The organism is Sulfitobacter sp. R86518 (assembly GCF_042466275.1).
GTDB classification, from domain to species: Bacteria; Pseudomonadota; Alphaproteobacteria; order Rhodobacterales; family Rhodobacteraceae; genus Sulfitobacter; species Sulfitobacter pontiacus.
Map to the genome: position 1 here is coordinate 1 of NZ_JAXHCA010000007.1, position 56,700 is coordinate 56,700.

At 59.6% G+C, this 56,700-nt stretch carries 52 protein-coding genes and 3 pseudogenes (1 of these 55 only partly in view); 25 read left to right on the forward strand and 30 right to left on the reverse strand.

Annotated elements, in window-relative coordinates; all coding sequences use genetic code 11:
• The 5 genes from SJY36_RS17005 to SJY36_RS17025 form a co-directional block, all read right to left on the reverse strand.
• Positions 1-451, reverse strand: a 451-nt coding sequence (locus SJY36_RS17005) for a DUF6915 family protein (protein WP_386176683.1), incomplete at its 3' end; no start/stop codon positions are given.
• A 1-nt stretch (position 452) separates the two neighbouring features.
• Positions 453-839, reverse strand: coding sequence for a DUF6878 family protein (locus SJY36_RS17010; RefSeq protein WP_386176684.1), 387 nt, complete (start codon positions 837-839; stop codon positions 453-455).
• A gap of 121 nt (positions 840-960) precedes the next feature.
• Positions 961-5,223 (reverse strand): strawberry notch-like NTP hydrolase domain-containing protein, encoded by a 4,263-nt coding sequence (locus tag SJY36_RS17015; RefSeq protein WP_386176685.1) that lies wholly within the window; start codon positions 5,221-5,223, stop codon positions 961-963.
• 478 nt (positions 5,224-5,701) lie between these two features.
• Positions 5,702-7,036, reverse strand: a complete 1,335-nt coding sequence (locus tag SJY36_RS17020; protein WP_386176686.1) for a transposase — start codon at positions 7,034-7,036, stop codon at positions 5,702-5,704.
• A gap of 300 nt (positions 7,037-7,336) precedes the next feature.
• On the reverse strand, positions 7,337-8,236 hold the full coding sequence (locus SJY36_RS17025) for a LysR substrate-binding domain-containing protein (RefSeq protein WP_386176687.1): 900 nt from the start codon (positions 8,234-8,236) through the stop codon (positions 7,337-7,339).
• 107 nt (positions 8,237-8,343) lie between these two features.
• Between SJY36_RS17025 and SJY36_RS17030 the strand changes: the two genes are divergently transcribed.
• Genes SJY36_RS17030 through SJY36_RS17040 form a run of 3 tightly spaced genes read left to right on the forward strand, consistent with a single transcriptional unit; the run spans position 8,344 to position 11,484 of the window.
• Positions 8,344-8,967, forward strand: coding sequence for a glutathione S-transferase family protein (locus SJY36_RS17030; RefSeq protein ID WP_386176688.1), 624 nt, complete (start codon positions 8,344-8,346; stop codon positions 8,965-8,967).
• Positions 8,858-9,454: a DUF1348 family protein gene (locus SJY36_RS17035; RefSeq protein WP_386176749.1), complete on the forward strand. Its 597-nt coding sequence runs from the start codon at positions 8,858-8,860 to the stop codon at positions 9,452-9,454. Before SJY36_RS17030 ends, SJY36_RS17035 begins: the two co-directional genes overlap by 110 nt.
• 59 nt (positions 9,455-9,513) lie before the next feature.
• On the forward strand, positions 9,514-11,484 hold the full coding sequence (locus SJY36_RS17040; protein ID WP_386176689.1) for a pyridoxamine 5'-phosphate oxidase family protein: 1,971 nt from the start codon (positions 9,514-9,516) through the stop codon (positions 11,482-11,484).
• Between the two features lie 382 nt (positions 11,485-11,866).
• Here SJY36_RS17040 and SJY36_RS17045 read toward each other — a convergent pair whose 3' ends face one another.
• Entirely contained in the window at positions 11,867-12,769 is a 903-nt protein-coding gene (locus SJY36_RS17045; protein ID WP_386176690.1) for an AraC family transcriptional regulator, read from the reverse strand.
• Positions 12,770-12,875: 106 nt separating this feature from the next.
• Here SJY36_RS17045 and SJY36_RS17050 point away from each other — a divergent pair, with 106 nt between their 5' ends.
• Entirely contained in the window at positions 12,876-13,763 is an 888-nt protein-coding gene (locus SJY36_RS17050) for an NAD(P)H-binding protein (protein ID WP_386176691.1), read from the forward strand.
• 152 nt (positions 13,764-13,915) lie between these two features.
• Here the strand turns inward: SJY36_RS17050 and SJY36_RS17055 are convergent, their stop codons facing one another.
• Entirely contained in the window at positions 13,916-14,323 is a 408-nt protein-coding gene (locus tag SJY36_RS17055) for a RidA family protein (RefSeq protein WP_386176692.1), read from the reverse strand.
• Positions 14,324-14,426: 103 nt separating this feature from the next.
• Between SJY36_RS17055 and SJY36_RS17060 the strand changes: the two genes are divergently transcribed.
• Positions 14,427-15,347: a LysR family transcriptional regulator gene (locus SJY36_RS17060; protein WP_386176693.1), complete on the forward strand. Its 921-nt coding sequence runs from the start codon at positions 14,427-14,429 to the stop codon at positions 15,345-15,347.
• Positions 15,348-15,414: 67 nt separating this feature from the next.
• On the opposite strand, the gene bla is transcribed toward SJY36_RS17060, so the two are convergent.
• Positions 15,415-16,296, reverse strand: a complete 882-nt coding sequence (gene bla, locus SJY36_RS17065; protein ID WP_386176694.1) for a class A beta-lactamase — start codon at positions 16,294-16,296, stop codon at positions 15,415-15,417.
• 104 nt (positions 16,297-16,400) lie between these two features.
• Between bla and SJY36_RS17070 the strand changes: the two genes are divergently transcribed.
• The gene (locus SJY36_RS17070; protein WP_386176695.1) at positions 16,401-17,270 is read left to right on the forward strand and encodes a LysR family transcriptional regulator; all 870 of its coding nucleotides are present in this window, start codon (positions 16,401-16,403) and stop codon (positions 17,268-17,270) included.
• A gap of 355 nt (positions 17,271-17,625) precedes the next feature.
• Here SJY36_RS17070 and SJY36_RS17075 read toward each other — a convergent pair whose 3' ends face one another.
• The 9 genes from SJY36_RS17075 to SJY36_RS17115 all read right to left on the reverse strand — a co-directional run bounded on the left by SJY36_RS17075 (position 17,626) and on the right by SJY36_RS17115 (position 24,214).
• Complete coding sequence (locus SJY36_RS17075) at positions 17,626-18,144, reverse strand: type II toxin-antitoxin system YhaV family toxin (RefSeq protein ID WP_323804460.1); 519 nt, start codon at positions 18,142-18,144, stop codon at positions 17,626-17,628.
• Positions 18,141-18,467 (reverse strand): type II toxin-antitoxin system PrlF family antitoxin, encoded by a 327-nt coding sequence (locus tag SJY36_RS17080; protein ID WP_386176696.1) that lies wholly within the window; start codon positions 18,465-18,467, stop codon positions 18,141-18,143. The genes SJY36_RS17075 and SJY36_RS17080 overlap by 4 nt, the downstream gene beginning before the upstream one ends.
• 125 nt (positions 18,468-18,592) lie before the next feature.
• Positions 18,593-19,246: a DUF6927 domain-containing protein gene (locus SJY36_RS17085; RefSeq protein ID WP_386176697.1), complete on the reverse strand. Its 654-nt coding sequence runs from the start codon at positions 19,244-19,246 to the stop codon at positions 18,593-18,595.
• Positions 19,246-19,839: a regulator gene (locus SJY36_RS17090; protein WP_386176698.1), complete on the reverse strand. Its 594-nt coding sequence runs from the start codon at positions 19,837-19,839 to the stop codon at positions 19,246-19,248. Before SJY36_RS17090 ends, SJY36_RS17085 begins: the two co-directional genes overlap by 1 nt.
• Positions 19,840-19,915: 76 nt before the next feature.
• Entirely contained in the window at positions 19,916-21,898 is a 1,983-nt protein-coding gene (locus tag SJY36_RS17095; RefSeq protein WP_386176699.1) for a ParB/RepB/Spo0J family partition protein, read from the reverse strand.
• A 155-nt stretch (positions 21,899-22,053) separates the two neighbouring features.
• Positions 22,054-22,443, reverse strand: a complete 390-nt coding sequence (locus SJY36_RS17100; protein WP_386176700.1) for a DUF3768 domain-containing protein — start codon at positions 22,441-22,443, stop codon at positions 22,054-22,056.
• Positions 22,444-22,530: 87 nt separating this feature from the next.
• Positions 22,531-22,740, reverse strand: coding sequence for a DUF6330 family protein (locus SJY36_RS17105; protein WP_106165385.1), 210 nt, complete (start codon positions 22,738-22,740; stop codon positions 22,531-22,533).
• 23 nt (positions 22,741-22,763) lie between these two features.
• On the reverse strand, positions 22,764-23,702 hold the full coding sequence (locus tag SJY36_RS17110) for an ArdC family protein (protein ID WP_386176701.1): 939 nt from the start codon (positions 23,700-23,702) through the stop codon (positions 22,764-22,766).
• Between the two features lie 41 nt (positions 23,703-23,743).
• Positions 23,744-24,214 carry a hypothetical protein gene (locus tag SJY36_RS17115; protein WP_386176702.1) on the reverse strand — a complete coding sequence of 157 codons (471 nt, stop codon included), beginning with the start codon at positions 24,212-24,214 and terminating at the stop codon, positions 23,744-23,746.
• A 293-nt stretch (positions 24,215-24,507) separates the two neighbouring features.
• Here SJY36_RS17115 and SJY36_RS17120 point away from each other — a divergent pair, with 293 nt between their 5' ends.
• Positions 24,508-25,710, forward strand: a complete 1,203-nt coding sequence (locus SJY36_RS17120) for a Fic family protein (protein WP_037941640.1) — start codon at positions 24,508-24,510, stop codon at positions 25,708-25,710.
• Between the two features lie 212 nt (positions 25,711-25,922).
• Here SJY36_RS17120 and repC read toward each other — a convergent pair whose 3' ends face one another.
• The 5 genes from repC to SJY36_RS17145 all read right to left on the reverse strand — a co-directional run bounded on the left by repC (position 25,923) and on the right by SJY36_RS17145 (position 32,193).
• The gene (gene repC, locus SJY36_RS17125) at positions 25,923-26,978 is read right to left on the reverse strand and encodes a plasmid replication protein RepC (protein ID WP_386176703.1); all 1,056 of its coding nucleotides are present in this window, start codon (positions 26,976-26,978) and stop codon (positions 25,923-25,925) included.
• A gap of 238 nt (positions 26,979-27,216) precedes the next feature.
• Positions 27,217-28,185, reverse strand: coding sequence for a plasmid partitioning protein RepB (repB, locus tag SJY36_RS17130; RefSeq protein WP_024099295.1), 969 nt, complete (start codon positions 28,183-28,185; stop codon positions 27,217-27,219).
• Entirely contained in the window at positions 28,185-29,384 is a 1,200-nt protein-coding gene (gene repA, locus SJY36_RS17135; RefSeq protein WP_009807965.1) for a plasmid partitioning protein RepA, read from the reverse strand. The genes repB and repA overlap by 1 nt, the downstream gene beginning before the upstream one ends.
• A 341-nt stretch (positions 29,385-29,725) precedes the next feature.
• Positions 29,726-30,634 carry a recombinase family protein gene (locus tag SJY36_RS17140; protein ID WP_024099421.1) on the reverse strand — a complete coding sequence of 303 codons (909 nt, stop codon included), beginning with the start codon at positions 30,632-30,634 and terminating at the stop codon, positions 29,726-29,728.
• A 419-nt stretch (positions 30,635-31,053) separates the two neighbouring features.
• Positions 31,054-32,193, reverse strand: a complete 1,140-nt coding sequence (locus SJY36_RS17145) for a tyrosine-type recombinase/integrase (RefSeq protein ID WP_386176704.1) — start codon at positions 32,191-32,193, stop codon at positions 31,054-31,056.
• Positions 32,194-32,319: 126 nt separating this feature from the next.
• On the opposite strand from SJY36_RS17145, the gene SJY36_RS17150 reads away from it, so the two are divergent.
• Entirely contained in the window at positions 32,320-33,204 is an 885-nt protein-coding gene (locus SJY36_RS17150) for a DUF1403 family protein (RefSeq protein ID WP_055688038.1), read from the forward strand.
• A gap of 2 nt (positions 33,205-33,206) precedes the next feature.
• Complete coding sequence (locus SJY36_RS17155) at positions 33,207-33,803, forward strand: SMC-Scp complex subunit ScpB (RefSeq protein ID WP_036562694.1); 597 nt, start codon at positions 33,207-33,209, stop codon at positions 33,801-33,803.
• 16 nt (positions 33,804-33,819) lie between these two features.
• Here the strand turns inward: SJY36_RS17155 and SJY36_RS17160 are convergent, their stop codons facing one another.
• From SJY36_RS17160 to SJY36_RS17170, 3 genes are all read right to left on the reverse strand, one after another.
• Entirely contained in the window at positions 33,820-34,755 is a 936-nt protein-coding gene (locus SJY36_RS17160) for a TniQ family protein (protein ID WP_386176705.1), read from the reverse strand.
• Positions 34,756-34,826: 71 nt separating this feature from the next.
• Positions 34,827-35,708, reverse strand: coding sequence for a TniB family NTP-binding protein (locus SJY36_RS17165; protein WP_226562622.1), 882 nt, complete (start codon positions 35,706-35,708; stop codon positions 34,827-34,829).
• 1 nt (position 35,709) lies between these two features.
• Positions 35,710-37,395, reverse strand: a complete 1,686-nt coding sequence (locus tag SJY36_RS17170; protein WP_386176706.1) for a Mu transposase C-terminal domain-containing protein — start codon at positions 37,393-37,395, stop codon at positions 35,710-35,712.
• Positions 37,396-37,511: 116 nt separating this feature from the next.
• On the opposite strand from SJY36_RS17170, the gene SJY36_RS17175 reads away from it, so the two are divergent.
• On the forward strand, positions 37,512-38,492 hold the full coding sequence (locus SJY36_RS17175; RefSeq protein ID WP_386176750.1) for a hypothetical protein: 981 nt from the start codon (positions 37,512-37,514) through the stop codon (positions 38,490-38,492).
• A gap of 38 nt (positions 38,493-38,530) precedes the next feature.
• Here SJY36_RS17175 and SJY36_RS17180 read toward each other — a convergent pair.
• Positions 38,531-38,789: pseudogene (locus SJY36_RS17180) on the reverse strand (transposase); the annotation flags it as partial.
• A gap of 134 nt (positions 38,790-38,923) precedes the next feature.
• On the opposite strand from SJY36_RS17180, the gene SJY36_RS17185 reads away from it, so the two are divergent.
• Positions 38,924-39,952 (forward strand): IS110 family transposase, encoded by a 1,029-nt coding sequence (locus SJY36_RS17185; protein ID WP_386176707.1) that lies wholly within the window; start codon positions 38,924-38,926, stop codon positions 39,950-39,952.
• A gap of 346 nt (positions 39,953-40,298) precedes the next feature.
• Positions 40,299-40,586, forward strand: a complete 288-nt coding sequence (locus SJY36_RS17190) for a hypothetical protein (protein WP_009573558.1) — start codon at positions 40,299-40,301, stop codon at positions 40,584-40,586.
• A gap of 46 nt (positions 40,587-40,632) precedes the next feature.
• On the opposite strand, the gene SJY36_RS17195 is transcribed toward SJY36_RS17190, so the two are convergent.
• Entirely contained in the window at positions 40,633-41,829 is a 1,197-nt protein-coding gene (locus tag SJY36_RS17195; protein ID WP_386176708.1) for an MFS transporter, read from the reverse strand.
• 87 nt (positions 41,830-41,916) lie between these two features.
• Here SJY36_RS17195 and SJY36_RS17200 point away from each other — a divergent pair, with 87 nt between their 5' ends.
• The 12 genes and pseudogenes from SJY36_RS17200 (at position 41,917) to SJY36_RS17255 (ending at position 53,848) form a co-directional block, all read left to right on the forward strand.
• Complete coding sequence (locus tag SJY36_RS17200) at positions 41,917-42,249, forward strand: ArsR/SmtB family transcription factor (protein WP_386176709.1); 333 nt, start codon at positions 41,917-41,919, stop codon at positions 42,247-42,249.
• A gap of 187 nt (positions 42,250-42,436) precedes the next feature.
• Positions 42,437-43,024: a TetR/AcrR family transcriptional regulator gene (locus SJY36_RS17205; protein ID WP_282129176.1), complete on the forward strand. Its 588-nt coding sequence runs from the start codon at positions 42,437-42,439 to the stop codon at positions 43,022-43,024.
• A 55-nt stretch (positions 43,025-43,079) separates the two neighbouring features.
• Positions 43,080-43,496 (forward strand): organic hydroperoxide resistance protein, encoded by a 417-nt coding sequence (locus tag SJY36_RS17210; protein ID WP_282129177.1) that lies wholly within the window; start codon positions 43,080-43,082, stop codon positions 43,494-43,496.
• Between the two features lie 4 nt (positions 43,497-43,500).
• Entirely contained in the window at positions 43,501-44,658 is a 1,158-nt protein-coding gene (locus SJY36_RS17215; protein ID WP_282129178.1) for an iron-containing alcohol dehydrogenase, read from the forward strand.
• 12 nt (positions 44,659-44,670) lie between these two features.
• Positions 44,671-45,708: an NADP-dependent oxidoreductase gene (locus SJY36_RS17220; RefSeq protein WP_282129179.1), complete on the forward strand. Its 1,038-nt coding sequence runs from the start codon at positions 44,671-44,673 to the stop codon at positions 45,706-45,708.
• Between the two features lie 9 nt (positions 45,709-45,717).
• Entirely contained in the window at positions 45,718-46,395 is a 678-nt protein-coding gene (locus tag SJY36_RS17225; RefSeq protein WP_386176710.1) for a type 1 glutamine amidotransferase domain-containing protein, read from the forward strand.
• A gap of 10 nt (positions 46,396-46,405) precedes the next feature.
• Positions 46,406-47,323 (forward strand): glutathione S-transferase family protein, encoded by a 918-nt coding sequence (locus tag SJY36_RS17230; protein ID WP_386176711.1) that lies wholly within the window; start codon positions 46,406-46,408, stop codon positions 47,321-47,323.
• An 11-nt stretch (positions 47,324-47,334) separates the two neighbouring features.
• Positions 47,335-48,321 carry an aldo/keto reductase gene (locus tag SJY36_RS17235; RefSeq protein WP_009573567.1) on the forward strand — a complete coding sequence of 329 codons (987 nt, stop codon included), beginning with the start codon at positions 47,335-47,337 and terminating at the stop codon, positions 48,319-48,321.
• A 189-nt stretch (positions 48,322-48,510) separates the two neighbouring features.
• On the forward strand, positions 48,511-49,605 hold the full coding sequence (locus tag SJY36_RS17240; protein ID WP_386176712.1) for an alkene reductase: 1,095 nt from the start codon (positions 48,511-48,513) through the stop codon (positions 49,603-49,605).
• A 95-nt stretch (positions 49,606-49,700) separates the two neighbouring features.
• Positions 49,701-51,092 carry an NAD-dependent succinate-semialdehyde dehydrogenase gene (locus tag SJY36_RS17245; RefSeq protein ID WP_386176713.1) on the forward strand — a complete coding sequence of 464 codons (1,392 nt, stop codon included), beginning with the start codon at positions 49,701-49,703 and terminating at the stop codon, positions 51,090-51,092.
• Positions 51,093-51,164: 72 nt separating this feature from the next.
• Positions 51,165-52,154, forward strand: a complete 990-nt coding sequence (locus tag SJY36_RS17250) for an aldo/keto reductase (RefSeq protein ID WP_386176714.1) — start codon at positions 51,165-51,167, stop codon at positions 52,152-52,154.
• A gap of 332 nt (positions 52,155-52,486) precedes the next feature.
• Positions 52,487-53,848: pseudogene (locus SJY36_RS17255) on the forward strand (ISKra4 family transposase).
• Here SJY36_RS17255 and SJY36_RS17260 read toward each other — a convergent pair.
• The 3 genes and pseudogenes from SJY36_RS17260 to SJY36_RS17270 form a co-directional block, all read right to left on the reverse strand.
• Positions 53,773-53,994, reverse strand: a pseudogene (locus SJY36_RS17260) (IS3 family transposase); the annotation flags it as partial. The pseudogenes SJY36_RS17255 and SJY36_RS17260 overlap by 76 nt on opposite strands.
• A gap of 62 nt (positions 53,995-54,056) precedes the next feature.
• Positions 54,057-55,247, reverse strand: a complete 1,191-nt coding sequence (locus SJY36_RS17265; protein ID WP_009573572.1) for a CaiB/BaiF CoA-transferase family protein — start codon at positions 55,245-55,247, stop codon at positions 54,057-54,059.
• Entirely contained in the window at positions 55,244-56,449 is a 1,206-nt protein-coding gene (locus tag SJY36_RS17270) for an acyl-CoA dehydrogenase (protein ID WP_386176715.1), read from the reverse strand. The genes SJY36_RS17265 and SJY36_RS17270 overlap by 4 nt, the downstream gene beginning before the upstream one ends.
• A 99-nt stretch (positions 56,450-56,548) precedes the next feature.
• On the opposite strand from SJY36_RS17270, the gene SJY36_RS17275 reads away from it, so the two are divergent.
• Positions 56,549-56,700, forward strand: partial view of a LysR family transcriptional regulator gene (locus SJY36_RS17275; protein WP_386176716.1) — the 5' end (the start) only. The gene runs 784 nt beyond the window's last position; the window shows 152 of its 936 coding nt (coding positions 1-152); its start codon is at positions 56,549-56,551; its stop codon lies beyond the right edge, outside the window.

Consider the following 56,700-nt stretch of genomic DNA (forward strand, 5'->3'; position numbering starts at 1 on the left):
GCGTGGCTTGCGTCGCGCGCGCCGCCATCCAATCCTTCAGGCCAAGAACCGTTCTTCCGGCGGCGACCTTGGAGGCCCAGGCAACCCTTGGGTCGCCGCAGGGCTCGGAGCCGACATGCCGGTCGATGTGGCCATTGGCCATCCATGGCTCAGGCTGTATCCGTCGCAGCCAGTCCGCCATGCTCGGAATGCGGCCCTGGCAGTCTTCACGGATATGCTGCTCGCCGATCCAGCGCACGGGAATGTCCCGACCTGCGCTATTGGTCAGGGTCAGGCCGAAGACACGTTCGGCTTCAAACAGGCCTTGGGCATGATGGCGCATGGCTCGGTGCGTGAAGAGCGCGAGGTGCTCTTTCGAGGCGTCAAACCAATCGTGCACAGCCTGATAGTCAGACGGCACCCCGCCGAATTTCCGGGCAGAGCTTTCAGCATGATGAAGCGGATGGGCCATCTCACAGCCCCTCGTCATAGCTGTGCGAGCATTCGACATAGCGGTCCGCGTGATCAAGGGTGATGCTGTCGGCGGCGATGTCCCAGGTCAGCGTGCCATAGCCGCCCTCATTGTTCTCGAACCCCGGGTGATGGTGATAGGCGAGCGACCAGGCGAAGTTGCCAACCTCTGTGGCAAGCGGCTCCGGCAGTTGGACCTCTGCAGGCTGCACCGTCACATCCTCGACATTGCCGGAGTCGCCATAGCCTTCGTATTCGGCAGTGACCTCGCTGATGCCAAGCGCACGTAGTTGCGCGAGCAGCTCCGTTCGGGATGCCTTCAAGGTGGTTTCGCGCTCTGCACGCCACTGAGCCGCCATTGCGGCATAATCGATCTGGGGATTGGTCATGGGTCTGTCCTCTTATCTGAAATTGGGGGACCGGGCATGGCATTGGTCTGCGCGCGCCCCGAAAACGCAGACCGGTGAAATCCAGATCCGCGACGCCCGACCGGAAGCCCGCTTTGACTTTTCAGGCGGCTTGTTCTGACGTCATGGCGGCTTCCTGCCCCACGATCCGGGCCAGAATGCTTCCCGTGTCGACACCTTCCCCATGCGGCAGGAACACCCGCAACTGGAAAGCGATGATCTCGGTGAAGCAGCCGAGGGCCTTGAGGCCGTCGATCATGCCCTTGTCGGCGCCGCCCAACTCAAGGCGCATCTCGCCTGCGACACGGCGGCGGGTCAGCGTCAGACCCCGGCCCAGATCGACCGGCGCCGTGGTGCCGAGGGCGGCGGTCAACAACTCCTGCGGCGTTTGCGGATTGGAGACGAGGAAGCGGGCGCGCAGCGCGGCCGCCCCTTCTTCGCTCAGCGTGCGCCCGATCATGGCGGTCGCCCCGTCGGGCGTGACCCGGTAGATGCGCTCATTGGTGGTCGGAATGTCCTTCCAGATCGGCAACAGCAGCCCTGTCAACAGGTAGAGCTTGGTCGTGGTGGTCTTGGGCAAGGAGGCAGCCTCGGCATCCCAAAGCCTTGCAAACTCGGGCTTACCGATGTTCTCCCAGGCCGAGGACCCGAACCGCGTCTCCTCCAGATAGCTCGACCCGTTGGGCCGCACCGCCTTGCGCATCAGCGTGACAATGTCCTCGTCATACATCTGCATAGGGCGCGCCGAGATGAGCGCCGCGCGGCCGGAGGCGCGATTGACCATCGGCAGCTTGTCCGGATTGCGCGATATGGCCTCTTCAGCGCCCAGGACATGGACCGGGTCCGTCACCTCGAGCCCGATGATCCGCGTCACGGCGCCAGATTTCGGGCAGGTCCAGAGATCCTCTGTGGAGACCTGCTCGATCTTTTCGCCGCGTAGGGTTTCCACGCCGAGATCGAGCGTGCCCGCCGCGCGCGCCCGTTCCGTCTGATCGGCAATCCGGCGCATGAACTCGGCAAAGAGCGCGTTCTGCATGTGGATGGGCAGGGCCAGAACCCGGTTGAGAAACCGCTGGATCGGGGGAAGCTCCTCAAGGAGCACCCCGTCCTTGTCGATCAGCCGCAGGGCCGTCCAGTCGGTGAAGCTCTCGTAGCTCATCGCCTCGGCGCGCCCGGCGGCAAGATCGGCGAAATACCCACGCAGCGCCGCCCGTGCGATCGGGCTTTCGAGATTGTCCTCCTCGCGGAACATGCCCTGCGAGCCGGTCTCGCGCTGACCCTTGGTCAAGGCCCCCAGCTGGTCGAGGCGCTTGGCTATAGTCGAGGTGAAACGCTTTTCGCCATGCACATCCGAGGTGCAGACCCGGAAGAAGGGCGCGCTGACCTGAGCCGAGCGATGCGTGCGCCCGAGCCCCTGGATGGCCGCATCCGCGCGCCAGCCGGGCTCCAGAAGATAGTGCCGCCGCCGTTTCTGGTTCTTCGCCGTTTGCGCCGCGTGATAGGACCGGCCCGTACCGCCTGCATCGGAGAAGATAAGGATATCCTTCTCGCCGTCCATGAAGGCTTGGGTTTCGGAGGAATTGCTGCTGGCGGCGCGCTTCTCGATGAAGAGGTGGCCATCGTCCGCCTTCAGAGGTCGGATCGACCTTCCGGTCACTTCGGCCACGGCATCGTCGCCAAAGGCCCAGAGGATCTGATCCAGCGCCGAAGGGATCGGGGCCAGCGTCATCAACTCCATCATGGCCGCATCGCGCAGGGCAAGCGCTTCGCGGGAGACAACCAGCGCGCCATTGGCGTCGCGCAAGGGTTCAGCCACCATGTTGCCGTCGATCTCCACGAGCTTTTGCGCATGGATCGGGAAGGCCTGTTCGAGATAGCCCAAGACATAGTCGCGCGGCGTCAAAGCACCCTCGACGAGTTCATCCTCGGGGTCCATCGTCTCAAGCCGACGCTTCAACAGGCTTTCGCCTGTAGAGACAACCTGGATGACGCAAGCCTTGCCCGCCGCCAGATCGTCCTTGATCGCGCGGATGATGGTCGGGGCTTTCATGCCCATCAGGAGATGGTTGAAGAAGCGCTGTTTCGTGCTCTCGAAGCGGGACTTGGCCGAGGCGCGTGCGGCCGAGGCATTAGTCTCTCCCGAGGCGTCGTTGACGCCGGTCGCCGTCAGCGCGGCTTCGAGATTGTGGTGGATCGTCCGAAACGAAGTCGCGTATGCGTCGTAGATCTCGATCTGGGCCGGGGTCAGCGCATGTTCCAGCACATCATATTCCACGCCATCAAAGCTGAGGGCACGCGCCGTGTAGAGCCCGAGCGTCTTGAGATCGCGCGCGACCACCTCCATGGCAGCAACGCCACCGGCTTCCATCGCCGACACGAAACTCTCGCGGCTCGGGAAGGGGTATTCCTGCCCCTGCCCCCAGAGACCGAGACGCGCGGCATAGGCCAGGTTGTGCACGCTCGTGGCGCCCGTGGCCGAAATGTAGAAGACGCGAGCGCGGGGTGCTGCCAGTTGCAGCCGCAGGCCTGCAAGGCCCTGCTGGGAGGGTTTGGCCCCCCTGCCCTGCTCGGACCCCGCCGCATTCTGCATGGCATGGGCCTCATCAAAGGCCAGCACGCCTTCAAAGTCTTCGCCCATCCAGTCCAGGATCTGGCTCAGTCGCGTGGTGCCGCATTTGCCCGCGGACCGCAGCGTGGCGTAGGTGACGAAGAGGATACCGTCGCCCATCGGGACGGGCTGGTCCGGTTTCCATTTGGAGAGCGGCTGGATGTCGGCGGGCGAGCCGCCGAGATCGGTCCAGTCGCGGATCGCGTCCTCGATGAGCGCGGCGGACTTAGAGACCCAGATCGCCTTTCTGCGTCCGGCCAGCCAGTTCACGAGAATGAGCCCCGCGCATTCGCGGCCCTTGCCGCAACCGGTGCCGTCGCCGAGGAAATAGCCAAGGCGATAGGCTCGTGCATCCGGGTCATCATCGGCGCGCGTCAGCTTGGTCTGGTCGTCATCGATCGCGAACCGACCCGGCAGGTCGCGCCCATGGGCGTCATGCGCCATGATGATGGTTTCCAGCTGCGCCTCGGAGAGATGTCCCTCCTCGATCAACCGGGCGGGCAGGCGCAAGTCATCACTGCCCGTGTTTGAGGGCATGGGCGGGGCAACCGAGGCCATGGCGATGCTTTCAACGAGCGGCGTGGGATGTTCCTGCGCACCCGCAATCGCGATCCGCTGCGGCCGGTAACGCGCATAGATGTCCGAGACCGGCGTGTTGTCGCGAGGGGTCTCAAAGCTTGTGAAGCTGAGCGGACGGACGGCATTGGCCCGGGGTTTGGAGGCGGCAACAGGCGCAGCGGCGGTCTTGCGCGGGGCAGAGGGTGCAACGGTCGGTCGCGCAGTAGTAACCGCTGCCGCCTGTTGTACGTGGCGCATCTTGGTCCGGGTCGCGGCCACGGAGTCGACAAAAGGAAGGGCCTCATCCAGATCGCACACAATAGCGCGGATCATCTCCCCATCCTCCTGCACCTTGTCGAAGACCATCAGCTGGGTTTCGACGAAGGTGCCGAGCTTGCGGTAGACCTGCCCCGGCATCGTCAGCGCGAAGCGTGGCGTCAGGAGACCGCAGGCGCGGGACCAATGCGCGGCATCGCGTTCGGGCGTGAACCCCGGCGGCATGATCGCCACCAGCCGCCCACCGGGCGCGAGACGCTTTGAAGCCGCGATGAGATGTTTGGCGGCGATGTGCTTGTCCCGCGACCGATCGACCGAGGAGGCGAAGGGCGGATTCATCACCACGACGTCGGGTAGAACCGGCGACTGCAGCAGATCGTCGATATGCTCGCCGTCATGGCCTGTGACCTCGCCGCCGAAAACCGCGCGCAGGAGGCGCTGGCGAGAGGGGTCGATTTCATTGATTACAAGCATGGCACCGGCCCGGGCGGCGAAAGCAGCCAGGGCACCGGTGCCAGCCGAGGGCTCCAGCACGGTCTCGCCCTTGCGGATCGCCGCAGCCCGCAAGACCAGCGCCGCAAATGGCAGCGGCGTGGAAAACTGCTGCAGCCGGATCTGCTGCTCTGACCGGCGCGTTTCCGTGAGAAGCCGTGAGGCAAGCAGCTTTGCAGCGGCGATGTCACCTGCCGCGCCGTCCCCACCCAGCAGCACCTGGATGGCCGCAGCCTGCATCATGTCATAGGCTATGCGCCAGTCCCAGGCGCCCCCGGCATCACTGCCATGAAACGTCTCGCGCATGATACGCGCGAGCGCTGAACTGCGCAGGGGCTGGTCATCGACCTCCGTGCCGATTTGCGCGAGGGCAGAGGCGAGATCGGCTTCGGAGATTGCGAGAGCCGGGTTGGCCGTTCTGGGTTTGGACATGGGGATTTTCCTTTGGATCAGGGTCTGAGTTCCAAAGGACAAAAAGCCCACTTTTGCTTTCCCAGGGATCCGGCCCGAAAGCTATTAAGAAGGGCGGGCCGTCAACGTGGTCCGCCCTCCTCAGCAAAAAAGAGAAAGCCACGCAGCAAAACAGCTGAACTTATTGATCAATAAAGCCGACATTGATGCAGCGCGCGGCGACCGGCCGCTAGGAGCCTAAAGGAAGGGATAATGCGTTGTGCGCGAATGTCTGCTCGTCTTGGTGCGGTCAAAAACGTATCAAAATAAACCCGAGTTTTGCCATGGGCTTGTGTCACAAGAATTTTCAGTGGTTTCGGTGATCGGGCTACTCGTGACAAAAACGACCGATATCGGTGAAAAACTCGGGCCACCAGATGTAGTGGTGACTGCCAGGGATGCGTCTTTCGCGCCGCTTTGAGGGGGGAAACCTGTGGCAGCTTGCCTGTGGTTCAGGGCCTCATGTTGGGCTCAGCTTTGCGAGGCGTTTAAGGTTCTGGGCGGTGGCGGCAAGGAGGAATTCCTCGTTTGCGCCTGACAAGCCTCGAAGCCTGAGGCGCGTCAGCTTCAGCCATCGCTTCAGGTGAGCGAAGAGCATCTCGACCTTCTTTCGGCGGGCACGCGCGACCTGATATGCGTCGGTCTTTGCCAGATCGCGGACGATCTGGCGGGCCTCTTCGTCCATAAGCCGGATCACCGTCCGGTAAGGTGCATCCGTGCATTTGGATCGCAACGGGCAATCCCTGCATTGCGAGGCCTTGGCCATGTAGCGTTTCACCCGCGTCTCGGCATTTACACTGCGGAATGGCAGATCATGGCCCTGAGGGCAGGTGAACACATCGTGCTCAGCATCGTAGGTGAAAGCGTTACGTGTCATCTTACCATCCGTCTGCGCCTTGCGGTCGAGCACCGGGATGTAGGGGGTGATGCTCCGCTCAAGGAGCCAGGACAGGAATGGTCCCGTGCCATAGCTTTTGTCTGCAGCAATCGAGCATGGCGCAAAGCCACTCACATGACGGTCAAGCATCTCTTTTGCCGCGACGATTTCTTGGCTGAGGCGCGCGGGCGTCGCGGCGACATCGACGATAATGGCGTGCTTGTCGTCGGCCAGGTAGTTGACCTCATAGCTGAAGCGCCCAGGTCCATCTTTCAGCGACCAAGCCGCTTGTGGGGCAGTCTCTGAGATGTATTTTGGCGGCTTGTGTTTGGGGCCAGTCGGTGGATTTGCCCCCGAAGCCTCCAAGTTTTCAAGGTAAGCCTGCACGGGACCGGAGACCGTTTCCTTCTCCTGCCAGATATCCATGATCTCGTCTGGGCTCGCCCGTTTGTCGCGATTAGCATCAGCATGGACGGTGCTGCCATCGACCAAGGCGCCTGAACCGCCGATGAGACCGGCCTTGGCGCAGGCTGCCACAACCATTTCGAAAACGCGCCGCAAGACATCGCCCTCCGCGAACCGACCATGGCGGTTCTTGGAGAAGGTCGACCGATCCGGAACAGCGCCCTCAAGCCCCAGGCGGCAGAACCAACGATAGGCGAGGTTGAGATGCACCTCTTCACAAAGCCTCGTTTCGGAGCGAATGCCGAACAGATATCCGATCAGCAGCATCCGGATCATCAATTCCGGGTCGATTGAAGGGCGTCCAGTGTGGCTGTAGAGCGGCGCGAGCTCTTCGCGCAGCGAGGAGAAATTGAGAAACCCGTCGACCTGACGCAGCAAATGGCCAGCGGGCACATGATCCTCCATCCGGAACCGGTAAAACAGCTGACCCTGTTCTTTGATCTGTCCCATCATCGCCGTGCCCTCCGATGCAATAATCATATTGAATCAGTGACTTAATCTAAAATCAAGGAAAGATGGGTGCCCAAACCACAACATCTGGTGGACGGAGTTTTTCACCGATATCGACCGTTCTTGGCATGATACTACGGTCCACTAAGCGGGACCAAATGGGCATCCGAGCTGCCAAACTCAAAGTCCACTTCCTTGGTTAGGGACTGTAAAGCACTACATAACCTATAAAGAAGTGTACCAAACGTTTTTCGCAATGCAGGCAACTTAATCGCGCCAACGGACGGATCAATGAGAACGGCTTCATTCGCCATCAGAACATAACGTCGGATCACTCGCGAGGTGATCAATGAGGGTACGTACTCTTGTCGTGAGGTGCCGATTTTGGGGAAAGAGCGCCGCCACGACATAGGGCAAGACACGGTATTCGGTGAAAAGCTCAACCAACTCCCCAAGTTTCAAGGCATCCGCAACCGTATAGACCGGGCATCGCGCGATTGCAGCGCCTGCTGCGGCGATGCTGGCCGATCCTGCCGGCGCACTCATGCGAAAGCGCCCGTTCACTTGCATCGCTTCTTCTTTACCGTTGATACGAAATCTCCAAGCGGTCGGCTCTGTCATATTGCTATCAAGAATGCACTCGTGGTCGGCTAATGAGCGTGGGTGAGCGGGCGTCCCCACCCGTTCCAGATAGGCGGGTGCTGCACAGACGACCATGGGCATGCGGCCAAGCTGCCGTATTTTGAGTGAGCTATCGCGCATGGGACCAATCCGGATGGCAAGGTCAATCCCCTCTTCGACGACGGAGACCCTTCGATCCGAGAACTGTAGATCAAGTTCGACATTCGGGTGTTTAGCGCCAAATCGCGCGAGAGAGGGTGCAAGACGCGACGTGCCAAAGCCGGTGGGCGCCGAGATGTGGATCACGCCACGCAGAGAGGCCTGTTCATTTCTGACGCGTTCCTCAAGCTCATCAAACCCGTCAAGGAGCGGCTCGCACAGCGCGAGGTACGTCGCACCCGCATCGGTCAAAGCCACGCTGCGCGTCGTGCGGTTGAGCAATTGCACACCAAGCGCGTTTTCCAAATCGGCAACATATTTGCTGACCAGACGCGCGGATCGCCCCATTCGCTGCGCTGCTACGGTGAATGACGCATTTTGTGCCACCAACGCAAATGCGCGCATACGATCAATCTTGTCCATCCTATTGCGACCTTTCAGGGCTTAAACTTACACCAAAATGAGCGATTATCGCAACTCTGTGTCGCAGCTATCTTTCTGCCAGACGCTCAAAATGACTGGAGACACCGATGCCAAACGCCGTTCGCATTCACCATTTCGCCAAATCAGGGCACGCGCATCGTGCCTTAGTGTTCGCAAAACTTGCAGGAATTGCCCATGAGGCCGTGCCCGTTGATCTGGCCGCTGGCGCGCATAAGGTACCCGAATTTCTGGCCATGAACCCCAATGGCCAAGTCCCGGTTCTGGAGGATGGCGGTGTGGTTATATCGGACTCCAATGCGATCCTTGTTTATCTTGCCAGAACATATGCGCCCGACTGGATACCCGACACCGCCGTGGGTGAGGCAAATGTGCAACGTTGGCTAACCCTCGCGGCGGGTGAAATTGCCTTTGGGTCTTGTGCTGCACGTTTGGTTACCGTGTTTGGGGCGCCTTTGGACGCAGATTTCGCGATCTCAACCGCACAGAAGGCGATGCAGAAACTGGAACACGGGCTGGAAGGCCGCGATTGGCTTGTTAGGGGTCGCCCGACAATCGCGGATGTGGCCACGTATTCCTACACGGCGCATGCGCCAGAGGGGAATGTGTCGCTCGCCCCCTATCCGAACATTCGCGCTTGGCTTGCCCGTTTCGAGGCGCTGCCCGGGTTTGAAGCGATGCCAGCGACCGCTATTGGTCTTGCTGCGGAATAAGGGGGGGCAAAATGACAGTCGAGCCCCCCGCCATCCACTGCCGCCTTTTTCCAAGGAAACGGCCATCAGACAAGTGTGCCTTGCAGAAGACAGACGGAACGGCCGTGATCCAACCAAGGTCGAGCGCGCCTATACACCTGACAGCAAGTGGCGCAATCGGGCGGAGTCCCCCACAAGGCCGCGCCCAGATCAAGGATTTCCTGACCCGCAAATGGGCCAAGGAACTGGATTTTCTTCGATCAAAGAGTTGTGGACCTATGGCGGCAATCGCATCGCCGTGCGCTACGCCTATGAGGCTCACGACAACAGCGGCAACTGGTTCCGCGCATACGGCAACGAGAACGGGGAGTTCGACCAAAACGGCTTGATGGAACGCCGCTTTGCCAGCGTCAACCAACACCCGATTGCAGAGGCGGATCGCAAATTCCACTTGCCGTTGGGGCGTCGCCCTGATGATCACCCGAGCCTGAGCAATCTAGGCCTCTGATCCAGCAGTCGGGGGCATCATGTCTCCAATTCCAACAACAAGCGCGGAAGGGTCTGTCCATGACGCAAATACACAGGTCGCATAGGGGGGAGTTGCTGCTGCAAAAACGGCGCAATACGCCCCAAGAGGTTTCGGATGGAATTCCGCACTATATCAACCGTGACATGCCGCAGTCGCACGCAGACTTCTTTGCGGGCCTGCCCTATCTGCCTTTGGCAACCCTCGACCAAAAGGGGCGGCCTTGGGTCAGTCTCTTGGTGACGGCGTCGGATGATGATCCATCGCTCGGCATCAAACAGGGTGGGCGCAACACAACGAATGTCATTGCCCAGACAAACCCCTTTGACCCATTCGCGCTGGCTTTGCAGCAAGCGCCTGCGACCGGCGATGAAAAGCCTCTTTTTGCGGGCGTTGGCATTGATTTCGGTAACCGTCGGCGCAACAAGATCGCCGGATCAGTCAGCGAGGCAAGCATCGAAGACGCTGGCAAGATTTACCTTCGGCTCCTCTCTGATCAGCATCTAGGAAACTGCCCGAAATACATTACGGTCCGCGCGTTGGCGTACAAACAACGCAGGGCAGAGCTATCTTATGACAGCATTGACGATATTACATCCGCCTTGCCAGCCGACGCTAAAGCGGTGATTGGCCGCGCAAGTACCGTTTTTTTAGCAACAAAACACATAGCAAAGGACGATGCTGCCGGCACCCAGACCGACATGGGCGTAAACCATCGCGGGGGGGCACCAGGCTTTATCCGTAGCTACGAAGAAACGACGGATGACGCGGTCACGACCTATCTGGTGCTGCCGGATCATTCAGGCAATCGCTTCTATCAGTCTTTGGGTAATATCGAGACCGACCCGCAGGTCGGACTCGTGTTCCCTGAATTCGCCACAAGCAATGTGCTCTACATCACAGGTGAGGCCGAAAACCTTGCTGACGATGAAGCCGAAGCCCTGATGCCGCGCACCAATCTGCTGACGCGTATCAAGGTGACGGGGGCGGTACTGGTCAAAGAAGGGCTGAACCTGAAACTGACATCCGAGGAGCAGTTCTCGCCCTACAATCCGCCCGTCAGGCTGTTGAGGCAAGAATTGCAACAGAAGGGGCACGCCCCCTTGGCCGAGGGCAAGGGGGCCCTTTTAGCGACGCTCGTTTCAACGCACACTCTTTCCGACAGTATCAAGACATTCAACTTCAGGCTTTCATCACCCATCAATGCAGTCTTACCCGGCGGCTTCGGTATTTTTGATTTCTCAGGCCTACTGGGTCGTGGCTACAGTCACATGAACGAGGCCAACCCCCAGCTTGTGAACGAGGATTTCGTCCGAACTTGGACGCTTTCCAGCGCACCGAAGTTTGACCAGAGATCCAAGGCGTTCCGTGCAACCAATCATGTCAGCATTACCGTCAAACGCAAACCAGGTGGTTTGATGTCGAATCTCCTGCACGATAATGCCGGTGCGCTGGTCACTAACACTCTGCCTATCGCCTTTATGGGGACCGGCGCAGGGTTCACCTGTCTCGAAGAGAGCCCTGACGACACGGGCCTAGCTGTCCCGCCTAAGATGCTTTGGATTGCAGGCGGTGTTGGCATTACGCCTTTCATGTCGATGTGGGACGGGATCGTGCAGGTCGCAAAGGCAAATCCGAACCAGATTTCGACCGACATCGCCCTTCTGTTTGCCGGACGTGATGACGACATTAATGTCTTGAACCACTTCAGCCTCCCACAGGGCGCGCGGCCCGATCACGTGGCGCTTCAAATATCTGTCTTTCAAAGCGTGGGCGAGTCTGCATCCCCTGCACCTTCCGCGCAGGACGGTCTGCGCGAAATGCTTTCAGACAATCTACTGAAACTCGAAAAACGACGCATGGGAATTGATGACATTCAATCTGTCACAGACCTGAGCGCGCGTGAAGTGTTCATGTGTGGACCTGACAGCTTGATGAATGAAACCCAAACAATTCTCGCCGAATTGGATGTCGAAGAGTCTCGATGTCACCGTGAAACATTTACCTTCTAATTTCATCGACCGATCAAAATGGAGATAAGTACCGCTCGCAGGATAGGTAAGTATTGGCTCGAACTGGATATCGACAGCAACTACACGAAACTGTATCGCAAACCAGCATTTATAGAGCGAAGCCAAAGCCCGCTGTGCGGACATTTTCGCCGTATTCGACGATATCCCCCATTGCAGCCTTTAGCCTGTCGAGGTGAACCTTGGCCTTGTCTGCTGTCGCCCGCGTCAGCTACCAGCACGAACAGCATAGACGCGCCATGGCCAGATCCATCACTGAAAGCCTTAGATGTTCCTTGGTGAGGTCAAACTGCAGTCGTTTGCTTTTGCTCATGAGCCCCGAACCCAGTGAACCTTTGAGCCCAACCACTCACACGGGGCCCGCCTAGGATGCCTGCCGGTATTGTCGTGGCGTCTGGCCTGTTACACGCTTAAAGGCGGCGACGAAGGCGCTCTCGGATGCGTATCCGACGTCCCTCCCGATCCGCGCAACTGGCTGAGCTCCCCTGCTAAGCTGATCCGCAGCGAGGCACATGCGCCATTCGGTGAGGTAGGCCATAGGCGTTACGCCCACCGTCTGCGCAAAGCGCATGGCGAAGGCGGTCCGCGACAGACCAGCGCGGGAACCAAGTTCGGCAACGCTCCAATCCCGCGCCGGATCGTCGTGAAGCGCGCCTATTGCAATACATAACCGACGATCGGCAAGCGCCGCGAGCCAACCCGTCCCTGGCACGGCGGGCTTGTCGAGATGGTGCCGCAAAGCCTGCACAAGGACTATGTGCGACAGATGCTCGATCGATACCGCTCCGCCGATCCGCGAGGTCCGCAGTTCTGACGCGATCCCGTCAAGCGCCCATCTCAGGGACGCCTGTTCAGGTCCGGCGCGGATGTGCATCACAGACGGAAGCGTTTTGAGCAGCCTTTCGGCGGGCAGCCCCGCGACCAAAAAGCGGCTGCCAATCATGAAGAAGTCGCCACCGCCACCCAGTATCGCGGTGCCGCCGTGAGGAACCGGAGCGTAAATTGATGCCGCATCTCTGCCGTGACGACGACGCTCCGCCGACATGACGAAAGATCGCCCGTGAGGGAGGATGACGCAATCACCCTCTTCCAGACTGATCGGGTCGCACCCCTCTACAGCCAACCAACACCGCCCCTTTAAAATAGCATTGCACTTCAGGCCGGCATGACGCTCGAAGCGAATTGACCAGGCGCCGCTTGCGTCGAGACCGGCCGCTACGCAATTGCGAGGCCTGAGTTGCGAGATCACTTGGGAAAGCGGGTCCATCTAAGGTCCTTTCGAACGGAGGCGATAGTAATCGGGACGCTACACCATAGAGCGTTCGCCATCAGCCCGTAAATTGGGGAATACGTAAATCAGAAAGGCTTAGACCATGATTCTTGTTACGACCCCTACCGGGGATATAGGGGCCCGCGTCCTGTCCCGCCTCGCGCAAAGCGATCGTCCCCTTCGCGTCGTCGTTCGCGATCCGGCAAAGATACCGCGCGATTTGATAGGTCGCGTCAATATTATTGAAGGCTCCCACGGCGATCCGTCCGTCATCGCACAAGCTCTCGCGCAGATCGAAAGCGTTTTCTGGCTGCCACCTGGGTCCCCTGCAAGCGCGAACGCGCAGGAAGCCTACGTCGACTTCAGCCGCCCCTTCTGTGCAGCACTGGCTGGCTCGCAGGTGCGCCACGTGGTCGGCGTTTCGGCCCTTGGCCGTGGTTGGCCGGAACCCGCAGGCCATGTCTCTGCGAGCCTGCGCATGGACGACATGATTGCTGAGAGCGGGGTGGCCTATCGCGCGCTTGCCTGTGCGTCTCTGATGGACAACCTCTTGCGCCAGACGGACGTGATCCGTGAGGGCGACGCCTTCTATCAGCCCACTGCCGGGGACCTGAAGCTTCCGCACGTGGCAAAGGCAGATATTGCCGATGTCGCCGCGGGGCTCTTGATAAATACCGACTGGTCGGGCGTTGATGGCATTCCGCTGCTCGGGCCGGAAAACCTGTCGTTTTCGGAAATGGCGAACATTATGACGTCCGTCCTGGGCCGCCCCATTCGATTTCAGGAGATGAGCATGGATGACTTTGGGGGGATGATGCAGGCAGTCGGTGCTTCCGAAGGTATGGCGGCGGCAATGGTAGAAATGTTTACGGCCAAGAATAAGGGTATGGACAACATGGTAGAGCCGCCTTCGCGCGCCAATACGCCGACGACCTTCCGGCAATGGTGCGAAGAGGAGTTGCGTCCTGTACTCTCAAGTAGTTTGCAGTAATAGTTTTTAAGCGCGGGGTATTCCTCGATTGACTGGTGCAGGACCGGCCAGCATTCCACTGTTTGGTCAAGCACCGTCTGTTTAGAGTTGCCCCGCGCTTCTGCGACACCGGCTGAAATTTGCGTACGTCTCGGACGGTGTTGGCGCTCTGGTCAGGTCGGAATCCGTACGATCATCTCAATTTCGATCTTCAGATCGGGCCCGGCCAGCGCGGCTACACCTATCCCCGTCAGACTGGGCTGTGCCCCGTCAAGAAACCCCATGATAGGCGGCATCGCGATAGCCATGGCGTCATCGTCCAGATCCTTGACGTAAATGCGCATCTGAACGATGTCTTGGGGGCTTGCGCCCACGGCCCCCAACGCTTCGGCAAGGTTCGCAACGACCTGCCCCGTCTGCGCGGCAAGCCCGTCCGGCACGGCGGATCCGTCTGCGGTTTGCGCAACCTGACCGGACACGAAGGCCAGGGTGCCCGGATTCGCAAGGACAATCTGCGAGTAGCCCATGCTGCCTGCATTCGGCAGCGTTGCGGGGTTCATTCTTTTTAGTGAGGTCTGCATCGTGCCTGTTCCTTAATTGCACTTGAATATTCACAGGATATGATAAAGCATTGACGAATAGTTTTCGTACTTGAGGCGAATAAAATTCTACAATTGGCACGGCATGGGTGACTCGAAGGTAAATGAAATACTTCTATTCATGTCGGTCGCCGAAACCGGGAGCTTCGCGTCGGCTGGTCGGGCCTTCGGTCTCTCACGCTCGACCGCCGGAAAGGCCGTGACGCGACTGGAAGACAGGTACGGTGTCCGTCTCTTGAACCGCACGACCCGTGCCGTCAGCCTGACCGAGGCGGGCCAAAGGCTGTTTGCGCAGGGCGAAGCTATTCAGGCAGCCATTGCCGATGCCGATGCCTGCCTTGAAACCGTCGACGGCATTCCCAGAGGTACGCTGCGGATCACCGCACCGGATGCGCTTGGCCGGCGTATCATTCTGCCCGTCGTTTCGAAGTTTCAGAGGGCCTGGCCCGATGTCCACCTTGAAATCAGTTTATCCGACACCGTCAGCCGCATCATCGAGGATGGTTTCGATCTGGCCATTCGGGTCGGCGTTACGAGCCCGGATGCCACTCTGATCTCACGAACCTTGACGGTAGAGAAAACCGTATTGTGCGCGTCGCCCGCATATTTGACGGACCGCGATGCGCCCCGGAACGTCGATCAGCTCAGCACCCATGACCTACTGCAGTTTTCAAGTCTCGCGAAGCGTCAGGCCTGGTCACTGAAGGATCCCAGCAGCTTTCCGGGCAATGTGTCGGGTCACGTGCGACTGCGCATGGACAGCGCCGAAGGTCTGCGCGCGGCGGCGCTGGCGGGAATGGGGATCGCCCTGCTGCCCATGGCCCTCGTGAAGGATGACCTGCATGCGGGACGCCTTGTGCGGGTCTTGCCGGATGTCGAGTGTGGTGAGGTGCCGATTATCGCACTTTACCCGCACAAGAAATTCCTAGAACCGCGCGTGCGGCGCTTCATCGACGCCTTGGTGTCAGACCTCCCGACCCCGACGGCCGATGTTGCGCCTGACTGACGCGGTCATGCCGCACGTGTTGCGGCATGACGATGCAGACGCCAGCGGTTATCGGATCTCGCTGTTTTCAGTTGCGGATCACCGACATGACAGCGCTGCCGACCTGCTGAAGTGCAGCGTTGCGCGTCTCGAAATCCGCATCGACGTCAGAGATGAAGATGCTGACGATCCAAGGAGCGCGACCTTCGGGAATGACCACCGCAATGATGTTGCGCGTGTGGCTCCCGCTGCCCGACTTGTCCAAGACACGCCAACCAGTTGGCGCATCGGCGCGCAGCAGATTGCCCGTCACGCCACCGATGCTCATCCAGCGCGCGAGTTGCTCGCGCGCGCCGAGCGAGAGCGCATCCCCAAGCAGAAGCCGGCGCAGCGTTTCGGACGTGGCAGCCGGGGTTGTCGTATCGCGCGGATCATCGGGTACAAATTCGTTCAGCTCGGGCTCGCGCCGGTCGAGCCGGCTGGTTTCGTCGCCGATCTCCCGAAAAAACGCTGTCACGGCCTGCGGGCCACCGATGTGATCAAGCAGCATGTTCGCTGCTGTGTTGTCGCTCATATCCAGTGCGGCGAGGCAAAGATCCCCAAGGCTCATTTCCGCGCCGACCTGTTGCTCGGTGACCGGAGCATAGGACAGGATCTCATCCTCTCGCACAGGCAGGGTGTCGGCAAGCGACAATGCGCCCGCGTCCATATGCGCAAGCACAGCCCCGCAGATCGGGACCTTGACTGCGCTGTTCATCATGAAGCGCTCATCTTCGCGGTAGAACCACGACAGCTCCGAGCCGGTGTCGACAAGCGACACGCCCACGCGGGCGCCAAGTCGGTCCTCGACCTGCGCGACGGTGCCAGCCAACGTGTCGACTGGCGTCTGGGCGGACGAACCGGAGGCGAGAAAGAGGCCAATAGAGAGCCCTGCCGCGAGGCGCGGCAAGAGGGAGGCGGTAAACCGCATTTGAATTTCCTTTCAGTAGAGGTGACGTAGGATTTGTATATTTGGTCTTGCTCGCGCACCTCAAACGACAAATCCTATACCCTCCCATAAACTGAGGTAATGTAATGGATCGCCCTGATCTTCCGCTCAATGCTCTACGCGTTTTCGAAGTCGCCATGCGGCAGGGCAGCTTCACAAAGGCCGCGATTGAGCTGCGCGTCACGCAGGCTGCCGTGAGCCATCAGGTCGCGCGGCTGGAGGATCTGCTCGGCACAACTCTTTTCCTGCGCACCTCGCAAGGTCTCGTGCCGACCGACGAGGGGCGGCTGCTTTTTCCGGTGCTCGGGCACGGCTTCGATGCCATGGCCCGCGTGCTGGATCAGCTTGGCGAGCGACGGGCCATCGAAGTGCTCAACATCGGCGTGAACACGACCTTTGCACTTGGCTGGCTGATGCCGCGGATCACGCTTTTCCGGAATAAGCACCCCGAGGTTGACCTGCGCATCTCGACGAACAATAACCGCGTGGAAATCCTGCGCGAGGGACTCGACATGGCGATCCGTTTTGGCACTGGGGGCTGGACAGGGCATGAGGCAATCCCCCTAGTCGAAGCCCCGCTGGCTCCGCTCTGCGCGCCTGCGCTGACCGCGCGGCTTCCGCACCCATCAGATTTGGCACAGGAGACATTGCTGCGTAGTTATCGCAGCGCAGAGTGGACGCAGTGGTTTGACGCGGCGGGCACCGACTGCCCGCCGCTGACCGGCCCGATCTTCGACAGTTCGGTGGCGCTTGCAGAACTTGCAGCCTCAGGTGCCGGGGCCGCGCTGTTGCCTGTGATCATGTTCGAAAACTGGATCGCGCAAGGTAGGCTCGCGCAACCCTTTGAGGTCGCAGTATCGGTGGGGCGATACTACCTCGCCTGGCCGTCGGACCGGCGAGTCAGCCCCGCAATGGCCGCTTTCTCGAACTGGTTGTCAGGAATATGCGCGCATTAAAGCTGTAGGTTGAGTAAGTCGCGACCAAGTTAGGCTTTGTACCGCCATTCGCTGGGCTTGCGCAGACTTTCCAAAAAACACCGTTCTTGACAGGGCGGCTTTTCCTTTAGCAGACCTTGGGGCGTCCGTAGCGAAAGGTCAATTTGTACCCCACCTTACCAGTTCATATACGTTGCAGCGAGCGGCAAGTGTACGGATAGGGAGGGACTTCTGAGAATTTCATCGTACCAGCCATATGACTCACCAATGTCGCCTATTTCACTCGGCTCAAGGGTGACGGGAGATTGAAACGCATAATGCCCCCTTTCTGGCAGCCTTAGCGTGGGATTCGGCTCCTTCAGGCATTCGACCCCACTTACCGATCGGGCACCGCTTCAAGGGAAGTTTCGAACCGCTTGTCCGCCGCCGCCGCTTCTTTCAAGAGCGCGTCGAAATTGTCAGGTGGATTGCCATCTTCCAGCATCCCTTTGAACGTCGCATAGGCATCCGTCTTGCTGCCGTAGGCGCGCAGGGTCTTATCGTCGTTCACCCAGGCCACCACGATGACCTTGGCATCGCTGTTGAAGCGGTAGAACAATCGATACTGCTGGAAGAATTTCGCCCGGAACCAGTGCTTGCGGTGATCGCCGAGTGTGCCGCCTTGCCGGAAGGCGGCGGCACCCGGATCTGCCGGTATCGCCTCGGTGACCAGCTTGAAGATGGCTGCCAGCCGTTTCGTGGGGTTTTTCTTACGCCAGGTCTTTGGATCGCGTGCCTTACGCGCCTCGACCTCCAGGGTCAGCCCTTCGAGCTGATCCAGAAAGAGCGGATGCGCATAAATCGACCATCCGTTTACGACAAGGGGCGCTTGGGCGGGCACGCTATCGCCGCTCATTCATCCTCGAGCGATAGCGGCACATCGAGATCGACGTCAACGTCTCCGACCAGTGCTGCAAGACGGTCATGCAAAGCCCCATCGAACGCCCGAATGCGGTCCGGATGCGCCTTGATATCGGCCTCGACAAAATCGAGAAAGGCTCCTAGCACGGGATCTTCCTCGTCGCTGCGCACGGGCTCGATATAGACCCTGCCACTCGGCTCGGTGCAGTAACGAATCTGGTCGCCCTTGCCCAGCTTGAGCTGTTTGCGCACACCCGCCGGCACGGTCGTCTGATACCGATCCGTGAGTTTCGAGACATCTTGTGCGAGGGCTGTCATGGCAGTCTCCTGAAGAAAAGGTTCTTTGCTGCCCGCGCATAGGTAATGCATTTGCATTGCCTTGTCAAGACAAGCCGCAGCATCTGCTGTCGCCGGGAAGGTCGATGAACCGTCCGGCGCAGGACCTAATTTCGCCTCGCCAGGAACTCCGCCAGCACCGGGCTGGCCGCACCTTTCGCGGAGCTGAGTAGCTCCGAGCCCGCGAGCGAGGCTTTCGACAGGCGCACGAGCCCGCCGGTTTCCTCGATGCGGTAGCAGCGGCGTTTTTGCCGCCCCCGCCTGTAGTGCGTCGCGGTGACGATCTGGCAGGTGCTGCCATCGGTGAGCGTCACAGGGGCTGCGAGCTTGATCTTGTCGCCTTCCTCGTAGTCCGGGATTGCAGCCCAGTCCCGGCAGCGCTGGCGCCAGGCATGGGCATAGCTGTCAGGGTCTTTCAGGTCGGAGAGCAGCGCCAGAAGGCTGAGCGGAGCGCGCGACTCGACGGGCCCCGCGCTTTCCTCCATGTCCTTGTAGCCCCAGCAGCCGTCATCATATCGGGTGAGGAAGACAGCCCCGAAAGTGATGGAGCCATCCGCATCGGTCACATAGGTCGCGTCTTCGACCGGCGAGCCATCGATACTTGTGATCTTAGCCGCCGCGTACCAAGTCGAACCCACCTTGCAGGCTTTGACCAGTTCCGTCTTTCGCGTGTCGCTCTCGAAGGTGCAGAGCCGGGCAATCTCCGCTTTCTCATCCGCGTAGGTCTGGACGCGGCGATCGGTGTAGAAGAGCCAACCCATCACGCCGCCCTCCGGTCATCGATTTCCATCAGCGCATCGAGCGGCACGCGGTAGGGCTGCATGGCGTCGAAATCCTCGCAATTGCCGCAGTTCTGCACGATCGCGAAGGTGTCGCAGGCATCCTTGAGGATTACCCGGAAGGTGCCGCCGAGGCCTGACGGCACCTCGTAGGTCCCGCCGATGAGATAATCCGAGGCCCGGCGCACGAAGACGCGGATGCTGTGGCCATCGGTGGCGAGCCGGATCGCACCCCGCCCCCGGTCGATGAGCACCTGCACGTCATCCAGGATGTCGGTGTAGAACTGGCCGGTCAGATCGCGAAACGCCATGCGGCGCTGCGCCATCCAGTCGGTGTCCCGAAACGGGTTCATGCCGTCGGCAAAGGCGAAGGAGGGATCGGCCTGTTCGGTGGTGACGATACGGGTGGTCGTGCCATCGATGCCGTTCGAGCGCAGATGCACACCATTGCCGACGATCAGGATCAGGGCGGGCCTGTCCACGGGCCCGTTCCAGTTGGGCAGGAAGGTTTTGCAAGCGCGCGCATGGGCGATTTGCGCCGCAACTGCGGAGACAGAGAACTTGAGAATAGCCATGGGGATGTCTTTCCGTTGGGTGTGGGAGGGTCGACCCGCGCGGGTGGCATGGCCCACGCGCGGGTCGCGTAATGGCTCAGGCCGCTTGCGCGACCTCGCTGTCAGGCTCCGGAGATTCCGCGATGGGCTCCGCCTCATCAAAGGTGACACCGTTGGTCTGCATCATCGGCGGGCACCAGGCGGCCACGGCAGCGCGCTGCGCGTCGGTGAGCGTGGCGAAGGGCTCTGCAAAGAGCTTGTCGCAGAAGGCGACGATCTCCTTCTTGCTCGACGAGGCTAGCGTTACCGCCTCCTGGGCGAGACCCAGATCGTCGCCGAGGATCTTCAGCAGCCAGGCCTTCTTGAAGCGGTTGAAGAGGGCCGCATTCGGCGTCCAATGCGCGCGGATATCGGGTATGATCTCGATTTCGAAATCATGCATCAGGCTGTCGCGCCGAGGGTCCCGCGCGAAGCAGGACTGCGTGGTGCTGGCGGTTGCAAAGGCGACGAGCTTGGCCTTTTCGCCGGCCTCCAGCGCGCGAAACGCCGCGAACTGATCAGCGGGCGCGCGGGCGTCATCTAGCCAGGACAGATCAAGCGCCTCATGCGCCGCCGCCACCTGCTCGAGCGAGGTCTCGTCGATCTCGTCCATCTTGGCATGGCTGCGGTATTCCTTGCGGGCATCGATCTTGATCGCCTGCGTGACACTCATGCCGCTGGCCAGAACGTCACTGACCAGCTTGAAGAGCGTCAGATCGAGCGTGGCTTCCGGATGCAGCGCCATCGCGGCCCCAAGCGCCATGGCTCGCTCGGTCTTGAGGTCCTCAGCCAGTGAGGCTGGGTAGCTGATTTCGCCGGCGTCTGGGGCCTCCTCCCCGGTCGGGCTAGCCGAGGAGCCGCGCGCGCCCTCCTTTTTGACGGTGTCCTCGGGGCGCACGAGGCCCACATGGAGGGTCACCTGACCACTCGACCACGAGGCGATTACCCCGGACCGCGCCAGGTCCTCGGCGCTGTTGGCCTCCTGCAGATCGCGGGCTTCCTCTTCCAAGGCGTCAACGCGGTCGTAAAGGGCGTTGTAGGCACCGTCCTCGAGCCCCTCATCCTCCATCTCGAGCTGCAGTTTCTCGAGTTCGGCGGTGATTTCATCCACGCGCTTTTGCGCAGCCTCATCAGGCTCGATCGGGCCGGGATAGATGCGGCCATAGTCGGCCATGGTCGCGTAATCATAGCGGACCATCGCATCGGCCCAGGCAAAGCCCAGCTTTATGCGGGCCTCTTCGGCGGCGGCACCGAGCTTCTCGAGCAGGATGGTTTCGACCAGCGCTGCATCCTCCAGCACGGAATGCTCTTTCAGAAGGTCAGCCGCGACGGCGCCGCCGCGGGCCTCGTAGTCCGCGCGCACGAAAGCCCCGATATCATCGCTGACCTGCACACCGCGGGATTTGAGCGCCTGACGGACCGTGTAGGCCTGCAGATAGCCGCCGTCTTTTGTGAGCGCCTCGAAGACCTCGCGCTGCGCCTCCTGGCTCGGGTGCTCGGCGAAGGCTTTCATCGTGTCGAGCGTGATCACCTTGCCCCGGGCCGCGGCGCGGATGTCGGGGTGGATCAGGCCATAGCGCAACCGGCCTTTCACGGCCGCCACCGTGGCGCCGAAGGTCTTTGCGATCGTCTCGGGCATCTGGCCGTCGACCTCCATCATCCGGGCGAAGGCCTCGAACTCGTCGATGGCATTCATCGGTGCCTGGGTGATGTTCTCGGCGAGCGACAGTGCCGTGGTGACGTCGCACTCCTCAGGGACAAGGCGGCAGTCCACCTTGGTTTTCGCCGTGAACCCCTTGCTGGCCTTGTCAGCGATCAGCTCCTTCAGGGCTGCATGGCGCCGGCCACCGGCGAGCACGGCGTATTTCCCGTCAAGCTTCTGGACCAGGAGCGGCTGGAGCAGGCCCAGCACAGCGATACTGGCCTTCAGATGGGCGATGTTTTCGGGGTCATAGGTTTCCGGCGCGTTGCTGCGCACATTGGCGGGATGCGGGACGAGATCGCCGATAGCGACGGTAAGGGGAGCAAAGCTTTTGGTCATGGGATATCCTTCCAGGAGGGTGAGGTGTGGCCCGCGCGCTCACGCGCGTGACCAATCCCCGGCTTCAGGGATCACCACGACAAAAGGCCCACTTTCCCTTTGAGGGGTCAGCGGGCCTTCATCGTCTCAGATGTCAGGGTGAGGAGTCCCCTGCCCTACCAGTCGCGCGCCAGCATGATGGTCAGCACGCGCATGGTGGTGGCAGGATTGTCCGGGGTCTCAGCCCCATAGCGGAAATCCGAGTCTGCTTCATAGAGATCGATCTTCCAGAACACGGTCTCTCCCCGGATATCGACCGCCCCGAAATCGTGCCAGCCCTCGGGATCATTCTCAGGCTCGAACGTGGCAAACTCACCGGTTGCTTTGACCGCCTCGGCCATGAAGCCATCGCCGGCCTCCATAAGCGAGCGGGTGACATGCATGCGGCCCTGGATGGGTTGCGCGGGCGGCACCCCAAGGCATGCAAGTTTGCGAAACGCGTCGTTCTGCACCGCGATCACGGTCGGATCCGGACGGTCTGGCAGGGGTTGAACGGTCATGGACATGGGGATCTCCTTTGAGAAGTTAAAACACCCTTCTCAAAGCCTGCTTTTTCTTTTCTGCTTGTCGGAGGGACCGAAGCAGAAGGTGCCCTACCCGAACAGCCCCTTGGGTCTGTAATTCGGGTTGGGGATGGTTTCGATCCAGCCGCCTTGTTCTTTGATGCTCTCGAGCGCTGCCGAGAACGGATAAGCGCCCTCGGACTGGCTCCACCAATAGGCACCGCGCTTGAAGGTGATGATCTTGCGGCGGCCGTCTTTGAAGCTGGCCACCCGCAGCGTCTTGGGTTCCTTGCGTGACATGGGCGTCTCCGTTCTCCGTGTGGTCAGGCGGCCTCGGCACTGCGCCCTGCCCTGCCCGTCTCCGATCTGACGATCAGATAGTCGCAGGCGCGCTGCGCGTCCGCGGCGTGCCGGAAGATCGCGCCCTTGTCCGAGCGCAGAACGCGCAACCAGTTGTGGAGGTAGGCGGCATTCATCTCGAGCGTATGCGCCGTGAAGCCGAGCGTCTGACCCAGGAACACCGAGGTCAATTCCGCGACGATCTCTTCGCGCGCATAGGACGTGTTGCCGAACTTCGAGAACCCGAAATCACGGTTCAGTCGATGGGGGGCCTTCGTGGCATGGGCCAGCTCATGGGCCCAGACCCCGTAGAAATTGCGCGGGTCCTGGAACCGCGTGATGGACGGCATGTAGACCTTGTCCACGGGCGGCAAATAGTACGCCTCCGTGCCCGTGAAGACGGTCTTGATGTCGATGGCATCGAAAAACGCCTGCATGTGCGGGATCGGCTCGGACGGCGGATGCTCGGGTACAGGCTCCGGGTCAGGGTAGAAACTTTCGGGCAGGCCATCGATCTGGCAGGCATTGAACACGCGATATGATTTCTGGAAGCGGAAGATGCGGGCTTCCTCGGAGCGATCATCCCCGACGCTGCGGTCATCCTCATCGCCGGCATCCCTCCGGCTTTGACCGTAGTAAACGACGACAGAGGACTTTTCGCCCTTGCGGACCTTTGCGTCCAAGGCATTGGCCTGCGGCAGTGTCATCCAGAAGGGAGAGCTGTGGCCCGCCATCACGGTCCGCATCGTCAGCAGGAAGTTGTTCACTCCCTGGTAGGGTTCTCCGCCCACGCGCAGGGGACGAGAGCTGCCACCTGCGGTCCATGGCTTGCGCCACGGCAGCACTCCGCGCTCGATGATGCGGATGATTTCGTTTGTGATGACCTCGGAGGCATCGAATTTGGGCGTGCGGGATCGGGCCATGGCTGGCCTCCTTTTCGAGTTTTGGTGAGAGGGAGTGGTGACTAGGTTGACCGACAGGGGCGCGGATCGTTGGCGATCCTGGCACCGAGGGCTTCGACCATGTCGATGTAGGTGGTCAGCGACACGGACTTGCCGGGACCCGAAGAGTCAGGGTCGACCGATCCGTCCCGCGCCACGCACGGCAAGTTCGCGAAGGCGGTGACATCGGTGACGGATCGGATATCGATGAACGGCGTTCCTCGTGCGACCGCGAGGGCGGCCAAGGGAAAGCGCTCGATCGGCGCGAAGGTCGACACGGTGGTCCAACCGGGATGGAGGAATGTCCTACCCTCCCCGCAGATCACATGCGCGTTTGGCAATGACGCCGCCTGCTTCAGATAGCCGAGATCACGCAGGACGGTCTGGCGTTCGAGCCGCTGTGCCAGCGCCGTCTGGCCAGTTCGGCGCAGCCCTCTATGCCGCCACCAGGAGGCGGCGGTTGCGCGGAGCACGCGCAAGACACCTGATTGCATAGGAATGCCCTTCATCCGGAACGGCAGACCGGAACCCGGCCCGGACCCATCTGAGGGACCCCAAAGGCCCTCATCCGTCAGTCACAAAACCCGAAGAACACTTTCTCTTTTTCCGGCCCCTTTGGGCACACAACAAAACCGAAAAGGCGGGCCCTTCTGCCGAAGCCATTGATTTCGTGCAGCAATTCCAGATCGGCAGGCAAGATCGGCAACGCATATCGGCAAAACCTTGCTTGAAAGTACGAAATGTGCTTATTTTTCAATTACTTTGCAAACATGGAAGATCGGCAAATATGCTGGAAACACCCGCCAGGATCGAACCCTGCTTCTTCGAGGAGCATATTCCCACAGAACTGGCAGACCTTTCGGTCGACATCCAGAGGGAAGCCACCGGGCTGGGACAAGGGTTGCATCCTGACAGCGCAGCCGAACTTGCCGATCTCGTCCGTGTGATGAACTGCTACTACTCCAACCTGATCGAAGGACACAACACGCGCCCCCGCGACATCGAAAGGGCGCTGGCTGGTGCCGAGCTTGAGGAAGAAACCCGTCCCCTCGCCCTTGAGGCCCGGGCGCACGTCATCGTTCAACGGGCCATCGACGAGATGCATCGCAAGGGCACACTGCCCCGCCCCACATCCGTCGAATTCCTGACTTGGGTCCACAAGAGCTTCTACGACGAGATGCCGGATGAGTTTCGGGTCATCGAACATCCCGACGGCACACAAGAGCCCATCGTTCCGGGACGCATGCGCCAGGATGATGATCGGGAAGTTGCGGTCGGGCGCCACCTACCTCCTTCATCGTCGCGCGTCGCGGCATTCATGGACCATTTCGACAAACGATTTCAGATTGCGGCGCGGTCTTCGAGCGGACGGATCATCGCGATCGCCTCTGCGCATCACCGGCTCAACTACATCCACCCTTTCCCGGATGGTAACGGCCGTGTCAGCAGACTGATGTCTCATGCCATGGCCCTCACAGCGGGGATTGGTGGCCAAGGGCTCTGGTCCGTATCACGTGGGCTGGCCCGCGGGCTAACCGATCGGGGCGAGTACAAACGGATGATGGATCTGGCCGACAGTCCACGCCGCGGAGACCGCGACGGACGGGGGAACCTGTCAGAAGCGGCACTGAAGACGTTTAGTGAATGGTTCCTAAAGGTGACGCTCGACCAGATCACCTTCTCAGCAAGATTGTTCGATCTCGGCGGACTGGACCAACGGTATCGTCGTCTTGTTGCAGATACCATCGATGACAAGCGAGCGCCGGAACTAATCTCGGCGGTTCTTCGGCATGGCGCATTGGAACGAGGCGATGCGCAGATTGTGCTCAAGACGTCCGAGCGTACTGCTCGCAACACGCTGAGCAAACTGACCGCCGCTGGATACCTGACGTCCGCCTCGCCGAAGACGCCAGTTCGGTTGGCGTTTCCGTTGGATTATCGAGAGCGGCTCTTTCCAAACCTCTTTGGAGACGGTGACCTCCCACAATAACTTTTGGCATTTAGGGTGTAATGCCTGGCCGCCGATTTCTTTCATGGGCGGCCAGATTTTCATCAAGGCTTGCTCGTGTGTCACTTGTCCACCGCGGTGGACATCTGCTGGTCTGAGATAAACCGAAGAACCACCACGCGCCGCTATGTGCGTTTGGACAGTTTTGGTTGCCACAAGCGCCGCTTCTCGTTCGAAGTCCACCGCGGTGGACATTAGACAGTTCGCTCATTGTTTTCGGACAGTCGCTTGATCAAAGCTAATGGATCAAATTGGTTTTGCCTTTGACCCAGGGTGATACTGTGAAAATACGCTCCAAAATCCCTGATGCGTTTTCCAAGCTGTAGCATGATGAAGATCGCGCATGACGCTTTCGGAGCTCCTACAGCATTCTTGGCTTTCTCGAAAGTCTCTGGGTGAATGCCCATCATGGGTGCAAGTGTTCGAGCATGGTTTTCAATGTCCAACCAGTTTCTAAGTCTCTTTGTGGAGAACGATGTCGCCTGATCGCAGACTGAGGTCAGCAAGTCTGGTTTCAGGGCCTCAAGGCCTATGTTGCTATCTAAATCTTTTTTTTCTTCTTCAGACTTAGATTGATGACGGACAGTTTGTCCGGCATTGGCGGGCAATTCCATAGTTTCAGGCGGGTCATCCGGGGTAGTCAAACTCTGGCATTCTGCATCTGTATTGGCGAGCAGAGCGTGGTATTCGGGGAGGCTCAGCTTCCTGCGTAGAGCTTTCCGTGCGTGGTTGATGAATGCGTTGCTAGGATCGTGCTCTTCCAAATGGGCGAGCTTTGTAAGGATCTGTTTGCGGACAAATATCCGATCTCGCCGGTTATTCTCCATCTCTTGCGCGATGGCTATAAGCTCGCTCGCACGTTGGAGCAGGGGGGTGAGAGACAATCCATAACTGATGCACTCTCCGCCGGATGAGCGAACGCGGTAGCGCTTTCGGTTCGAGCTGTCATTGCGCTTGATGAATCCGAGTTCAACGAAGCGGTTGATGTGCCTCCGGAGTGTCCGTTCGTCGATTCCGCCAACGCGCTGGCAAAGTGAATTGTTAGACGCAAAAACCGTTTCGCCATGGCCAGGTTTCAGAAAACTGAGCATTGCTTGAAGTGTCTGTATGTGGCCAGGACGTAGACCAAACACGCTGCGTGCATCTCTCAGGGCCCTGAAGATGGTCCAGACGTCGGTTTCAGATGGGGGAAATGAGCCGCGGGTTGCATCAGCACCTGCGGCTTCGATCGAGAGTTTTGTAAATGCCATGGCTTGTTCACGACGACCGTTCGGCCCACAACTTCCCCGTCTCTTTCCTCGAATTTTCGCGGAAAAAGGCAAAAAATATCGGTCCACCGAATTGGTGACTCTTGACCGGTATGCTGGAGGTTGCTACATCAAAGATGCTAATCAGATGATGAGGGCTCTCCAGGGGAAACTTTGGGGGGCTCTTTTCTATCGGGTCTTCGCTTTTCTCCTCTGCTCGTGTTGCTCTGTGTGGCCTGGGTTAGGACCCAGAGCCTCTCTCATTCCGCCACTGTACGAAGAGTTGCAAAAGCGTAGCTTCCGCGTGCTCTTCGAGCCATTGGCCGAATTCTGGATTGTCCTTCTTGGTGACCTTGAGCGCGATCGCCTTCTCATCGATTGTCAGCGTGCCCAATGAACTGCCGTTCTCATCATTGATGACCGAAGTCAGCCCACGATTGGGCGGCTTCTTGTCGCTACGTGCTTTGCTCGAGCAAGCCGAATAGACCGCTTGGAACTTTTCGGAACTAGGAGTGTCGTCGGGCAGGGCGGCGAGCGCCTCTTTGGCGATGTCCACCAAATCTACCTTCACCGACAAGGCAGCTAGATCACCCCACTGCCGTCGTCCGATCCCATGTGCTGGCCCGATGAGTTGAACAAGACCGTCTGGCAGTTGTTCTATGACGACCCTGTGGTTGGATACGCCTTGCCGGGTCAGACCTAGAGCATCTTGAATGACACCGGGTTTGTATCCGGATTCTTGCATCTCTTTGATAAAAAGAGACTTTTCTATAAAAGACGGATCAAGCCTGAGGTTGTTCTCCTGGCCTTGAGCGATCAGAGATGCGTCATCGTCCAAGGTTCGAACAATTGCCTTGACCGTTCCACCGACCTTACGGATCGCCGCAAGCCTGCGGCGGCCGTAGATGATGCGGTATCTGTCCGGTTGGGCTGATGGACGGACCATGATGGGCACTTGTTGGCCATGCTTGCGAATGCTCTCGGCCAACTCATCGATACTGGAATCTTCCAGCACCAACCGATCGCGCAGCCCATCCATGTCAATCTGATCGGGTTCGATATCGCGAATTGAGTTTGCTGTGATCTCGCGCAAAGAGTCGCGCAATCCTCCAACAGATCCCGGCAGCTTTGCCGCTTTTGGCGGGGTAGGGGAGGGGGCTCCGCTCTCCGTCTCATTCCTTGGAGGCTGGTTGAAGATGTTTCGGGCCATCAGCGACGCCCCCATGCCATTTGGATCGTCTGCTCTAGCTCATCGCCAACGCCATTCACGCTGGTCAGGGCGCGATCAATTGTCTTTCTGATGAATTGGCTTGGATCGACTTCGTAGACGGTCTGCTGGGTCATCCCCGCGTCGGAGATCGCCGTAGACTTCAGCATCGGCTCTGTCATGACCTGACCTGCCAGAATTGATCTCAGGTAGCCTGCCATTTGGGTCTGCGGACCGTCCGACGGTTCATATCTGGTAATCAGGAACTTGACAAAATCCCATGTGACACGCCGACCGATGGCTTCCTCCACGGCCTTGACCGTTTCTGAAGCAAGCTTCAGGAATTGGCTCATGGATGCGATGTCAAGCATGCCAGGTACCACGGTAACCAAAAGCCCCGTCGAGGCTGCCAGCGCAGTCAGGGTTAGAAACCCAAGCTGAGGCGGGCAGTCGATCAGGACGATGTCGTAGTTTGCCTCAACCTCTTCAAGCGCCAAGGCGAGGCGCTCTGCAAAGATGGGCTGTACGCGACGGGCGAGAGCGTTTGCGGTCTCGGTTTCGTACTCCGAGAGCATCAAACCGGCGGGCACCATGTCGAGCTTATGGAAGTAGGTCTTTTGGATGACGTTCGAGAGAGGAACTTGGTCCTCATATCTCAAAGCATCATAGATTGTGCCGCCATCGGCGAACTCAAGCTCGGGCCGAAAGCCGAAAAACGTGGTCAAACTTGCTTGCGGATCGAGGTCTAGGACCAGCACGCGGTAACCGCGCAAGGCATACCTTTGCGCAAGATGAATTGTTGCAGTAGTCTTTGATGAACCGCCTTTGAAGTTGACGACGGATATCACCTGGAGACGATCGCCATCACGTCGACCTGGGCGGTAGCTTTCTGCGTTCTTTCCAGTGCGTCCAAGAACATCGCGCAACTCATCAATCTCTTGGGCTGTGTAGAACCGGTGTCCGCGGTTGTCTGTATGCACTTCCGGGAAGCTGCCGTCCTTGTGCCGGTTGCGCAGGTTAGATGTGCTTACGCGCAGGAGGCCGGCGACTTCGGTGGAACTGAAGCGGCGTAGGGACTTTCGCTCTTCGGGTTCGAAAGCGATCTTCATCTGGCGATCCAAAGACTCAGCCAGATTGTCGGCAAATGCTCCGATATCGGAAGAGCCTATGCCTTGCGTGTATCCAATGTTACGATCATCCATGTCCTGCCGCCCACTCTCGGCCTCTGTTGAGGCTCTTAGTCATTCTGACGGTGTACAGCGTGTCTGACGCGTTTTGCCGTCAGAATGGGAATGCCACGATCCAGTGAGTCCGGCAAGAAGAATCTAAATGTAGTGTGAAAGTTATCCACAACACCTATAGGTGTTGTCGTGTAAAAAACTCAGCAAGTCATTGATATAGATATATTAAATGCAGATCTAACCAAATCGAACCGCTACTCTGTTGAGTTGGCACATTAGCAGCTAACCCCAAGCAACTAATGGCACTTTCTGCCTCCTGCGGAGTTTTCTCCCGGTGAAATTTTTTGGATTCGGGCCAGAAGCTACATCTGATTTTGGCTCGATTCGTACGGCATGAGGCCAAGTCGTTCCGCCCGCTCCAACAGCATTTTCACAGAAGACGGCTGCCATCTTGTTCGGCCACGAGGCGTGCGTTCGCGCATCGCTTCCAGCCGGGTGCAGATCGCCTGAAGCGTGATGTCGGGGTCCGCGCCCTTGATGCCGGCGACGATGGCGGGCAGACGGTCGTCGGTTTCGCGGCGCCCGGCGCGGGCTAGCACCTCGGCCGGCAGGAAGCCGTCGCCGACATAGGCCTTCACAGCGCGCAAGAGACGGCTTTGGGTCCAGCGACGCGCCTCGGGCAAGGGGCCGTTGATGATGCGCACCACGTCTTCCCAGGCCAAGTCGGGTCGCAACCGGCGCACATGGGGCACCCAATCTTGTGCCGTCTCGTTCAGACGCTCCATGTAGCCGTCTTGTCGCGCCAGCCGTACTTTGCGAAGAGCAGCAGGGTCTTTGGCCCGCAGTCCAGGGTTCCCGCCGACCCGGCCCTTGGTACGGGCGCTCGCCAGCCCCGCCTTGGTACGTTCCCGGATCAGCGCCCGCTCGAACTCGGCCGCGGCGCCCAGAACCTGCAGCGTGAACTTGCCTTGCGGGGATCCGGTGTCGATCGGGTCCTGAATGGAACGAAAGAACGCCCCCTTGGCCTCCAACCGTTCGATCACCTCGAGAAGGTGCGACAGAGACCGTGCGAGCCGGTCGATCCGTACGACAACCAGCGTGTCGCCCTTGCTAATGCGCTCCAGCAAGCGGGCAAGCACCGGCCGGGCACGATTGCCGCCTGAGGCGTGCTCTTCGAAGATCTCGACGCATCCCGCAGTTTGCAGGGCCTCAGACTGGGGCAGGGGGGTCTGATCCTCTGTGGATACGCGCGCATAGCCTATCAGGGGCATGAAAATCGGCCGTTTGCAATTTCATATACCGTTACTAAACGACCGTTTGTAAACGAATGCAAGGGCGCGCTCTATGGCGCTGCTTACCGGAATGCCCTTGGTTTCCATACAATGAGCGCGATCGGAGAGTTCTCGCAGACCATCGCGCGCGCGTGCTATATAAGGAGCCCGGGTGCACTCAGACAAAGCCCTTGGGTAAAGTGCAAAATTCCAGTATTTTGCACATATGAAGCCTCAAGCTCCTGCGTTGCATGATGAATCGGACACTCTCTTCCTCGACGCTGAGGAGGTGGAACAGTCGTCCGATGACGATCTTTGGTGTCGCGTTTAGTTCCCGATTTCAATTGAAGTAGTAAGCTGAAACTGAAGCGCTGGAATTTCACCTTAGCGCTTCACCAACGCCTCAAGATTCCTGGTCTTCACAGCCCTGCCGCTTTGGTCAGGTTCACCCGGAACCTGTCGCGCCTGCGCTGGTAGCGCCGGGTCATCTCGGCCGACGCATGTCCTAGGTGCTTTTGAACATAACGCTCATCAACCTCTGCCGACGAGGCGAGCCCGGCACGCAAGGAATGCCCTGAGAACATTGCCAACCGTTTGGCTTCCGGCAAATCGGATCTGACACCACTCTTAAGAACGGTTGCCTTGATCAGTCTTGCGACGTGCTTGTCGGAAAGGCGCGCCTCGAGGGCGCTTTTGCCGTCCCGCGAGGTGCGCACGAAGACTGGGCCAAAGCCGATCTTGGCAAAGTGTAGCCATTGCTCCAGCGCGTGGACGGGACAGGTCTGGTCGCTTGAGCCGCGCCCGACCTCGACCTCGCGCCACCCGGTCTTGGCGTTAAGCGTGAGCAGCGCGCCTTTGTCGAAGATCTCCAGCCAGCCGCCGGAGTCCGGTGTATCATCCTTGTGTATGTCGAGGTTGACCACCTCCGACCTGCGCAGGCCGCCTGCATAACCCAGAAGCAAGATCGCCCGATCTCGGAGCCCGCGGAGATCGTAGGGCAGGGTGGCCACCATGGCCTGGATATCCTCAGGCAGGATAGCTTCCTTCTGAACCGGCGGGCGCGCATGCTTGCGTTTGATCCCAGCCAGAACAGTGGCGATGTGGCGATCCTTGCGATCAAGAGTGAAGCCGCGCTGCCTATAGTTCCAGGAAAGCCCCGAGAGACGACGCTCGATCGTGGAGACCGAAAGGGCAGGGGTCTTCCCGGTTGGTGCAGCCAGATCAGCCACATAAAGTCCAATCATCTCGGGTGAGGGGGGCAGAGGTTCTGTGCCTTTCAGTCGGCACCAGCGGGTGAAGTGTTTCCAGTCGGCGGCGTAGGCCTTTTTCGTGTTCCCAGCAGTCGAGGCCTCAGCGTAGTCCCGGGCGGTATCGATCAGCCGGTCGAGCGCGCCGGAGCCGGCCACATTGGCGGGCAGGGCGATTGAGGCTCGATCCCGAGAGGTTCTCTCGTCGTGTTCGTCACCGTTCAACGAGTCATAGGACGCTGAGCTCGAAATCTCGGACTCCGACCCGCCCAAACCCTCGATTTTGGTGCTGCTATTTGTGAGACTACCCATGTTTTTGAGCATATCATTCTTACGTCCGATAACACAAGGTTATCGGACATTATGGCAAAAGATAGAGTGAGGCGTTTTCTGTGCTATTTTCTGGAGAAAAGCGCCGCGATGGTTTAGGCTTCAGTCATGACATTTGCCCGACCGGAACACTCCATCGACACAGACACTCTACCCCGGATGCCCGCCTGGGTCACCTCGGCACGGGTTGAAACCCTTGAAGATGTGGCGTTTTTGTCGGGCGCTGCGTTGAACCACTTGCATGTTGTGCTGGGATGCGCGGAGGTGCCCCAAGCCTTGTTGCGGGAGCGGCTCGCGCTGTGCGCAGCTGAGGCTTGTGTTGCGTTTTCTGGCCGACGGGAGCGGGCAGGGGAACTGCGCGATGCAGCGCACCTTCTGCGTCCCGGCGATCTACCCGGACCGGCAGGTGAAACCTATCTGATCTGGCGGCGCGCGGTGGAGCGGCCGGTGGCGGTCAAGGCTCTGGGCCGAGCCTTGTCGGCCTTCGAGCCGGGCCAGATCGCGACGTGGCTCGATGCGGGGGTGGGGGCGCCGGTCAAACGAGCAGCACTGGTGCTGGAAGCTGTTCTGCGCGAGGCGCCACGTGCTGACGAAGCTGCGCTGATCCTCGCGGATGCTGCACTCGCCCAGGCGCTTGGTTGGGATCATGTCGTGCCGCTGCTGGCGGCTGGCCTGAAACGTGCCGACCTGCGCAAGCAAGGCGACGAATTGAAGCTCGCCTGTCATCGGGCGCTCGTGTCATCGGCGGCCGAGGCCGTGCGTCTCTCCACCAACCTCGCGCGTCGGGCGGCGCATCTGAAGGCGGTCGCACCAAAGCTTCGGGCCAAGGGGGCGGCCGACGCCGTCGAGATATTCCTGAAACAGGACGCGGTCGCTCCCTCAGTCTTGCCTTTGCCGGACCGCGCGGCGCGGCGGCTCTGCGACCGGCTGGTCGATCTCGGCGCTGTGCGCGAACTGACTGGCCGCGACACCTTCCGGCTCTACGGGGTGTAACGATGGCCAAGGATCGCTCCGAGCCTGAATTTGACCGCGAGTTGTCCGACCTGCCGCCGGAGCTGCGCTGGCGCGAATGGATGCGGCGGATCGAGGCGGTACTGTTTGCCTCTGCCTCGCCTGTACCGCGCGAGGATCTGGCGCGCATAGTGGGGCAGGCGACCTCGGTTGATCTGCTGATCGAGGATCTTGCCGCCGATCTAGAAGGGCGGGCGTTCGAGATTGCCATGGTCGCAGGGGGGTGGATGTTCCGGACGCGGTCTGTTTACGCGCCTGCGATCCGCTCCGCAGCGGATGTCGGGGACCAGTTGCTGGACCTGAACGAGTTCGACGTCGCGATTTTGGCGGCCATCGCCTACCATCAGCCAATCACGCGCGATGGGCTGAAGGACATCTTCGGCAAGGAGATCGGTCGGGACCTGATCGGGCGGCTCCATGCACACGGTCTGATTGGAACTGGGCCGCGCGCGCCGCGTCGTGGTGCCCCCTATACCTTCGTCACCACAGACGCGTTCCTCGCGGCCTTCGGGTTGGAGAGCTTGCGGGACCTGCCGGATCCTGAACAGCTGAATGATGCCGGGCTGGCCGCGAGCGCCTGAAACTCACCGGGAATTTTTACAGCGCTTGCCGCTGCTGATCGAGCCGCGCGGCCGCCTGAACGAGATCCGCCAAATTCGGGCCAGCGGTGTTAGAGCAAGGCCCAGCTTTGGGCCGAGGCAGGACGGCATCGCTGAAAGATGTGACCAGTCCGCCCCAAGCTGGCGCAACCTGAGCGACGCGTTTCCAATAAATGATCGCGGAACTTCTTCGCGTTCCGAACGGCGTCGATTGCCCGTCCGTCAATTGCCAAAACAGCTGATAGCGATCCCGATGAGAGAGGCGCGCGATGGACATTGGCCGTCGACTAAATTGAAAGCAGGCTGATCCAAGAAGGTCCGGGAGTGATCGCCCCTCTGCCATTCGATGCCCTGATGCCTGCAGACGAAGCAGATCGTCGATCAGACGCTCAAGACGCCGAACCCCATTGGTGGCAGGACGGGTGCGTTTGCAGAGGGCCGCGCCGCACCAGGCGCAGATCTGATGCGGCACAAGACGCTTCTGGCTGAACGGAGCCAATCCTTGTCCGCAGGATGGGCACCTGTCCCGAAGTCGGCAGCCGTGGCGAAAGCAAGAAACGCGTGTCGCGAGGCGCCAGTCTCGGCGAAAATAGGGCGTTTCGTCTTCCGCCAGACAGGCCGGGCAGAATTGCAGCCAGGTCGCCTGCGTCTTTGGTGCGCAACTCTGCTGAGGCGATGCCCGCAGGGGCAAACGCAGCACGGCCAAAGGGTCGGGAGCATTAGTCAGAGCCGTTATGTCTTCCAGAGGTATGTGGGTATGCTCTTCCAAAAGCTGCAGGATGCGACCGGGCAATGCCCGATCAAGCCGCGCCGACCAGTTCTCACCCGGCGCTTCGAGAAGCGCACCAAAATAGTGCGGAGGTATGCCGTTTGCGTAAGCGAGGCGGTGCAGCCAACTCGACAGAAGTTCACCTGGTGCGGGCATAATGCTCATGGGCCAACGGTTTCCCGCCGCACTTTCATACCGCTCTGCAGGTGTGACGGAGATCCCGGTCGGCCCAAACCTCATGTCATCTCGTGACGCAAAGCCGAATTGCGGCGCCTCGAGAGAGGCACATAGCCAAGGTCCGACAGGGTTGCGCCCGTGATCCGGTCCTCACCGCGCGAGATGGCCGCAACTGCGGCCCGGGTGACGATCTCGACAACCTCGCCGATCAGCCCCTCTGACAGATCGTGGATGATCTTCGCCAAGGGTTCGCGCGACAGATCGGAGGTGTCGGCGAGCGGCAGACTGGCTTCCAGGCTGTCGAGAAGCGTCGCGAACTCCTCGTCATACGCCCATCGTGGAATGGGGATCGTATCGAAACGTGAGCCCATTTCGTCGGTGTCATGCACCGCATCGTAGATCGCGATCTCGCCGACAAGGACGGGTGAGATGTCATGCACCCGTGCGATCCGCCGCAAGAACGAAAAGATGGCCTTCACATCCTGGCGCCGCCCACGCAACGCGCTGTGGAACTCGTCGAAGATCAAAAGGCGCGGCTTCAGGCGCTCGAGAAGATGATCGACCTGATCGCCGGCGCGGGACAGGCTGCGCCAGCCCGCGGCTTGTGGCGCGCGCAATCCGGACAGGATGCTGGCGTAGAAATGCGACAGGCCCGCACCTTCCCGGGTCTGGATCACCCACACCTTTTGCTGGTCGGCGGCACGCAGATGTTCGACGGCGAAGCGTTCGGCGATCATGGTCTTGCCGTTATGGTAGGGACCGGCAAGCAGCAAACCGCGTGGGCGCAGCGATGGCGGTCGCTCAAGCAGCAGTCGCATCGCGTCATGCGCCGCGCCGGCCGCCGGATGGCTGATCCAGCGCGGCGCGCGCACATGGGCGATCCGCACTGCGTCATCGGCCTGCAAGAGTGGCACTATGGCGGGCATGAGGTGGTCCGGCACCTTACCAATCCTCGACAGGGAAGACCCGCCGCGGACGATCCGGGTCGAGCTTTGCCTGGGCCGAGGCGGAAGGCGCAGCGAAGTCGGCATAAGGCTTCTTTGCCTCGGTGGCATGCCGGGCGCGGGTCATCTCCTTCAACCGGCTTTTCGGGGTTTTGGCGGCGGCAACAGTGGCGGCGATTTCGCGTCGGATGGCTGATGCCTCCTGCACAGGGCGCCGCTGGATTTCGCGCCGCCGCTGCCGATCCGCCTGATGCTGCCAGAGCGTGATCGGCTCGGCCAGCCCGTCCCGTCGCCTGACCGGCCGCCAGGCCTGGGTATCCGGATCCTTGACGTAGACATGGCTGATGTCGCGAGGATCATAGCACAGATCGAGCGGGTTCAGCCGGTCACGACGCGCGACCAGCGGGCCCAGCCAGGGCTCGAAATAGTCGATGGCGAAGAGACTGATGCCCTGAGGTGAAATCTTCCGCGTCTTGCGCGGCAGGAAATTCAGCAGCACATCGACAGGCGCATCGATCGGCTGGTCTTTCGGCTGGAACCGATCTTCCCACTCTTTCGCCGGAACGGTCAGCTTGCGCGCATTCTGACTCAGGTTGTGGTCGATGATCGCGAGCGCGATGCAGCGTTCAAGATCCGCGAAGCTGAGCCGTGCCCGCGCTTCCGAGGCATAGTCGCCCCGATCCGCGATGGAACGCCCCGTCTTGCCCGGCAAAGCCCGCAGCGCCGTGTTCACTTTCCCCAGCAGGCGTTCGACGACTCCGCCCCGATGCACGGTGCCCTTGTTCCGCATGCGTATGGCGATGCCATAGTCCGCGCATCCTCTGCTGAAGGTGCTGCTTTGGAACTCCTTGGCGGAATCGACGACGATCTGCCTCGGGCGACCATGCATTGGCCAGGCATGATCGATGTCGCGTTCTGCCAGCCAGGCAGTCTTGCAGCACATCGCGTGCGCCAGACAAAGCGCGACAGACAGTCGTGACGGCCCCTCGAGGGTCAGGCAGAAGCCGATGATCGCGCTCGTGGCCACATCTGCAGCGATGGTCAGATAGGGGCGACCAACGAAGACGCCGTGGTCATCAATCACCTCGACAAACTGGATGTCTGCCGGCGTGTGATCGATCTGGACAACGTCGAGCGCGTGGTTAGCCCGGATGTAGCCGGGTCGCGGCTTCAGCCGGTTCAGGTGTTTACTATCTGACAGGCGGCGGCGGGCAATTTCTTCCGGGGCGAACAGGATGGTGATCCGCCGGGCGACAGTGACATAGGCGGGCGGAGAGTGCCCCTCCTCTGCGCAGCGGGCGCGGATCTCTTCAACGATCGGCGCAAGATCCGGCTGCTCCGGGCGCAACCACATCTCCCGCAGGGTCATCGCGATGATGCTCTCGACCGTGGGGCTGATCCTTGGTTTCCTTGTCCCACTCGTTCGCGGCAGCAGGGACGATACCCTGCGCTCTTCCCGATACCGCGCCAGATAGTTGTAGACTTGGCGTGTCGAAAGCCGCAGCTCGGATGCCGCGCGCATCACGGCCTCACGCACGGGCGCCGCCCCGTCAAGAATCCGGTCCAACTCGCGCGCGATCCGCGTCGCCTTGGCCCAAGCTTCATCCGAGGCATGCGCTCCGCCGGACGTCATCGATATGAAACTTTCGAAACCGGCTGGGCAGTGCGCCAACAGGGCGGCCACTTGCTGAAATACGGAACCAAAATTGAAACCTTAAGCTGAAGAATGATGTGCAATATCGCGGTATCTTCCAGAAATCACGTAATAATCATGTGCTGAAATGGTGAAGAAAATGCGACATCTGGTTCCTGCCGGGACCAATCGAAGAAGAACCAGATTACCTGCCTCCCGGGCCGCGGGCGGAACCTACTGAAACGGGCGTCATCAACGACTGGGCAAAGGCAGAGGGGGCTCACGCTGCGCGGCTGGCAAAGGTAGCTGGACGGTTAGGTGCGCTGGATGACCGGTTGCTGCGCGGCCCGGAAGGCTGGCGGCACCGGCTCGCCCTGATCGAGGCTGCAGACCTCAGTTGGTTTGCAGGTGATCGGGTGAGCTCTGATCGTCTGGCACTCTGGTTATCGATGCGCCTTTCAGGCGCGCAGGATGATCCAAATGCCCTAGCCCGGATTGGATGGGCTGTTCGGCGCCTGACAGGCGGTCCCGGCCCGAAGGTCGAGTTACCGGGCTTCCTAGACCGCCGCGATCCCGAGAATATTGAGGACAGTGCCGAGCGCTTCGAAGCTCGCGCAGGCGGATGGCTGGATGTAATGGCTGCGGCGGCCGATCTCCACCCGATAACGCGGGCTTGCATGGGCTTTCATCTCTGGAGCCTAGCAGGCCTTGGGCAATACGGCGACCAGATCGAAGCCGCCGTCACCGCGGCAAGGATCGCATCTAGCGACGGAAGCGGTGCCATCTTCGCGCCGCTGGCCATGGGTGGGGCAGGGGGGTTACGCGCCTTTGGCGTGCCGTTGGAGCGGTTGGCCCGTTGGCTAGAAGGCATGGACAGCGCTGCACTAGCCGCAATGCGTCACTTGGACAATATTGAGGAATGGACCGTGCGGGCAGAGAACCTCATGGCGCAATTGTCGGGCCGCACGCCGGTTGCTTTGCGAAGGATTTTCACTGAGTGGCCATTGGTGTCGGCACCGATGGCCCAAAGCCTCTCAAACGCCAGTCGTGCTGCCGTTCAGCGCAATTTGGCGTGGATGGAGATGCATGGTTTGATCCGTGAGGTGACTGGGCAGGGGCGTTATCGAATGTGGTCTCTCGACAATTGAAATTCGGTTTTCCGGGCTTGCTAGATCGGGGTTCAGCCTCAATCTGTGTGGCGGAGCAGAAGCATTCGAGCTCTGAGCAGCTCTGGACCGGTTCGACCGTACATCGCGCGCTTGAGGGTCTTCAGGCGATTGACCTGCCCTTCGGCTTGGCCGTTGTTCCAAGGTAGTTCAATGGCATTGCGCACGGCATTGATGTCGCGGTGGAGCGTTCGAGCAAATCGCATGATCGGGATGATGTTCGACGATTGCGTTGTCGATCCATGCGTCGAGCGGGCCAGACTGTCGTCCGCGCAAGATAAAGACCAGTGAGCCCGTCGCACAAGCTTTGCCGCGCGACGGGGCTCTGTTGATGGCGTGGATGCCCCTCCCGACGGCATCGCAATGTGCCATTGTGGTGAGTGTTAAAGCCATCACAAACGGAAGGAGCATCCATGTCCGAAGTTACTCTCATCGGTATCGACTTGGCAAAGCGTGTTTTCCAGCTGCACGGTGCACACCAAGACGGTTCGGTCGCGTTTCGTAAGAAGCTTTCACGAGGTCAGTTTCTCGCGTTCGTGGCGCAGCAGCCTAAATGCCTGATCGCCATGGAGGCTTGTGCAACGGCGCATGGCTGGGGTCGGGAATTTGAGAAGTTGGGCCACGACGTGCGCCTGATCCCGCCAATCTATGTGAAGCCGTTCGTCAAACGTCAAAAGAACGATGTGGCCGATGCAGAGGCCATCGTAGAGGCTGCATTGCGTCCAACCATGCGCTTTGTCGCAGTGAAGACGGAAGATCAGCAGGCCCGCGCCATGCTGTTTCGCACGCGGCAGATGTTCGTTGGCCAACGCACCCAGATGATCAATGCTTTACGTGGCCATCTCGCCGAACACGGCCTAGTCGCGGCCCGAGGGCCCGCCCATATCAAGACGCTCGCGAACGCAATCGCAGATACTGACACGACTCTGCTGACCGAAGTGCGGGAACTTGCTCGGATGTATCTGGAGCAGATCGAGGGGTTGAATGCGCGTGTTGCAGAGCTCGACGCGAAGATGAGATGTGCCGCCAAAAAAGCGGACTCGATCCGCCGCGCACAAACCATGCCGGGCGTGGGTCCTTTCACGGCGCTTGCGATCGAGACGTTTGCACCTGACCTGGCCACGTTCAAACGCGATCGCGATTTTGCCGCGTGGCTTGGGCTCGTGCCCAAGCAGCACTCGACCGGCGGCAAGGCCCGGCTTGGGAAGACCTCGAAGATGGGGCAGCGCGACATCCGCACCCTCCTGGTCTCTGGAGCCATGGCAGTCCTTCAGGCTGTCGAGCGGTTCGACACCCCGAACAATGGCTGGCTGAAGCGCCTGCTGACCCGCAAGCCACGCATGGTCGCCGCGATTGCGCTGGCCAACAAGATGGCACGTGGCCTCTGGGCCATGATGACGAAACAAGAGGATTACCGGCATCCGGCGGCGGCGATGGCGTAGCGAAGGTTGCGCGTCACGACGTCCCGGTAAGTTGGGGGTGTGAGGAGGTCACTGAACAGTAAGGGCAAAGGATCGATCAGATCCGGGTCAGAGAAAGCAGCATTTGTGCAGGAGCCACCGAGCTCGGTCTGTTGATTTGCTTCTGGTCCGCGCATCGCCATACCGGCCCGCGGATCTTGAAAGCGCCGCATATCATGGCCTGACAGAAGACCGCACTCGATTACACGTTCATAAGGAAAAAACCTCTTGCACAAACGGCGGCAACCACAGAAGCCTATACTTTTCGTCGTATGACTGACCACGAAGAGTATGCAATTCTCTGCAACACCAGCAAGGAACCCATTTTATGGAAAACTGGAATATCACTATCAAAGCACCAACGGGTGAATTTGACGCGACGCTGACTTTAGGTGATGAGGGCGGTGTTCCGGTTGGAGAGATGGCTGGTAAGAATGGAAAAGGTCCAATGCAAGATTTGGAACTTAGTCCGGCAGCCATTGCTTGGTCCACAAAGGTTGAGCGTCCAATGCCGATGAAGCTGAAATTCCAAGGAACACTTGACGGGGACACCATGTCTGGAACGGTGAAATTCGGTCTCTTTGCATCCGGGACATTTAGCGGGTTGAAAGCCTGAATCGCCTGATTTTACATTGGTAATGTGTTGAATTTAGGTTCGGTCCTTAGTCGGTTCGACCGAATTTGCGCATCAGCCCTGCGAGCGCGGCCAGCGAAGCGATCAAACTGCCGTAACTGATTACAACGACTTTGAGCCCTAACAATGGCACCAAAAGCCCGGCTATCACGACCGGCAAACCGAATGCCAGGTAGCTGATACAAAATAGCGCTGCGAAAGTCTCCCCTCTGACATCCTCGGGCACCAGCGGAATAATCGAGCGGATGAAGCCATAAAAGCAGGTGCCAAAACCCGCCCCCACAACGGCGAGCGCACTAAGGTAGAGCACTAAGTTTTCGTATTGAATTCCAAACAAGGTGGCGAGGGTTCCCATTGCGAGCGCTGCGGTGCCGAACAAAATGACCTCACGAGCAGAGTAGTTGCGCGCAATAAAACAAGCCAGCGCACCAACCCCAGCCAGCAGTGCGACCACGAACCCTTGGACGATCACATTTTGAATACCAAAAACCTGTGAGATGATGAGCGCGCCAAGCGACAGATACAGCCCCCCTGTGGCCCAGCCCGCGAATAGCGCCGGAGCGCCACGCCAGAAGGTGCCCCTGACTTCGATCGGGAGGCCAACGCGAGGCTTCAGCGCCTGCAACAAGCCTTCATGCCGTGGCGATGTTTCGGGCAAGCCCCATGTGGCCAGCGCCAGCACCAGGCTGGCCACGGCAATCCCGGTGAATATATCAAATTTTGGCTCGGTAAGGTACTCCATCGCGAAGCCGGATATCAAGGCCCCCAGGGCCAGCCCGACGAGGGGGATGACTGAATTACAGATCGCCGCGATGCCCTTGAATTCAGGGGGTTCAAGATCCGTAATCGCAGCCGACAGCGTAGACAACAGAAGGCCGCATGCTACGCCCTGTACTACTCGAGCCAATAACAACGCAGACACAGAACCTGACAATTCGAATCCGGCGGCGGAAACAGCGAGAAGCACGAACCCTATCGACAGAACAGGGCGTCGCCCGACATGATCCGAGATTGATCCGGCCACTAACAGTGTCGCAAGAAGGGCAATTGCGTAGATTGCGAATATCTCCGACACGACCAAAGACGAAAAACCAAGTTGCTGCTGCAAGAGCGGATAAAAAGGGGACGGCGCGCTCGCGCTCGCCATCATCAGAGCGCTTCCGGTAAGCACGATTGCGAAACCAGCGCGCTCTCTAGCCTTGGGTGACATCACAATCGTGGTCATTTTGGAATGCAGTCCTTCAGGAGGGTTCGAAGTTTATCGAACCTTTCTCTAGTTTCTTTCTGCGGAAGGTTCAAGTATATTCGAACCATGAGTATCTTATCCGACACTGCCAGCCCCGATCTTGCGCACCCGCAGGAACAGGAGCTGCAACTGACGCAGGTCTTGTTCGCACTCAGCGATCCGGGCCGGTTGGACATCGTGCGTCAGCTCCGCGACGGCCCGGTCGAAATGGCAAACTGCAATTTAATGGACCCGGAAGTGGCGAAATCCACCAAGTCGCACCTGTTCAAAGTGTTGCGCGAAGCAGGTGTGATCCGGAATATCCCCAAGGGGCGAGGTCGCTTGCTGTCACTGCGAAGAGATGCGCTTGACCGTCGCTTTCCTGGTTTGCTGGAAGCTGTCCTAAGCGCGGAAGAATAAGGGCGCGCCCAACCGAATGGCGTCTCGTGGTGTGTTTGTATGGGCATGGTGGCTAGAGGTGCTCGCTGGCGTAGATGCCGATCGGTCGCTTGTCCCACCCTGACTTTCAGACCGGCTCACAGTCCTGTGATTGAAAAAAGCAATGCCGGCCCTAGACGACCGGTCTAATGGGGTTATATCGGAGGTCATGGAACAGAAAAACGACACCCGCTCACAGATATTGACCACAGGACGACGCCTGACGGCCAAGCAGGGCTACACAGGTGTCGGTCTGAGTGCGCTCTTGAAAGAGGCTGGTGTCCCGAAGGGGTCATTCTATCACTATTTCACCTCCAAGGAAGCTTATGGCTGCGCGCTGTTGAACGATTTTATGACGGAGTATGGTACACGCCTGAACGCGTCTCTTGCGCATCCGGGCATGGATGCACGGTCTCGATTCTTGACCTATTTCGAAGAGTGGCGGAAAAAACAGATCAGCCCCAACCTCGAAGACCGGTGCTTGGTCGTCAAACTGTCGGCAGAGGTTGCTGACCTCTCGGAGAACATGAGCAATATCTTGCAGAAAAGTGTGTCCGAAATCGTCGCGCGGCTGACGGAGACCCTTGAACAGGGAACGGACGATGGCACGATCGCCGCGCTTGAAGACGCCCGATCCACGGCAGAAATGATCTATCACATGTGGCTTGGGGCCAGCCTCGTCGCGAGCCTCTCGCACAGTGAAGCCCCGCTCAATTCCGCAATGGGCGCAACAAAGGTGCTCGTTCCGAGGCCATAACCCTAAAAATTTTATCATGCCAATAGACGACCAGTCTATTCGCGAAAGGAAGCTCATGAAAATCTTCTACAAAACAACTGCAACGGCAACCGGAGGACGCTCGGGCACCGCCGTGCTCAACGACGGCAGCTTTTCAGTCCAGATGGTCCGCCCGGACAGCGGCGAGGCGGGGGTGAACCCCGAGCAGTTGTTCGCGCTTGGCTATGCGGCCTGTTTTGATAGCGCGATGGAAATGACCGCAAAACAACTCAAACTGGATGCCACAGGAGCCAAAACCACGATCGACGTCGGCATCGGCCAACGCGCCGAGGGCGGATACGGACTTGATCTCGACATCACCGCACATCTGCCGGGCATGGCTCGCATGGATGCTGAAAGACTTGTCGAAGCGACGCACCAGGTCTGCCCATACTCCAACGCCACACGCGGAAACATCGACGTGCGCCTGCACATTAAAACTGAAGGAAACTGAGCCCATGAAGAATTTTGACTTTCGCAATCCGACACATATCCTGTTTGGCAAGGGCCGTATCGCGGACCTAAAGGATCAGGTTCCGGCTGAGGCAAAGGTGCTGATCCTCTATGGTGGAGGCAGCGCGGAGAAAACAGGCGTCCTTGGTCAGGTGCGTGCGGCACTTGCGGGCCGGACCTTGGTCGAATTTGGCGGTATTGAGCCCAATCCGCGCTACGCCACTGCGCTGAAGGCTGTCGAGGTGATTGGCCAAGAAGGGATCACATTCCTGTTGGCTGTCGGCGGTGGTTCCGTTATTGACGCCACCAAATTTATCGCGGCGGCGGCCAAATATGATGGCGACGCCTGGGACATCCTGACATCTCGCGGGTCGGTCATCACGCAAGCGCTGCCCTTTGGCACCGTGTTGACCTTGCCCGCCACCGGTTCGGAGATGAACTCTGGCGCTGTGATCACCAACCCTGAAAAGGGCGCAAAGCTTCCGTTTGGTAGCCCGCATTGCTACCCGGTCGTCTCGGTGCTGGACCCCGAGGTCACTTACACGCTGCCGCCCCGTCAAATCGCGAACGGCGTGGCCGACGCGTTTGTTCACATCATCGAACAATATCTGACCTATCCATCCGCCGCGCACGTTCAGGACGGTTTTGCCGAAACCCTGCTACGCACCCTGATCGAGCTTGGGCCCAAAGCCCTTGAGACGCCGGAGGACTATGACGTTCGCGCCAACCTGATGTGGACGGCAACGCTGGCCCTGAATGGCCTAATCGGCGCAGGTGTCCCGCAGGACTGGGCAAGCCATATGATCGGACATGAGATTACCGCGCTCAATGACACCGACCACGCCCGCACACTGGCTGCCGTGTTGCCGTCACTGATGAACGACCAACGTGGCCCCAAACGCGAGAAACTGCTGCAATATGCTGCCAATGTTTGGGACATCCGCGAGGGATCTGATGATGCGCGGATTGATGCCGTCATCGAGGCGACACGCGGGTTCTTTGAACAGATGGGCATCAAAACCCGACTCGGAGATTACGCAATTGCTGCTCCTGAAATTGATCGCATCGTCGTCGCCTTGAAGGATCACGGCATGACCGCCCTTGGCGAACAAAATGCCATCACCCCCAAGGATGCGCGCCGCATCCTTGAAGCTGCCTTGTAGGAGATGATGAACATGACACAGACCAAAACAGTAAACCGCCAGCTTGTGTTGGCGGAACGCCCCAAAGGCGAACCGACCAAGGACACGCTTCGCTTGGTCGAAGGGGGCGTCCCCTCCCCTGGTGCTGGGCAGATGCTTCTGCGCACCGAATATCTGTCGCTGGACCCTTATATGCGGGGGCGCATGAGTGATGCGCCATCTTACGCCGCGCCGGTGGAAATTGATGGCGTGATGGAGGGCGGCACAGTGGCTCAGGTCGTCACCTCACAGGTTGATGGCTTTGCGCCGGGCGACTGGGTGCTCAGCTTCAATGGCTGGCAGGATTATGCCCTGTCGGATGGCGCGGGGTTGACAAACCTTGGCAAATCACCCGCGCATCCGTCTTGGGCGCTCGGTATCATGGGTATGCCCGGCTTTACCGCTTGGGCGGGTCTGACGCAAATTGGCGCGCCAAAACCTGGCGAGACCATCGCCGTGGCGGCCGCGACCGGCCCTGTCGGGGCCACTGTGGGCCAGATCGGCAAGATCCTTGGCTGCCGCGTGGTCGGCATCGCGGGCGGACCAGAGAAATGCGCCTATGCGGTCAATGAGTTGGGTTTTGACGCCTGTATCGATCACAAGGCAGATGACTTTGCCGAACAGCTTGCCAAGGCCAGTCCCGATGGCATCGATGTCTATTTCGAAAATGTCGGCGGCAAGGTCCTCGACGGGGTCATCCCGCTGTTGAATTCAAACGCACGGGTGCCGGTCTGCGGATTGATCTCTCAGTATAATGCGACTGACTTGCCCGAAGGGCCGGACCGGATGAATTGGCTTATGGGTCAAATCCTGCGCAAAAAGATCAAGGTGCAGGGCTTCATCATCTTTGACGACTTCGGCCACCTCTACCCGGATTTTGCCAAAGACATGGGGGCGTGGATCGAAAGCGGCCAAATCAAATACCGCGAAGAGATCATCGACGGTTTGGAAAATGCACCCGAAGCCTTCATTGGCCTGCTGAATGGCGAAAACTTTGGCAAGCGCGTGATCCGCGTCGGCGAGAAAAAATAGGAAAATAACATGAAAGTTCTGATGGTACTGACATCCCACGACACACTCGGGGACACAGGCAAGAAAACCGGCTTCTGGCTGGAGGAGTTTGCGGCCCCCTATTACGTCTTCAAGGACGCCGGAGCAGACATTATACTGGCCTCGCCCAAAGGGGGACAGCCGCCGATTGATCCGTCCAGCGACAACGCTGACGCACAGACCGACGACACCCGTCGGTTCAAAGACGATCCAGAGACGCAAAAGCATCTTGCGACGACGCTGAAGCTTTCCGATGTAACCGAAGACGGGTTCGACGCCATCTTCTATCCGGGCGGCCACGGCCCCTTGTGGGATCTGGCCGAAAATGCGGACAGCAAACGCCTGATCGAGGCCTTCGCCGCCGCCGACTTGCCTGTCGGCGCAGTTTGCCACGCCCCCGCCGTGTTCCGCCACACCCAAGGCGCGGACGGCAAACCGCTGGTGTCTGGCCGCCGGGTGACGGGTTTTACCAACACCGAAGAAGAGGCCGTCGGCCTTACCGATGTTGTGCCGTTCTTGGTGGAAGACATGCTGAAGGCCAATGGTGGCCAGTATGAAAAAGGGGCGGATTGGGTCAGCTTCGTGCTGCGTGACGGAAAACTGGTCACCGGCCAGAACCCCGCCTCATCCGCCGCCGCCGCGCAAGAGATCCTCGGGCTGCTGAAGTAGGAGAAAAGCGATGACCGACCTGATCCTGCACCACTATGAAGCCTCTCCCTATTCCGAAAGAATCAGAACTTTGATGGGCTTCAAGGGGCTATCATGGTCATCGGTCATCGTGCCTCCGATTGCGCCAAAGGCTGATCTGCTAACCCTGACGGGTGGCTACAGGCGGGCCCCAGTGCTTCAGATCGGGGCGGATATCTACTGTGATTCCGCCCTGATCGCCGCCGAGCTTGACCAGCGGTTTCCGGCGCGCGCCCTTGCCCCGAACACTGCGGGCACAGCGACCCCGCTGCTCGACAATTGGGCGGACCGCATTTTGTTCTGGCAAGTGGTTCGTTACAGCATGGGCCTGCGGGCCGATGCCGTTCCCCCAGCCCTGATCCACGACCGCGAGGCGTTTTGGGATCACAAGATTGATCTGGACGGCCTGAAAGCGGATGTCGGATATCATCGTGGCCAAATCACAACAGGGCTTGGTTGGCTTGAGAACCTGCTGGGCGGTGCCGATTTCTTTGCCGGGGACACGCCCGCGCTGACTGATCTGGCACTCTATCATGTGGTTTGGTTTTTTGCCAAAGCTGACACAACCGCCAGCGGCAGCGGTCTATCGCTGTTCCCGGCATTGTCGGCATGGATGGCGCGCATTGCGGAGTTCGGTCACGGCACACGAACCGAATTGGCGCCTGCTGAAGCGATCATAATCGCGGTTTCGACGACCCCTGCCCCGCTTCCCGCAACGGGTCTTGCCCATCCCGCGATAGGCGCGTCGGTACAGGTTCTGGTCGATGAATTTGGCACGGAAGTCATCGACGGTACGCTGGTCCATATCGACGACACCCGCATCATTCTGCATCGGGACACGCCACAGGTGGGAACGGTTGCCGTGCATTTCCCGCGTCACGGCTATCCGCTTCGTACCACCTCAATTTAAGGAGAAAACACATGAAAACGCGTAATCTGGGCGCCGGACTTGGCGCGACATCAGCCATTGGACTTGGCTGCATGGGCATGTCCGAATTCTACGGCCCAACCGACCGCGATCAATCCTATGAAACGCTGGACCGTGCGCTTGAATTGGGCGTCACGTTCTACGACACCGCCGATATCTATGGCAACGGCGCGAATGAAACCTTGTTGTCGGATTTCGTTCGGCAAAACCGGGACAACCTCACGCTGGCGACCAAGTTCGCCATCATCCGATCCCAAGACCCGACCTCGCGGTTTATCGACACCAGCCCGGCCTATGTGAAACAGGCAGTCGAGGCCTCATTGGCACGTCTGGGAATTGATCAGATCGACCTTTATTACGCGCATCGCCTTGATGGGGTGACCCCGATTGAGGACACGGTTGGAGCGATGGCTGATCTTATCAAAGAAGGTAAGATTAGAGGCATCGGGTTAAGCGAAATCTCTGCACAATCTTTGCGGCGGGCAAATGCGGTGCATCCGGTTGCGGCGGTTCAGACAGAGTATTCGCTGTGGTCGCGCGACCCAGAGGGAGAGATGCTGGCCACATGCGCCGAATTGGGCACGGCTTTTGTACCCTACAGCCCGCTTGGGCGCGGCTTTCTGACCGGCAAGGTCACCACACTAAGCGACCTGGCTGATGATGATTTCCGGCACACCCAGCCGCGCTTTGCCGATGGAAATCTGGATCAGAATCTGAACTTGCTGGAGCAATACCGTGCCATCGCCGACAGCGCCGGATGCTCGCCTGCGCAACTGGCGCTCGCATGGGTCTTGGCCCAAGGCGATCATATTATTCCGATCCCGGGCACCAAACGGCGCGCCTATCTTGAAGACAATATTGGGGCCGCCGATGTCACACTAACCGAGGACATTCTCACCCGCCTCGACACCTTGTTCCCACGCGGCGCTGCCGCTGGCGATCGTTACACGGAACAAGGGATGCAGATGACCGATCTGTAGATCGGAAAGCCTGCATTGCAAACTCGACCGGCGGCGCAGCCTCTTTGACCTAAGCCCTGCGCCGCCGCCACAAATTCGCCCCCAAAACGACCGGATCAGGCGTTGGCCACATCCGACACGCCCAAAGCAACCGGCCCACCCCTTTGTCCCAAATTCACTCTCCTGCCAGTCAGGAGACGAGGAGTCATTATGTCAACCATCCCTGAAACTGACCTCTTTTCCCCCGTCGTTGTCGGACCTTATACGCTGTCAAACCGCATCGTAATGGCCCCCCTAACCCGCGCGCGGTCCCCCGAAAACATCGCCACCCCAATGATGCAGGAATATTACGCCCAACGCGCATCGGCAGGCCTGATCATCAGTGAAGGCGTGAACATTTCGCCGCAGGCCACAGGGTACGCCTTTACTCCCGGGATCTGGACCGACGAGCAAATCGAAAGCTGGCGCCCCGTCACGGCCGGTGTGCATGACAAGGGTGGCCGCATCTTTGCTCAGCTGTGGCATGTCGGCAGGGTGTCCCACCCGGATGTGCAGGCCGGTGGGATATTGCCTGTCGCTCCCTCCGCTGTTCGCCCTGAAGTGGATGCGTTCACTCCGGATGGAAAGAAACCAGCACTCACACCGCGGGCGCTGGCTCTGGAGGAGTTGCCGGGGATTGTCGCAGATTACGCGCAAGCGACGCGCAACGCTCTTGCCGCAGGGTTTGATGGCGTCGAGATTCACGCCGCGAACGGATACTTACTCGATCAGTTCATGCGTGACGGGGCCAACCAGCGTAGCGATGCCTATGGTGGGTCGGTCGAGAACCGCATTCGGCTGACACTTGAGGTCACGAAAGCTGTCGCGGCCATCTGCGATGATGGCCGCACAGGGATTCGGATATCTCCGATCAGCACGGCCAATGGCCTTACGGACAGCAATCCTGAACCCGTGTTCACCGCACTTGTCGATCAGTTGAATGATATTGATCTGGCTTATCTCCACGTTGTGGAAGGTGTGACGGGCGGAGCACGAGCCGTCGAGGGTGGATTTGATCTGAATATCTTGCGGCAGCGTTTCAACGGGATCTACATCGACAACAATGGCTATGACAGAGACCTTGCAATTGCGGCGCGCCGCAGTGACGCCGCCGATCTAGTCGCCTTTGGTCGTCCCTATATTGCCAACCCGGACCTGGTGGCCCGGCTACAGCAGAACGCACCCCTCAACGCACTTGACGGCGCGACCGCATATGGCGGCGGGGCCGAGGGATACATCGATTACCCTGTTCTCCCACATGAGTGATCGCAGGAACGTACACTTACCAATCCAGGACTGGACAATGGCCGGTCCTGAAACCTCTGCCTCCCGTGAGCAGATCTAACAAAAAGGGTTCTACCATGGCCTATGAAACACGAAATCCATACACTGGTACTCTTCTGGAAACCTTTCCAGATGCAACCGACGCGGAAGTTCATCAAGCGATTGAAACTGCTCATGCTGCATTTCTATCGTGGAAGGAAACCAGCTTTGAAGAACGCGCGCGTGTGATGCGCAATGCCGCTGAAATATTGCGGCGTGATGTCGATATTTTCGCCAATCTGTTGACTGTTGAGATGGGCAAACTTGTGCCCGAAGCCAAAGCAGAAGTTGCTCTGTCAGCGGACATCTTTGACTATTACGCAAACAATGCCGAGGCGCTATTGGCTCCCGAAAAGCTGCCAGTGGCCGACCCCAATGAAGGTGACGCCGTCCTTTCTGCGGAGCCGCTTGGGGTCTTGCTCGCGATCGAGCCCTGGAACTTCCCATTCTATCAGGTGGTCCGTATCGCTGCACCACAGCTGTCCGCAGGCAATACCATGTTGCTCAAACACGCCTCCAATGTTCCGCAGGCCGCCGCCGCATTCGAAAAGCTGATGCTGGATGCTGGTTTGCCTCAGGGTGCGTTCAAGAACCTCTATGCAACACGGTCTCAGATCGAAACCATCATTGGCGATCCCCGCGTTCATGGCGTTGCGCTGACCGGATCGGAAGGGGCTGGCTCGGTCATCGCCTCGCAGGCTGGCAAGGCTTTGAAAAAATCGACGCTTGAGCTTGGCGGTGCGGATGCTTTTGTGGTGTTGGCCGATGCGGAAATGGAGAAAACCATAAAATGGGCAGTCTTTGGCCGACACTGGAATGGTGGTCAGGTCTGTGTGTCTTCAAAGCGCATGATCATTGTCGATGATGTCTATGATCAGTTTCTTGAAGGCTACACTGCGGGTGTCGCCAAGCTGAATGCTGGTGATCCGCTGGACCCAACCACAACCTTGGCCCCCCTGTCTTCCGAGGCCGCCGCAGAAGAGATCAAAGACAAAATACGTCAGGCGGTATCCTGCGGAGCCACAGCAACCGAAGTCGGGCCGCGCGTTCCCAATTCGGGTGCTTTCGTTCAGCCGACCATCCTAACCGATATTTCAGAAGACAACCCCGCTCGGTATTGGGAGTTTTTCGGTCCGGTTTCGATGCTTTTTCGCGCGAAGGACGAGGCGGACGCCGTACGCATTGCCAACAATTCACCATTCGGGTTGGGCGGGTCGGTGTTCACGGCCGATCCGAAGCATGGCGCGGAGATTGCGAAACAGATTTCTACGGGCATGGTCTTTGTCAATCACCCGACCATGGCGAAGGCGGACCTTCCTTTCGGTGGCATCGGGCGTTCGGGCTACGGCCGCGAACTGGTCGGGCTCGGCATCAAGGAGTTCGTCAACCACAAGCTGATCTCAGTGGTTGATATCGACGCCCCGTTCTAGGGAACAATGCGCCAATCCGACCAGTGGTTGGGCTGGCGCATTAGCTTGAAAGTATAAAGAAAGGTCACCGCTATGAAATTCCGCAATCTTGGTGCCAGGCTGGGCGCCGTTTCTGCTATTGGATTGGGCTGCATGGGAATGTCCGAGTTCTATGGGCCCTCCGACAAAGCTCAATCGCTCGCGACGTTGGAGCATGCGCTCGAAAAAGGTATAACATTTTTCGACACTGCTGATACTTATGGTCTTGGCCACAACGAGGAACTGCTCAACAGCTTTCTCGCTCGCCACCGAGACCAAATCACACTCGCAACCAAATTCGGCATTGTGCGCGATGGTCCGCTTGCGGACCGCCGCATTGATAATACCCCAGCCTACATTGCCAAAGCCAATGAAGCGTCTCTCAAACGCTTAGGCATCGATGTGATTGACCTTTATTATGCCCACCGCCTGAACCCGGCCGTGCCGGTCGAGGAGACCGTGGGTGCGATGGCTGATCTCGTCACGCAGGGCAAGGTTCGCGGCTTGGGGCTTAGTGAGGTCTCAGCCGAGACTCTGCGCCGCGCCCATGCCGTCCACCCGATTGCCGCAGTGCAGTCGGAATACTCCCTGTGGACGCGTGACCCGGAAGACGGCATCTTGGAGACCTGCAAAGAGCTTGGCGTCGCCTTTGTTCCCTACAGCCCGCTTGGTCGGGGCTTTTTGACAGGGAAGATCAGGTCAGTCGATGACATGGCAGCCGACGATTTCAGGCGGACATCTCAGCCGCGATTCGAGCGCGCGAATTTGCAGAAGAACTTGGCTATGGTTGATACCCTGACTGCATTGGCAGAGTCAAAGGGGTGCACCCCGGCGCAGTTAGCTTTGGCCTGGGTTCTGGCGCAGGGCGATCATGTCATCCCAATTCCCGGCACACGCACCGAACGCTATGTCGACGAAAACATTGCGGCGGCGGCGTTGTCGTTGACAGCAGACGATCTCTCTGGCCTTGATCAAATTGCACCGAAAGGTACAATCAACGGTGAGCGCTATACCGTTGAAGGCATGCAGCACGTCAACAAGTAACGTAACCGGTGTCTACGCCCTATCGGGGATCAACTCTTCGGCTTCAAGTTCCAATGCTGGATCTTATTGAAAGCGGCGGTGCAAAATTAGTCCACGGCAGCGGCGACATAGCCCTTAGGCGGGCAGAGCAAGACTCGACCACTTTGCCCTTCCTGTGGGAGCAGGGAGGGCGTGAAGTGATACCGGGGCATTCGGTATAAGGCCTAGAGCCCTTTGCAACCACCGCCGCCATTCAACAAGCGTTACTGCTGGAGGGAGTGGACAAAACATGGGGGTCATCTTCGTCGTTGCGGCCCGTGCTAAGGTGAGTTCTTTGCGTGGGGGGGGCTGCCATGGACGTACGGATTTCAATCGAAACTACCTTCGACAACGGGGAGAAGCGCACTCATCAGCTTGACGGCATTTCTCGACCCTACCGGGTGACCTGTCCAGACGGGATCGGGTTGCGCCTTGAGGATGGGAAGAGGGTTGTCGAACAGATTCAGCGGGCAATTCTTTGCGATCAGGTTGAGGAAATCATCCGAGAAAGCCGCGTATGCCCGGATTGCGCCTCGGTTCGTGCCATTCATGACTATCGCACGCGCGATCTCGACACGCTCTTTGGGCGGGTTCGGGTCAAAGCCGCGCGCTTGCGCCGCTGTTCTTGTGATGCCAGGTCAGCGGCGATGCCCGGCGGACCTATTTCTCCGCTGGCCTATTTCTTTCCTGACCGGGCTACCCCGGAGCTGCAGCGGCTCTATGCGGAACTCGGGTCCCGGCATTCCTTTCGCGAAGCCGCGCGGCTGATGAAAAGCTTCCTCCCCTGCCATCCGCCCCATCACACCACGGTGCGTGACCGGTTGGGAAGAGTAGCCACTGCGCTCGAGAAAAATCGAAGGGCATCAGGCGATCCCGTTGAAGCACCGCCCAAAGGTGGTTTGACGGTTTTTCTGGACGGTGCGCATATCCGCTGTCGACCGGAGTATCAGCAGCGACACCTGGATCTTGTGGTCGGTAAGATTGAAAGTCGCAATATGTGCCGACGATTTGGCTTGGTCGCCAATGCGACTGCATCGCCAGGCAGCCGGATGCGAGAAGAGCTGTCAGACTTTGGATGGAAGCCGGGCCGTCTGTTGACGGTAATCTCTGATGGCGAGCTTGCCCTCCCGAACCTCATACGGAATGCCATGGGTGGCGACGGCCAGGTGAAGCATATCCTCGACTGGTGGCACATCTCGATGCGCATTCGACATGTCGAGGCCGCCGTTCAGGGTCTGGTCCAGATACCGGGATTCACTGGAATTCCGGTGCTGTTCCAGCGCCCCGCGAAAAGCCTCCGCTGGTGGCTGTGGCATGGCAGAGCACGGGTCGCGGAAACTTATCTGAAAGGGCTCATGTATGATTGCACCCGCCTTGCGGAAGAGCCCCTGGCTGTCCGCACCGCTGCCGCTCGTGTGCAGGCCCGCTGCGAGACACTGTACACCTATCTCGCGAACAACATGGAATCCCTTGTCGACTATGGCCGACGGTACCGTAACGGGCAGCCCATCTCGTCATCTCGTGCCGAAGGGTCAGTCGATGACATTGCCAATGCCTGAATGGGAAAGCGCAGAAGGATGCGGTGGTCGCCCAAAGGGGCTCACCGAGTAGCCGTCACAAGGGCCGCAGTTCTCGATGGTCGGCTGACCGTCGCAAACAGAAAACGCGCCGCATGACCACCATGTTCTGTCCACTCCCTCGAATGCCGTCGCCTTGGATTATAGAAGCGGTCGATGTAGTCGAACACGTCGGCGCGTGCCGCGTCACGGGTGCGGTAGACCTTGCGGGCTGCCCGTTCGATCTTCAGCGACGAGAAGAAGGCCGCGCATTGACGTCAATGTGCCGACCTGAACCAATCTATTAGCACTGTCAGGCCTCTGGATTTCAAGTCGGGTGCAACTTTTCCTGTTGAATATCCGAACCCACCCCGGACGTCCGATAGAGGCCATTATGTTCTCCGAGATTGGGCGGTCGGATCGCGGCAGAAAGCGCCATGCGCCGAAAACGGATTGGGCAGGCGACCAGGGGCAGGTTATCGTCGCCGCCGGTCAGCAGTCCGCGCGCCTCTATCTGCGGGTCCGAAAACACCGCTGCAATGTCGTTGATCGCCGCGGCCGGAACGCCATGTGTGTCGAGAATGGCCAACCAGGTTCTGGTGGTTCCGTTTCTCAGCACCGGTGCAAGCGCATCCTCCAGCGCCTTCTGATTGCCCACCCGCAGCGCGTTGGTGGCAAAGCGCGGATCTGTGGCAAGGTCCGGCGCCCCGAGCCCGTCACAAAGTCTCTGAAACTGGCTGTCATTGCCCACGGCCACCACCATCGCCCCGTCGGCCGTCTGGAAATCCTGATAGGGCGCGATGTTGGGGTGTACATTTCCGGATCTGCCCGGGGCTGTGCCGCTGACAAGGTAGTTCTGCGCCTGGTTCGCCAGCGTGGCGATCTGCACATCCAGAAGGCTGAGATCGATGTAGTCGCCGCGCCCGCTGCGCGCCCGCTCGTGCACGGCGGCGAGGATGGCAGAGGTTGCATACAGTCCCGTCATGATATCCGCGAGAGCGACACCGGCCTTCATCGGGCGCCCTTCGCTTTCGCCGGTGACGCTCATCAGCCCGCCCATGGCCTGCACCAGCAGGTCGTATCCCGGACGGTGGCGATGCGGGCCGGTCTGACCGAACCCGGTGATGGAACAATAGATCAGCCCGGAGTTTTCGGCCGACAGCGTGTCATAATCCAGCCCCATCCGGTTGGTCCCGCCGACGCGGAAATTCTCGATCAGTATGTCGCTTTGCCTGGCCAGATCCCGGGCAAGGTCGCGGCCACGGCTGGTGCTCAGATCCGCTTCTACCGATTTCTTGCCGCGATTGGCGGAGAGGAAATAGGCGCTTTCACCCCGGCTGCCGTCCGGCAGCGCGGCAAAGGGTGGACCCCAGCTGCGGGTGTCGTCCCCGGTCCCCGGGCGTTCGAGCTTGATCACCTCGGCGCCCAGATCTGCCAGAAGCTGGGTCGCCCATGGCCCGGCCAGAACCCGTGTAAGATCGAGCACCCTCAGACCGGCCAGCGGCGTTGCGTCGCTCACGCGAAGGCTGCGATGCCGGTGATCGCCCTCCCGAGGATCAGGGCATGAATGTCGTGCGTGCCTTCGTAGGTGTTCACGGTTTCAAGGTTCGCGGCAATCCGCATGACATCATAGTCTTCCGAGATGCCGTTGCCGCCGTGCATGTCGCGGGCGACCCGCGCGATGTCCAGCGCTTTGCCGCAGTTGTTTCGCTTGATCAGGGATATCACCTCTGAGGGCAGCCGACCGTCGTCCATAAGCCGCCCCGCGCGCAGCACGGTTTGCAGCCCGAGCACGATTTCGGTCTGCATGTCGGCCAGCTTTTTCTGCACCAGTTGCGTCGCCGCCAGTGGCCGCCCGAACTGCCGCCGGTCCAGGGTGTAGGTCCGGGCCTTGTCAAAGCAGGTCTCGGCGGCCCCCATCACCCCCCAGGCGATACCGTACCGCGCCCGGTTGAGACAGCCAAACGGACCTTTGATGCCCGATACGCCGGGCAGCAAGGCGTCTTCGCCAACCTCGACATCCGCCATCACGATCTGCCCGGTGGTCGAGGCGCGCAGCGACAGCTTGCCGTCGATCTTTGGTGCGGAGAGCCCCTTCATGCCCTTTTCCAGAACAAAGCCGCGTATCGCATCATCATGCGCCGCCGATTTGGCCCAGACCACAAACACATCTGCCAGCGGGCTGTTGCTGATCCAGGTTTTTGTGCCGTTCAGCCTGTAGCCGCCGCCCGCCAGCGGCGATGCCCGGGTCCGCATTCCGGCAGGATCCGACCCGGCATCCGGTTCTGTCAGGCCAAAGCACCCGATCTTTTCACCCGAAATCAGACCGGGCAGATGACGGGCCTTTTGTGCCGCGCTGCCGTAGGCGTGGATCGGGTGGATCACCAGCGATGACTGCACCGACATCATCGATCGGTAGCCGCTGTCCACCCGTTCGACCTCGCGGGCGGCAAGACCGTAGGCGACGTAGCTGGCGCCGACACCGCCGTCCGTTTCGGGCACCGTGATGCCCAGCAGACCAAGATCGCCCATTTCGGAAAAGATCGCCGGATCGGTCTGTTCCTCGCGATAGGCCTGGCGCACGCGGGGCAGAAGCTTGTCCTTGCAATAGGCGCGTGCGCTGTCGCGGATCATCCGTTCATCGCCCGTCAGCTGATCGTCCAGCGCAAGTGGATCAGACCAGTCAAATGCGGCGCGGACTGTGTTTGTGTCGTTTTTCATGGAACGGAGCCTCCCTTTTGGCCACCTAACGAGTTGCCTGACTTGTTATCCAGAGGTTATTGATGCAATTAATTGTTCCACTTCTTGCATGGGTTCTTTATGGCTCTTCCTGAAATTCCTGATCTCAGCACGCGGCAGATTCAGGCCGTTCTGGCCGTGGCCGAATACCGCAGCTTCATCGCGGCGGCGGCCTATATGCGCATTTCCCAGCCCGCCCTGACTCGCACCATCCAGCGGATCGAGGATGTTCT

Excerpts from the sequence above, each read along its gene's own strand:
- repA (WP_009807965.1), bottom strand. The coding sequence starts at position 29,384 with ATGGATGATCGTAACATTGGATACACGCAAGGCATAGGCTCTTCCGAT.
- SJY36_RS17220 (WP_282129179.1), top strand. The coding sequence starts at position 44,671 with ATGACACAGACCAAAACAGTAAACCGCCAGCTTGTGTTGGCGGAACGC.
- SJY36_RS17015 (WP_386176685.1), bottom strand. The coding sequence starts at position 5,223 with ATGTCCAAACCCAGAACGGCCAACCCGGCTCTCGCAATCTCCGAAGCC.
- SJY36_RS17245 (WP_386176713.1), top strand. The coding sequence starts at position 49,701 with ATGGCCTATGAAACACGAAATCCATACACTGGTACTCTTCTGGAAACC.
- SJY36_RS17235 (WP_009573567.1), top strand. The coding sequence starts at position 47,335 with ATGAAAACGCGTAATCTGGGCGCCGGACTTGGCGCGACATCAGCCATT.
- SJY36_RS17100 (WP_386176700.1), bottom strand. The coding sequence starts at position 22,443 with ATGTCCATGACCGTTCAACCCCTGCCAGACCGTCCGGATCCGACCGTG.
- SJY36_RS17120 (WP_037941640.1), top strand. The coding sequence starts at position 24,508 with ATGCTGGAAACACCCGCCAGGATCGAACCCTGCTTCTTCGAGGAGCAT.
- SJY36_RS17185 (WP_386176707.1), top strand. The coding sequence starts at position 38,924 with ATGTCCGAAGTTACTCTCATCGGTATCGACTTGGCAAAGCGTGTTTTC.
- SJY36_RS17190 (WP_009573558.1), top strand. The coding sequence starts at position 40,299 with ATGGAAAACTGGAATATCACTATCAAAGCACCAACGGGTGAATTTGAC.
- SJY36_RS17160 (WP_386176705.1), bottom strand. The coding sequence starts at position 34,755 with ATGAGCATTATGCCCGCACCAGGTGAACTTCTGTCGAGTTGGCTGCAC.
- SJY36_RS17200 (WP_386176709.1), top strand. The coding sequence starts at position 41,917 with ATGAGTATCTTATCCGACACTGCCAGCCCCGATCTTGCGCACCCGCAG.
- SJY36_RS17110 (WP_386176701.1), bottom strand. The coding sequence starts at position 23,702 with ATGGCCCGATCCCGCACGCCCAAATTCGATGCCTCCGAGGTCATCACA.
- SJY36_RS17025 (WP_386176687.1), bottom strand. The coding sequence starts at position 8,236 with ATGGACAAGATTGATCGTATGCGCGCATTTGCGTTGGTGGCACAAAAT.
- repB (WP_024099295.1), bottom strand. The coding sequence starts at position 28,185 with ATGGCCCGAAACATCTTCAACCAGCCTCCAAGGAATGAGACGGAGAGC.
- SJY36_RS17055 (WP_386176692.1), bottom strand. The coding sequence starts at position 14,323 with ATGCAGACCTCACTAAAAAGAATGAACCCCGCAACGCTGCCGAATGCA.
- SJY36_RS17010 (WP_386176684.1), bottom strand. The coding sequence starts at position 839 with ATGACCAATCCCCAGATCGATTATGCCGCAATGGCGGCTCAGTGGCGT.
- SJY36_RS17210 (WP_282129177.1), top strand. The coding sequence starts at position 43,080 with ATGAAAATCTTCTACAAAACAACTGCAACGGCAACCGGAGGACGCTCG.
- SJY36_RS17020 (WP_386176686.1), bottom strand. The coding sequence starts at position 7,036 with ATGATGGGACAGATCAAAGAACAGGGTCAGCTGTTTTACCGGTTCCGG.
- SJY36_RS17045 (WP_386176690.1), bottom strand. The coding sequence starts at position 12,769 with ATGGACCCGCTTTCCCAAGTGATCTCGCAACTCAGGCCTCGCAATTGC.
- SJY36_RS17050 (WP_386176691.1), top strand. The coding sequence starts at position 12,876 with ATGATTCTTGTTACGACCCCTACCGGGGATATAGGGGCCCGCGTCCTG.
- SJY36_RS17080 (WP_386176696.1), bottom strand. The coding sequence starts at position 18,467 with ATGACAGCCCTCGCACAAGATGTCTCGAAACTCACGGATCGGTATCAG.
- SJY36_RS17090 (WP_386176698.1), bottom strand. The coding sequence starts at position 19,839 with ATGGCTATTCTCAAGTTCTCTGTCTCCGCAGTTGCGGCGCAAATCGCC.
- SJY36_RS17195 (WP_386176708.1), bottom strand. The coding sequence starts at position 41,829 with ATGACCACGATTGTGATGTCACCCAAGGCTAGAGAGCGCGCTGGTTTC.
- SJY36_RS17215 (WP_282129178.1), top strand. The coding sequence starts at position 43,501 with ATGAAGAATTTTGACTTTCGCAATCCGACACATATCCTGTTTGGCAAG.
- SJY36_RS17070 (WP_386176695.1), top strand. The coding sequence starts at position 16,401 with ATGGATCGCCCTGATCTTCCGCTCAATGCTCTACGCGTTTTCGAAGTC.
- SJY36_RS17030 (WP_386176688.1), top strand. The coding sequence starts at position 8,344 with ATGCCAAACGCCGTTCGCATTCACCATTTCGCCAAATCAGGGCACGCG.
- SJY36_RS17155 (WP_036562694.1), top strand. The coding sequence starts at position 33,207 with ATGGCCAAGGATCGCTCCGAGCCTGAATTTGACCGCGAGTTGTCCGAC.
- SJY36_RS17140 (WP_024099421.1), bottom strand. The coding sequence starts at position 30,634 with ATGCCCCTGATAGGCTATGCGCGCGTATCCACAGAGGATCAGACCCCC.
- bla (WP_386176694.1), bottom strand. The coding sequence starts at position 16,296 with ATGCGGTTTACCGCCTCCCTCTTGCCGCGCCTCGCGGCAGGGCTCTCT.
- SJY36_RS17060 (WP_386176693.1), top strand. The coding sequence starts at position 14,427 with ATGGGTGACTCGAAGGTAAATGAAATACTTCTATTCATGTCGGTCGCC.
- SJY36_RS17230 (WP_386176711.1), top strand. The coding sequence starts at position 46,406 with ATGACCGACCTGATCCTGCACCACTATGAAGCCTCTCCCTATTCCGAA.
- SJY36_RS17150 (WP_055688038.1), top strand. The coding sequence starts at position 32,320 with ATGACATTTGCCCGACCGGAACACTCCATCGACACAGACACTCTACCC.
- SJY36_RS17270 (WP_386176715.1), bottom strand. The coding sequence starts at position 56,449 with ATGAAAAACGACACAAACACAGTCCGCGCCGCATTTGACTGGTCTGAT.
- SJY36_RS17240 (WP_386176712.1), top strand. The coding sequence starts at position 48,511 with ATGTCAACCATCCCTGAAACTGACCTCTTTTCCCCCGTCGTTGTCGGA.
- SJY36_RS17105 (WP_106165385.1), bottom strand. The coding sequence starts at position 22,740 with ATGTCACGCAAGGAACCCAAGACGCTGCGGGTGGCCAGCTTCAAAGAC.
- repC (WP_386176703.1), bottom strand. The coding sequence starts at position 26,978 with ATGGCATTTACAAAACTCTCGATCGAAGCCGCAGGTGCTGATGCAACC.
- SJY36_RS17085 (WP_386176697.1), bottom strand. The coding sequence starts at position 19,246 with ATGGGTTGGCTCTTCTACACCGATCGCCGCGTCCAGACCTACGCGGAT.
- SJY36_RS17145 (WP_386176704.1), bottom strand. The coding sequence starts at position 32,193 with ATGGGTAGTCTCACAAATAGCAGCACCAAAATCGAGGGTTTGGGCGGG.
- SJY36_RS17225 (WP_386176710.1), top strand. The coding sequence starts at position 45,718 with ATGAAAGTTCTGATGGTACTGACATCCCACGACACACTCGGGGACACA.
- SJY36_RS17075 (WP_323804460.1), bottom strand. The coding sequence starts at position 18,144 with ATGAGCGGCGATAGCGTGCCCGCCCAAGCGCCCCTTGTCGTAAACGGA.
- SJY36_RS17035 (WP_386176749.1), top strand. The coding sequence starts at position 8,858 with ATGTGTCGCTCGCCCCCTATCCGAACATTCGCGCTTGGCTTGCCCGTT.
- SJY36_RS17205 (WP_282129176.1), top strand. The coding sequence starts at position 42,437 with ATGGAACAGAAAAACGACACCCGCTCACAGATATTGACCACAGGACGA.
- SJY36_RS17095 (WP_386176699.1), bottom strand. The coding sequence starts at position 21,898 with ATGACCAAAAGCTTTGCTCCCCTTACCGTCGCTATCGGCGATCTCGTC.
- SJY36_RS17115 (WP_386176702.1), bottom strand. The coding sequence starts at position 24,214 with ATGCAATCAGGTGTCTTGCGCGTGCTCCGCGCAACCGCCGCCTCCTGG.
- SJY36_RS17250 (WP_386176714.1), top strand. The coding sequence starts at position 51,165 with ATGAAATTCCGCAATCTTGGTGCCAGGCTGGGCGCCGTTTCTGCTATT.
- SJY36_RS17040 (WP_386176689.1), top strand. The coding sequence starts at position 9,514 with ATGACGCAAATACACAGGTCGCATAGGGGGGAGTTGCTGCTGCAAAAA.